At 69.7% G+C, this 56,290-nt stretch carries 53 protein-coding genes (2 of these 53 running past the window's edge); 31 read left to right on the forward strand and 22 right to left on the reverse strand.

The features are described 5' to 3' along the window. Together EMA17_RS32905 and mqnP are read left to right on the forward strand one after the other, a co-directional pair. Positions 1-246 carry the end of a menaquinone biosynthesis decarboxylase gene (locus EMA17_RS32905; protein WP_126640820.1) on the forward strand. Its footprint begins 1,206 nt before the window's first position, so 246 of the gene's 1,452 nt are visible here — the last part of the coding sequence; the start codon falls outside the window, past its left edge; it ends in the stop codon at positions 244-246. Continuing rightward, positions 225-1,157, forward strand: coding sequence for a menaquinone biosynthesis prenyltransferase MqnP (gene mqnP, locus EMA17_RS32910; RefSeq protein WP_126640821.1), 933 nt, complete (start codon positions 225-227; stop codon positions 1,155-1,157). Before EMA17_RS32905 ends, mqnP begins: the two co-directional genes overlap by 22 nt. A gap of 153 nt (positions 1,158-1,310) precedes the next feature. Here the strand turns inward: mqnP and pglX are convergent, their stop codons facing one another. Next, complete coding sequence (gene pglX, locus EMA17_RS32915; RefSeq protein WP_126640822.1) at positions 1,311-4,937, reverse strand: BREX-2 system adenine-specific DNA-methyltransferase PglX; 3,627 nt, start codon at positions 4,935-4,937, stop codon at positions 1,311-1,313. Between the two features lie 207 nt (positions 4,938-5,144). On the opposite strand from pglX, the gene EMA17_RS32920 reads away from it, so the two are divergent. Both EMA17_RS32920 and EMA17_RS32925 read left to right on the forward strand, forming a co-directional pair. Further along, positions 5,145-6,560 carry an AAA family ATPase gene (locus EMA17_RS32920; protein WP_126640823.1) on the forward strand — a complete coding sequence of 472 codons (1,416 nt, stop codon included), beginning with the start codon at positions 5,145-5,147 and terminating at the stop codon, positions 6,558-6,560. Then, the gene (locus tag EMA17_RS32925; RefSeq protein WP_126640824.1) at positions 6,557-7,195 is read left to right on the forward strand and encodes a DUF4276 family protein; all 639 of its coding nucleotides are present in this window, start codon (positions 6,557-6,559) and stop codon (positions 7,193-7,195) included. The genes EMA17_RS32920 and EMA17_RS32925 overlap by 4 nt, the downstream gene beginning before the upstream one ends. A gap of 151 nt (positions 7,196-7,346) precedes the next feature. Here EMA17_RS32925 and EMA17_RS32930 read toward each other — a convergent pair whose 3' ends face one another. The 7 genes from EMA17_RS32930 to EMA17_RS32960 all read right to left on the reverse strand — a co-directional run bounded on the left by EMA17_RS32930 (position 7,347) and on the right by EMA17_RS32960 (position 14,272). Then, positions 7,347-8,450: a ferritin-like domain-containing protein gene (locus EMA17_RS32930; protein WP_174861468.1), complete on the reverse strand. Its 1,104-nt coding sequence runs from the start codon at positions 8,448-8,450 to the stop codon at positions 7,347-7,349. Between the two features lie 40 nt (positions 8,451-8,490). Further along, positions 8,491-9,711 carry an acyl-CoA dehydrogenase family protein gene (locus EMA17_RS32935; RefSeq protein WP_126640825.1) on the reverse strand — a complete coding sequence of 407 codons (1,221 nt, stop codon included), beginning with the start codon at positions 9,709-9,711 and terminating at the stop codon, positions 8,491-8,493. Positions 9,712-9,726: 15 nt separating this feature from the next. Continuing rightward, positions 9,727-10,833, reverse strand: a complete 1,107-nt coding sequence (locus EMA17_RS32940; protein ID WP_160161644.1) for a methyltransferase — start codon at positions 10,831-10,833, stop codon at positions 9,727-9,729. A 4-nt stretch (positions 10,834-10,837) separates the two neighbouring features. Continuing rightward, complete coding sequence (locus tag EMA17_RS32945; RefSeq protein ID WP_126640827.1) at positions 10,838-11,566, reverse strand: hypothetical protein; 729 nt, start codon at positions 11,564-11,566, stop codon at positions 10,838-10,840. Between the two features lie 18 nt (positions 11,567-11,584). Beyond that, positions 11,585-12,253: an iron-containing redox enzyme family protein gene (locus tag EMA17_RS32950; RefSeq protein WP_126640828.1), complete on the reverse strand. Its 669-nt coding sequence runs from the start codon at positions 12,251-12,253 to the stop codon at positions 11,585-11,587. A gap of 180 nt (positions 12,254-12,433) precedes the next feature. Then, positions 12,434-12,880, reverse strand: coding sequence for a PaaI family thioesterase (locus tag EMA17_RS32955; RefSeq protein WP_160161645.1), 447 nt, complete (start codon positions 12,878-12,880; stop codon positions 12,434-12,436). A 408-nt stretch (positions 12,881-13,288) separates the two neighbouring features. Then, positions 13,289-14,272 carry a hypothetical protein gene (locus EMA17_RS32960; RefSeq protein ID WP_126640830.1) on the reverse strand — a complete coding sequence of 328 codons (984 nt, stop codon included), beginning with the start codon at positions 14,270-14,272 and terminating at the stop codon, positions 13,289-13,291. Positions 14,273-14,443: 171 nt separating this feature from the next. On the opposite strand from EMA17_RS32960, the gene EMA17_RS32965 reads away from it, so the two are divergent. Then, positions 14,444-15,109 (forward strand): UbiX family flavin prenyltransferase, encoded by a 666-nt coding sequence (locus EMA17_RS32965; RefSeq protein WP_126640831.1) that lies wholly within the window; start codon positions 14,444-14,446, stop codon positions 15,107-15,109. Positions 15,110-15,252: 143 nt separating this feature from the next. Here EMA17_RS32965 and EMA17_RS55510 read toward each other — a convergent pair whose 3' ends face one another. After that, a complete protein-coding gene (locus EMA17_RS55510; protein WP_281290559.1) occupies positions 15,253-15,387 on the reverse strand; it encodes a hypothetical protein in 135 nt (44 codons plus the stop codon). 180 nt (positions 15,388-15,567) lie between these two features. Between EMA17_RS55510 and EMA17_RS32970 the strand changes: the two genes are divergently transcribed. From EMA17_RS32970 to EMA17_RS33000, 7 genes are all read left to right on the forward strand, one after another. Beyond that, positions 15,568-16,026, forward strand: coding sequence for an Lrp/AsnC family transcriptional regulator (locus EMA17_RS32970; protein ID WP_026219445.1), 459 nt, complete (start codon positions 15,568-15,570; stop codon positions 16,024-16,026). Between the two features lie 56 nt (positions 16,027-16,082). Further along, complete coding sequence (locus EMA17_RS32975; protein ID WP_126640832.1) at positions 16,083-17,042, forward strand: threonine ammonia-lyase; 960 nt, start codon at positions 16,083-16,085, stop codon at positions 17,040-17,042. Between the two features lie 80 nt (positions 17,043-17,122). Continuing rightward, on the forward strand, positions 17,123-18,286 hold the full coding sequence (gene mqnE, locus EMA17_RS32980; protein ID WP_126640833.1) for an aminofutalosine synthase MqnE: 1,164 nt from the start codon (positions 17,123-17,125) through the stop codon (positions 18,284-18,286). A 298-nt stretch (positions 18,287-18,584) separates the two neighbouring features. Beyond that, complete coding sequence (locus EMA17_RS32985) at positions 18,585-19,271, forward strand: SUKH-4 family immunity protein (protein ID WP_126640834.1); 687 nt, start codon at positions 18,585-18,587, stop codon at positions 19,269-19,271. Continuing rightward, a complete protein-coding gene (locus EMA17_RS32990) occupies positions 19,264-20,349 on the forward strand; it encodes an SUKH-4 family immunity protein (protein WP_126640835.1) in 1,086 nt (361 codons plus the stop codon). The genes EMA17_RS32985 and EMA17_RS32990 overlap by 8 nt, the downstream gene beginning before the upstream one ends. Positions 20,350-20,478: 129 nt before the next feature. Then, entirely contained in the window at positions 20,479-20,784 is a 306-nt protein-coding gene (locus EMA17_RS32995; protein WP_246127059.1) for a DUF4229 domain-containing protein, read from the forward strand. A 457-nt stretch (positions 20,785-21,241) separates the two neighbouring features. Further along, positions 21,242-22,546: a dicarboxylate/amino acid:cation symporter gene (locus tag EMA17_RS33000; RefSeq protein ID WP_126640837.1), complete on the forward strand. Its 1,305-nt coding sequence runs from the start codon at positions 21,242-21,244 to the stop codon at positions 22,544-22,546. Positions 22,547-22,618: 72 nt separating this feature from the next. Here the strand turns inward: EMA17_RS33000 and EMA17_RS33005 are convergent, their stop codons facing one another. After that, complete coding sequence (locus tag EMA17_RS33005) at positions 22,619-23,632, reverse strand: helix-turn-helix transcriptional regulator (RefSeq protein WP_126640838.1); 1,014 nt, start codon at positions 23,630-23,632, stop codon at positions 22,619-22,621. 74 nt (positions 23,633-23,706) lie between these two features. Between EMA17_RS33005 and EMA17_RS33010 the strand changes: the two genes are divergently transcribed. The 3 genes from EMA17_RS33010 (at position 23,707) to EMA17_RS33020 (ending at position 26,725) form a co-directional block, all read left to right on the forward strand. After that, on the forward strand, positions 23,707-25,461 hold the full coding sequence (locus EMA17_RS33010) for an MFS transporter (protein ID WP_126640839.1): 1,755 nt from the start codon (positions 23,707-23,709) through the stop codon (positions 25,459-25,461). Between the two features lie 198 nt (positions 25,462-25,659). Further along, complete coding sequence (locus tag EMA17_RS33015) at positions 25,660-26,178, forward strand: GNAT family N-acetyltransferase (RefSeq protein ID WP_126640840.1); 519 nt, start codon at positions 25,660-25,662, stop codon at positions 26,176-26,178. A gap of 49 nt (positions 26,179-26,227) precedes the next feature. Further along, entirely contained in the window at positions 26,228-26,725 is a 498-nt protein-coding gene (locus EMA17_RS33020) for a DUF4186 domain-containing protein (RefSeq protein ID WP_126640841.1), read from the forward strand. Between the two features lie 15 nt (positions 26,726-26,740). On the opposite strand, the gene EMA17_RS33025 is transcribed toward EMA17_RS33020, so the two are convergent. Further along, complete coding sequence (locus EMA17_RS33025; protein WP_246127050.1) at positions 26,741-27,700, reverse strand: fibronectin type III domain-containing protein; 960 nt, start codon at positions 27,698-27,700, stop codon at positions 26,741-26,743. A gap of 274 nt (positions 27,701-27,974) precedes the next feature. On the opposite strand from EMA17_RS33025, the gene EMA17_RS33030 reads away from it, so the two are divergent. The 3 genes from EMA17_RS33030 (at position 27,975) to EMA17_RS33040 (ending at position 30,955) form a co-directional block, all read left to right on the forward strand. Further along, the gene (locus EMA17_RS33030) at positions 27,975-28,823 is read left to right on the forward strand and encodes a hypothetical protein (protein WP_126640842.1); all 849 of its coding nucleotides are present in this window, start codon (positions 27,975-27,977) and stop codon (positions 28,821-28,823) included. 75 nt (positions 28,824-28,898) lie between these two features. Next, on the forward strand, positions 28,899-29,720 hold the full coding sequence (locus EMA17_RS33035; RefSeq protein ID WP_126640843.1) for a hypothetical protein: 822 nt from the start codon (positions 28,899-28,901) through the stop codon (positions 29,718-29,720). 86 nt (positions 29,721-29,806) lie between these two features. Beyond that, complete coding sequence (locus EMA17_RS33040) at positions 29,807-30,955, forward strand: cystathionine gamma-synthase (protein ID WP_126640844.1); 1,149 nt, start codon at positions 29,807-29,809, stop codon at positions 30,953-30,955. Positions 30,956-31,054: 99 nt separating this feature from the next. On the opposite strand, the gene EMA17_RS33045 is transcribed toward EMA17_RS33040, so the two are convergent. Beyond that, the gene (locus EMA17_RS33045) at positions 31,055-31,750 is read right to left on the reverse strand and encodes a hypothetical protein (protein WP_126640845.1); all 696 of its coding nucleotides are present in this window, start codon (positions 31,748-31,750) and stop codon (positions 31,055-31,057) included. After that, positions 31,747-32,253, reverse strand: a complete 507-nt coding sequence (locus EMA17_RS33050; RefSeq protein WP_126640846.1) for a SigE family RNA polymerase sigma factor — start codon at positions 32,251-32,253, stop codon at positions 31,747-31,749. The genes EMA17_RS33045 and EMA17_RS33050 overlap by 4 nt, the downstream gene beginning before the upstream one ends. Before the next feature lie 297 nt (positions 32,254-32,550). Here EMA17_RS33050 and EMA17_RS33055 point away from each other — a divergent pair, with 297 nt between their 5' ends. From EMA17_RS33055 to EMA17_RS33070, 4 genes are all read left to right on the forward strand, one after another. After that, positions 32,551-33,048 carry a MarR family winged helix-turn-helix transcriptional regulator gene (locus EMA17_RS33055; RefSeq protein WP_126640847.1) on the forward strand — a complete coding sequence of 166 codons (498 nt, stop codon included), beginning with the start codon at positions 32,551-32,553 and terminating at the stop codon, positions 33,046-33,048. 176 nt (positions 33,049-33,224) lie between these two features. Next, positions 33,225-34,448, forward strand: a complete 1,224-nt coding sequence (gene ilvA / locus EMA17_RS33060) for a threonine ammonia-lyase (protein WP_126640848.1) — start codon at positions 33,225-33,227, stop codon at positions 34,446-34,448. A gap of 407 nt (positions 34,449-34,855) precedes the next feature. Next, positions 34,856-35,887 carry an ATP-binding cassette domain-containing protein gene (locus tag EMA17_RS33065; RefSeq protein ID WP_126640849.1) on the forward strand — a complete coding sequence of 344 codons (1,032 nt, stop codon included), beginning with the start codon at positions 34,856-34,858 and terminating at the stop codon, positions 35,885-35,887. An 82-nt stretch (positions 35,888-35,969) separates the two neighbouring features. After that, a complete protein-coding gene (locus EMA17_RS33070) occupies positions 35,970-36,776 on the forward strand; it encodes an ABC transporter permease (RefSeq protein ID WP_126640850.1) in 807 nt (268 codons plus the stop codon). An 84-nt stretch (positions 36,777-36,860) separates the two neighbouring features. Here the strand turns inward: EMA17_RS33070 and greA are convergent, their stop codons facing one another. Together greA and EMA17_RS33080 are read right to left on the reverse strand one after the other, a co-directional pair. After that, entirely contained in the window at positions 36,861-37,358 is a 498-nt protein-coding gene (gene greA / locus EMA17_RS33075; RefSeq protein ID WP_126640851.1) for a transcription elongation factor GreA, read from the reverse strand. A gap of 329 nt (positions 37,359-37,687) precedes the next feature. After that, the gene (locus EMA17_RS33080) at positions 37,688-38,074 is read right to left on the reverse strand and encodes a DUF4307 domain-containing protein (protein ID WP_078976818.1); all 387 of its coding nucleotides are present in this window, start codon (positions 38,072-38,074) and stop codon (positions 37,688-37,690) included. A 169-nt stretch (positions 38,075-38,243) separates the two neighbouring features. Here EMA17_RS33080 and mca point away from each other — a divergent pair, with 169 nt between their 5' ends. From mca to EMA17_RS33095, 3 genes are all read left to right on the forward strand, one after another. Next, positions 38,244-39,098, forward strand: a complete 855-nt coding sequence (mca, locus tag EMA17_RS33085; RefSeq protein WP_126640901.1) for a mycothiol conjugate amidase Mca — start codon at positions 38,244-38,246, stop codon at positions 39,096-39,098. 121 nt (positions 39,099-39,219) lie between these two features. Next, the gene (locus tag EMA17_RS33090) at positions 39,220-39,441 is read left to right on the forward strand and encodes a hypothetical protein (protein WP_126640852.1); all 222 of its coding nucleotides are present in this window, start codon (positions 39,220-39,222) and stop codon (positions 39,439-39,441) included. Between the two features lie 37 nt (positions 39,442-39,478). Further along, positions 39,479-41,542, forward strand: a complete 2,064-nt coding sequence (locus EMA17_RS33095) for a thioredoxin domain-containing protein (RefSeq protein WP_126640853.1) — start codon at positions 39,479-39,481, stop codon at positions 41,540-41,542. 43 nt (positions 41,543-41,585) lie between these two features. On the opposite strand, the gene EMA17_RS33100 is transcribed toward EMA17_RS33095, so the two are convergent. The 3 genes from EMA17_RS33100 to trhA form a co-directional block, all read right to left on the reverse strand. Further along, positions 41,586-42,215 carry a TetR family transcriptional regulator gene (locus EMA17_RS33100; RefSeq protein WP_126640854.1) on the reverse strand — a complete coding sequence of 210 codons (630 nt, stop codon included), beginning with the start codon at positions 42,213-42,215 and terminating at the stop codon, positions 41,586-41,588. Continuing rightward, positions 42,187-43,809: an MFS transporter gene (locus tag EMA17_RS33105; RefSeq protein ID WP_126640855.1), complete on the reverse strand. Its 1,623-nt coding sequence runs from the start codon at positions 43,807-43,809 to the stop codon at positions 42,187-42,189. The genes EMA17_RS33100 and EMA17_RS33105 overlap by 29 nt, the downstream gene beginning before the upstream one ends. A gap of 175 nt (positions 43,810-43,984) precedes the next feature. Next, a complete protein-coding gene (trhA, locus tag EMA17_RS33110; RefSeq protein WP_126640856.1) occupies positions 43,985-44,650 on the reverse strand; it encodes a PAQR family membrane homeostasis protein TrhA in 666 nt (221 codons plus the stop codon). A gap of 244 nt (positions 44,651-44,894) precedes the next feature. Between trhA and EMA17_RS33115 the strand changes: the two genes are divergently transcribed. The 4 genes from EMA17_RS33115 (at position 44,895) to EMA17_RS33130 (ending at position 50,514) form a co-directional block, all read left to right on the forward strand. Continuing rightward, a complete protein-coding gene (locus EMA17_RS33115; RefSeq protein ID WP_126640857.1) occupies positions 44,895-46,697 on the forward strand; it encodes a phosphoenolpyruvate carboxykinase (GTP) in 1,803 nt (600 codons plus the stop codon). A 301-nt stretch (positions 46,698-46,998) separates the two neighbouring features. After that, the gene (locus EMA17_RS33120) at positions 46,999-47,760 is read left to right on the forward strand and encodes an isoprenyl transferase (protein WP_078976826.1); all 762 of its coding nucleotides are present in this window, start codon (positions 46,999-47,001) and stop codon (positions 47,758-47,760) included. A 291-nt stretch (positions 47,761-48,051) separates the two neighbouring features. After that, a complete protein-coding gene (gene phoH2, locus EMA17_RS33125; RefSeq protein WP_126640858.1) occupies positions 48,052-49,368 on the forward strand; it encodes an RNA 5'-3' helicase PhoH2 in 1,317 nt (438 codons plus the stop codon). Positions 49,369-49,956: 588 nt separating this feature from the next. Further along, positions 49,957-50,514, forward strand: a complete 558-nt coding sequence (locus tag EMA17_RS33130) for an aggregation-promoting factor C-terminal-like domain-containing protein (protein ID WP_307721575.1) — start codon at positions 49,957-49,959, stop codon at positions 50,512-50,514. Between the two features lie 93 nt (positions 50,515-50,607). Here EMA17_RS33130 and EMA17_RS33135 read toward each other — a convergent pair whose 3' ends face one another. Then, positions 50,608-51,768: a steroid 3-ketoacyl-CoA thiolase gene (locus EMA17_RS33135; RefSeq protein WP_126640859.1), complete on the reverse strand. Its 1,161-nt coding sequence runs from the start codon at positions 51,766-51,768 to the stop codon at positions 50,608-50,610. A gap of 246 nt (positions 51,769-52,014) precedes the next feature. Between EMA17_RS33135 and EMA17_RS33140 the strand changes: the two genes are divergently transcribed. Further along, on the forward strand, positions 52,015-53,322 hold the full coding sequence (locus EMA17_RS33140; protein ID WP_126640860.1) for a TetR/AcrR family transcriptional regulator: 1,308 nt from the start codon (positions 52,015-52,017) through the stop codon (positions 53,320-53,322). Between the two features lie 266 nt (positions 53,323-53,588). Here the strand turns inward: EMA17_RS33140 and ahpD are convergent, their stop codons facing one another. From ahpD to EMA17_RS33155, 3 genes are all read right to left on the reverse strand, one after another. After that, positions 53,589-54,113, reverse strand: a complete 525-nt coding sequence (gene ahpD / locus EMA17_RS33145) for an alkylhydroperoxidase, AhpD family (RefSeq protein WP_126640861.1) — start codon at positions 54,111-54,113, stop codon at positions 53,589-53,591. A 3-nt stretch (positions 54,114-54,116) separates the two neighbouring features. Next, complete coding sequence (locus EMA17_RS33150) at positions 54,117-54,668, reverse strand: peroxiredoxin (RefSeq protein ID WP_126640862.1); 552 nt, start codon at positions 54,666-54,668, stop codon at positions 54,117-54,119. A gap of 372 nt (positions 54,669-55,040) precedes the next feature. Beyond that, positions 55,041-55,376: a cupin domain-containing protein gene (locus EMA17_RS33155; protein WP_126640863.1), complete on the reverse strand. Its 336-nt coding sequence runs from the start codon at positions 55,374-55,376 to the stop codon at positions 55,041-55,043. A gap of 72 nt (positions 55,377-55,448) precedes the next feature. Between EMA17_RS33155 and EMA17_RS33160 the strand changes: the two genes are divergently transcribed. Then, positions 55,449-56,290 carry the 5' portion of a GlxA family transcriptional regulator gene (locus tag EMA17_RS33160; RefSeq protein WP_126640864.1) on the forward strand. It continues 121 nt past the right edge of the window, so the window shows 842 of its 963 coding nt (coding positions 1-842); the start codon lies at positions 55,449-55,451; the stop codon falls past the right edge of the window.

A 56,290-nucleotide genomic window follows, 5' to 3' on the forward strand; every position in this document is an offset into this window, starting at 1 on the left:
GAGGTCGCGTGGCGGGCGTTCGGCAATACCGACTACGCGCGCGACCTGATGCTGGTCGAGGGGCCCGTGGACCACCTCGACCACGCGTCCTACCAACAGTTCTGGGGCGGCAAGGCGGGGATCGACGCGACCCGCAAGCTGCCCGAGGAGGGCTACACCCGCGACGGCGGCTGGCCGGAGATGGTCGTTTCGGATCCGGAGACCGCCGCCAAGGTGACCCGCCGATGGAAGGAATACGGGCTGTGACGTCCGCCGCTCTACCCGCTCCCGGAGCACCGTCGGAGGTCGGCCGGGTCAAGGCGTTCCTGCGTCTGGTGCTGATCGAGCACTCGGTGTTCGCGTTGCCGTTCGCCTACATCGCGGCCTTCACCGCGATGTACGAGACCGACGAACGCCTGCACTACTGGGAGCTGTTCCTGGTCACCGTGGCGATGGTCGGGCTGCGCACGTTCGCGATGGCCTGCAACCGGATCATCGACCGGGAGATCGACGCGCGCAATCCGCGCACCGCCACGCGGGAGTTGGTCACCGGCGCGGTCTCGGTACGCACCGCGTGGATCGGCGCGCTGGTCGCGCTGTTCTTCTACCTGGTGGCCGCCGCGCTGCTGAACCCGCTGTGCCTGGCGCTCGCGCCGGTGGCGGTGATCCCGATGGTGATCTACCCGTACGGCAAACGTTTCACCAACGTCCCGCACGCGATCCTGGGCATCGCGCAGGCGATCGGCCCGATCGGCGCGTGGTTGGCGATCACCGGCTCGTGGTCGTGGGAGGCGGTGGTCCTGGGCCTGGCCGTGGGCACCTGGATCGGCGGCTTCGACCTGATCTTCGGCTGCCAGGACGTCGCCGCCGACCGCGCGCACGGCGTCAAGAGCGTGCCGGCCAAGTGGGGCATCGCCGCCGCGCTGAACGCCTCCAAGTTCAGCCACGTGGTGACCACGCTGCTGTTCGTCTGGTTCGGCGCCCTCACCGGCGCGGGCTTCTTCTGGTGGCTGGGCCTGCTGATCGTGACGGCGGCCTTCGTCTACGAACACAGCCTGCTCAAGCCGAACGACCTGAGCAAACTCAACCGGGCCTTCTTCACCACGAACGGCTTCATCGGCATCGCGTTGTTCGTCTGCGCCCTCCTGGACCTCGGCGTCCGCGGCCTGCGCCCGTAGCCCGCCAGTGCTCTGACCGCGAAGGTTGACCCGATCCAGCCGAGGAGGTGCCGAGTAGTCACGTCCGACCGGTTGCCTGCGGCAGGTGATGCCACCTTCGGCGATCATGGGTCCGGCAACCGGCCCCGCCAAGATCCGCCGGACAGGGCCTCGCTAGATGCGTCCGCGCGCCCTTTTGGCAGGGCGCCAGGCTGCTAGATCGTCTGCGGACAGCCCCAGATGTGCGCTTTGTTCATCGAGGAAATGTTGTAGGTGTGTGGCAGCGGCGCCTGAATACCACTGATGGACCCAGGGCATCAGTTCGCGAAGTCCCGCGAGTAGCGGTGTAAGCCGAAGGGATGGCTGGATGTGGGTCTTGACCAGGTCGGCCAGCGCTTCTGCCTGATCCAGGTGGTTCCAGCCGCCCCAGCCCAAGAGTAGGGAGTCGGCGGAATCTGCCGGGCCTGCGTCCGGATACGAGATGAAGCGCTCCCTGGCGACATCGAGATTGCCTCGCAGCCTCCAGTAGGACGGTCTGAGGTAGTCAATGCCGGTGTACTTGGGCGGGATCGGAATCCCGAGTGGCTGTCCGGTGTCATCCTCCTTGCGCTGTAGATCCCAGATCTGTTCCCACTGGGCACGCTTGCGCAGCCCGGATTCCCGATAGCGAAGGACGGCCAGGTACGGCACATGCTCGGCGGCGATGACATCGGCCAGCACGCGGGACAGTGGTGCGTCGGGCTCATCCAGCCAGTCCGTCGCGTACCTGGAAGCGATCGCCCGTAGGCGATCGTCTCGGTGGAGAAGATCGGCCAGTTGATCGATCGTCAGAATCCGGGGCCTTCGGTTCTTGTCTTCACGAAACCAATGGCGTTGATCCGAGCATCGATCGAGCAGCCACGAGCGAATGGCCTCCTGCTCCTTGTGCTCCCAGGATTTCGATGACCAGCGACGCTTGTATTCGGGGCGCTCGATGAGCGCAATGTCGCGGTGGGTGGCGATGGCGTCCATTCGAGCCTGGACGATGGCTCGATACTTCGAAGGCCAGCGGGCGGGAATCTCGGTGACAGGAGCCGCCCCGTGCTGTTTGAACCATGCATGATCCGCCTCACCGGCCGCGACTGCGCGGGCCAGGACGATCTCGAAGGCACGTTCGCCGAGCCGGACCTCGGGCACTCTTGCATCGGGGCCCTGGGTGGTCCGGGCAACCTCGTCAGGGCCAAGGAGTCCATAGGAGCCATAGGTCGACCAGTCCAACTCCTCTTGGAGCGCGATCATCTGCTCGCGGAGTCGGGCGTGGACTGCTCGAGAGCTGTCCCGCGTTGCCAAGGTCGGGAAATCCTCCGCTGTGTACAGGTTTTTCGGCTCATTTCGGCTGACCTGTTGTGCCAGCGCGTGGAGGGAACGGCCCAGTTCCGAGGGAAGTTCGTCCGGTAGCGGACACCGCTGGAGAGTGCGCCCGGTGAAGTGGTACCTCTTCGACCAATCTCCTTGGCGAATGGAGCCCGTGACGGGTCCGGTGCCTTTGTCAGGGCTGACTTGCTTCAGCCAAAAGCACACCGTGGACGAGTTGAGCACGCCAAGTAGCGCAAGATGGTCCATGGATGTCGAACGGTCGGGCAGAACGATGACGGGCGCGGACTGGAGAAAAGCGGTTTCGCCATGTTCCAAAGCGACGTGGTTGTGCGTTGCCACGGCCGCGTAGGTCAGCGTCGGCGCGGCGGGGTGGCGCGACGCCACCCATCGTGCCCAGGACCACCAGGGCCGGCCACTCCTGGATGGACCGGAACCCCCGAAACCGGCCCCGGCTTTCAAGGCTTGGCGCAAGGGCCACAACAAGCGACCCCATGACGATTCGGGCTCGAACGGGAGTGGCGAATTGTCGGCGGCATAGGGAACGAGAGCGGCTGCGTCGTCACCCACCGACCAATCGCGGACGTCGTGGCCAGCAACGAGACGCCGCCTCAGCTGTGCGGCGTCGGGATGCATCCTGAACCACGCGGCGCCGAGGATGAAGGCGCCGTCCGGCCCGGGAGAGCTTGCAGCGCCGATTGGCTGATCAAGAACGTCACCGAGTCGTCGCGCCGAGCGTTCGAGAGCCGCCTGCAACTCGGATTCGCCGCCGCCGGCCAGATTCCAGGGAAAGGTCGCGAACGTGGATCGTTCCACGTCCCTGACACTGAGCCATACCGACTCCGCGCCTGGCTGATCCACATGCTCGACAAGACTTTGCCAGACCAGGCCACGCGCCGGTTCGGCAGGCGCAAAGGGTTCTCGCTGAATGCCGAGAACTGCTCGGACATTGCCTCGCGGTGCGGGCGTGCGCTGCCGTCCGATAAGGATGACCGTCGGCGTTCCATACCCCGGAATATATGCTCCCGAGCTGTCGATGACATGCGTCAGGTCGACGGTGCGCAAAAAGTCTTCGATGAGTGATCTGCCGAATTCCCGCCGAGTGAAAGAGCTCGGCATGAGAATCCCGATGAAGCCGCTTCTGCTTTGTGGATTCGATGCTTGCACAGCGAGATCGAATGCGCGACGCAGAAAATATGAAGACAAGGGCTGAATAGCCGTTGAGACCGGAGGGGCAGACCGGCGGCGATATTGAACCTCCATGTCCTTCTCGATAATGAATGGAGGATTCGTCACAACCACGTGATAAGATCCTTTGGCCAACAGGTCGCCTGAAGCGAAGAATTCATGGACCTCCTCGAAGGAGTCCGTGAATTCCTCGACGCCCTCTGTGAAGAGGGTGTCGGTTGCCGTTGCGACCCGACTGTATGACAGGCTGTCCGCGACGGCCACCGTCGGCCGGAAATCCGGTATATGTTCGAGGCGCTGCCGGCCCATTTCCCGAAGAGCGGTGATCAGCAATCGAAATCGCGCAATATTGACGGCGAATGGAACGCGATCGCAACCGTGTACCGAATCGAGCGCTCGCTGCACGAGGACCTGATCCGGCGCTTTCGGCTCCCTTGTTCGCCACGCGTTCAGAAGTCGCCGGAACATCCCGATCAGGAAGGATCCAGATCCGCAGGCAGGATCAATACAGCGCAATCCTCTCATGGGTTCCGAGAATCCGTCGGTACGAGGGAATTGGATCGTCGGTTCGAGTCCGAATTCCGCCAGGGCGGGTTGCAGGGTCAAATCGAGGATGAATTCCACGATGAAATCCGGTGTCCGGAGCAATCCATGTGTTCTGCGCGCTTGATCGCTGAGATCCTCGTAAACATCCCCCAGGAAGTCGGTGTCCAAGTCGGCGTCGGTAAAATCGAAACGGATTCGACCATCGGCGTTTTTCTGGCGCCAGAAATTCACCAATTCTGTCGCTGCCTCGAAGGAGGGTGACAACTGCCACAGAGGATTATGTGTTCTGCTGAAGATCTCCTCGAGTGTCCTATGGGACCGGGCCAGCCGCTCGAAGGCTGCGATCAACCAGTCACGGTCGCTGTCTCCCGGGTGACGACGCAGGAACTCTTCGTGCCGTTGCTCGGCAACCGCCAGTCGGTTTCCGGGTCCGGCCAGGAACGGTAGGTCGACGAGACCGTTGTCCTCGCAAAATCGTACGTACACCGCGCCCAGTACCCAGGCTGCAGCGATCTGGGTGACCCGCTCGTCTCGCCAGGCTGCGTAGGTGGCAGCGGTCCGACCGGTCAGGCGCGCCCGCTCGTACTCTCGCCGCGACGCCTTGCGGAACCGGTCCACGCCGCCACTACGCTGCCGTAGGTCGTTTTCGAGGGTGGAAGTCAGCCGGCGAAGTGCCCTTGGCAGGTCACGTCCTTCGGGGGCGGCCTTTGCCATCCCCGCTCCGCCGGTTGAGGACACGGTGACGCCCCTTCTCGTAGGCCGTTGGTCGATCCCGGTCACGACTCGCGATCGCAACGATCCCATCCTGTCAGCTCGACAGCTGCATCAAGGCGCAGCCGCACTATGCTGTTCGTGCCCATCGAGCACACCCGTACACCGATGGGACATGTCTGTCGAACCCTCCACGGAGCAAGAGAGCGAATGCTGACGAGACTCGAAGTCCGTGGGTTCAAGAACCTCTTGGACCTGATGGTCGAGTTTGGCCCGTTCACCTGTATCGCCGGGGAGAATGGCACCGGAAAGTCGAACGTATTCGACGCCATTCAATTTCTCAGCCTGCTTGCTGATCGCTCCATGATCGAAGCCGCTCAAGAGGTTCGCGATACGCACGGTGAACGTCACGGAGACGCTCGTGACCTGTTCTGGAACGGTTACGCCGACGGGGAACATCGCATGTCCTTCGCGGCAGAGATGATCGTTCCGCAGGAAGTGGAGGACGATTTCGGTCGGTCGGCGGAGCCGAGTTCGACCTTCCTGCGTTACGAATTGGAGCTCGGCTACCAGCCGCCGCGGGGGGCTGAGAAGGTCGGACGGCTGACGCTCTGGCGTGAGGATTTGAGCCCGATCAGGCCACGTGACGCAGGTGACCACCTTCGCTTTGCGCACAACGCCAAGGCCTTCCGCAGCACAGTCGTTCTCAGCCGTCGCCGGGCCGCACCCTACATCTCCACAACCTCAGATGAGGGCGAACCCATCGTGCGTATCCACCAGGATGCACGTCGCAGTCAGCCGCGTCCCGCACCAGCGTTGCGTGCTCCGACGACGATGCTCTCCACAATCAATCGCAGTGACGATCCGACAATCCTTGCCGCGCGGCGCGAGATGCAGTCGTGGCGCAGGCTTGCACTGGAACCGTCCGCCCTGCGCACCTCTGATCGCTACGCGGACGATTCCTACCTCGGATCCGACGGATTGCACCTGCCTGCCACGCTGCATCGGATTGCCAGACAGAAGTCGCCGGAGGACCTTGCTCAGGTCTACTCCAAAGTGGCCGGTCGACTGTCGGACCTTTCCGGATTGCAGGTGCGAACCCTGGACGTAGACGACGACGATAAGCGTGAGCTGTGGACGATTCGACTCCACGAGATCAACGGCATGAACCTGTCGGCTCGGAGTCTTTCGGAGGGCACTCTGCGATTTCTCGCGCTGTGTGTTCTCCTCGAGGATCCGCAGGTTCTCGGCCTCATCTGCATGGAGGAGCCGGAGAATGGTATCCATCCGGGCAACCTGAATGCCATGGTGGAGCTGGTTCGAGATCTCGCCGTCGATCCGGAGGAGGTTCCGGGCCCGGGAAATCCGTTTCGCCAAGTGCTGATCAACACACATTCACCCGGAGTCGTCCAACTCGTCGATGAAGCCGATCTGCTGTTCGCAGACACGGCACCCTTGGCGAACAATTACGGGGAACCCGTGCGACGTGGTCTTCGGTTGCGACCCTTGGCAGGCACCTGGCGAGCCAGTGGAGTAGGCAAGGGTTATCTGACGAGGACGGATATCCTTCCATACTTGACGACGCCGCCCGGGGCCCGGCTGACCCTCGACACGGAGACAGCATGACTCTCCGGGTTCTCTACATCTGCGAGGGCTCCAGTGACACGGGCTTGAAACTCCACATCGAAGAGATTGCGGCTGAGGCCGGTTATGAGCTCCTCGTGACGGTTCCGAACTTTGACAGGTTGCGGGAATCTACGGGTAGGGCCGTGGCGGACAAGCTGCGGGTCGCCCGCAGGCTTGACGACGCTCATTACGACATCGCCCTCATCCATCGGGACGCAGACAACGTACAGCCGCTACACCGCTGCCAGGAGATCAGCGCTGCAGTCACACAGGAGTGGCCTGGGCTGGCACACGTTCCGATTATCCCCGTGCGGATGCTGGAAGCGTGGTTGCTAGTCGATGAAACGGCTATCCGTGAAGTGTCGGGAAATCCGAACGGACGGGCAGTCTTGAATCTACCCAAGCCTGCAAAGGTGGAGACCGAGTCGGACCCCAAACAACGGCTCAAGGATGCCATTGCCACCGCGAGTGGAGTGAAGGGGCGTGAACTGAAGAAGCTGCAGGCCCGTTTCCCTCAGAACCGACGCCGATTGCTGCAAATGCTCGACCGCAAAGGGCCTATCCGCAGGCTGACATCATGGCAGGCTTTTGTTGCGGATCTGCAACGCGCCTTGGAAAAGGCATCCTCGAAATGAACCCGATGAGGGGCTGGACCTCGAAGGCCCTGATCTTTTCGATTTCCGATGACGGCAATCAGAGTGTGTCGATTGTTCGACCCGGTTTATTCTCTGCGGAGTGTTTCAGGAGGCATGCCGCGCTCTGACCATCCTACCGGCGCGCGTGCCGCTACTCCGACCCCGCTTCCATCGCCGCGTCCACCTCCGCCTTGCGGGCGGCCAGTTCGGTGGCGGCGCGGTCCGCGTCGTATCGGTCGGCGATCTCCTCGTCCTGGCGCATCAGGGCCAGGAGGTCGGACTTGGCGTGGTCCAGGACGCCCATGGACTCGTAGGCGGAGCGCACGCCGTCGCCCCACAGGCCGATGTCGCGGACCACCGGCACGATGCGGCTGAACAGGTGCGAGCGGTAGAGGTGGAACATCTCCGACGACTCGACGCACTCCATGCACTCGTCGACCGGCATGTCGAGGGTCTCGAACACCTCGCGGCCGGTGAAGCGGTCGCGCATCAGCAGGCTGCCCTCGATCACGAACTCCTCGCGCTCGGCCCGCTCGCGGTCGGTCAGTTCGCGGTAGTAGTCCTTGAGCGCGAGGCGGCCGAACGCCACGTGCCGGGCCTCGTCCTGCATCACGTAGGCGAGGAGGTGCTTGACCAGCGGCGCGGTGGCCAGGTCCCGGTACAGGCCGAAGGCCGCGAGCGCGAGGCCCTCGATCAGTACCTGCATGCCGAGGTAGGGCAGGTCCCAGCGGCTGTCCTCCAGCGACTCGGCCAGCAGCTTGGCCAGGTCCTGGTTGACCGGGTAGTACATGCCGATCTTCTCGTGCACGAAGCGGCCGAACAGCTCCACGTGCCGCGCCTCGTCCATGGTCTGCGTCGCGGCGTAGAACTTGGAGTCCATGTCCGGCACCGACTGCACGATCCGCGCGGAGACGGTCAGCGCCCCCTGCTCGCCGTGCAGGAACTGGCTGAACAGCCAGGAGCCCTGGTGTCGGTCGACCTCGTCGCGCTCGCGCTGCGACAGCCGGCTCCACAGGTCGGAGCCGTGCAGCGGGTTGAACTCGTCGGGCAGGCCGGCCACGTTGATCGGGTCGATCTCCAGGTCCCAGTCGATCCGGTCCCGGGCGTCCCACTGCTTGTCCTTGCCCTTCTGGTACAGCGCGAGCAGCCGCTCCCGACCCCCGTCGTATTCCCAGGAGAAGCGGGCGGACCCGGCCATCGGCACGTTCCAGGTGTCGGCGGACACCGGGGTGGAGTAGAGCGGGAACGACGTCACGGCAGTCCCTTCGTGGTCGGATCGGTGGTCGGGTCCACGGTCAGATCAACCCCTCGGCCGCCAGGGGGTTCCTGGTCAGGGCCCGCTCGACGCCCAGCCACATCGCGCCCGCCATCTCCATGATCTTGGGCTGGCCCATCAGGTGCTGGCTGATCGTGGTGAGGTCGCGCAGCCGGCGCTCGATCGGGCAACCACGGTAGATCGAGGCACTGCCGACCACGTCGGACAACACGCCGGCGGCGTCGCGGCAGGTCCGGATGGTGTGCATGTAGCCGCCGACCAGGGCCGCCCGCAGCCGCAACGACGGTTCGGTGCCCTGCTCCAGCGCCGACCACAACTCGCCCAGCACGTCGTAGAGGTGGCTGCGCGCCGCGCCGACCATGGCGTGTGCCTGGGCGATGCCGGTCCGGACCCGGGGGTCCTCCCGGGCCGGGCGCATCTCGGGCACCGCGATCTTGTCCGCCAGCAGGTCCTCGGCCGCCTCGAGCGCCGCCCGGGCGATGCCGAGCGGCACCCCGGGGAGGTTGGCGAAGAACATGCCGGGCCAGGCGTACAGGACTCCCTCACGGCGGCGTTCGCGCAGGTCGCGGAAGCGGAAGGTCTGCTCGGCCGGGACGAAGACGTCGTCGATCCGGTAGTCGTGACTGCCGCTGCCCGCCAGGCCGGTGGTGTACCAGGTGTCCAGGATCTCGAACTGCTCGGCGCGCAGCAGGGCGACCCGGGTCTCGGGCCGGCCGTCGTCGGTGTGCGCGGGGGCACCGTCCTCGAACACGATCGCGCCGCCGATGATCACGTCGGCGTGGGTGCAACCGCTGCCGAACTGCCAGCGGCCGGTCAGGCGATAGCCGCCGTCGACGCGGTGGAGCCGACCGGCCGGCACGATCCAGCCCGCGGTGATCGTGTCCAGGTCGGGGTACAGCTTGCGGCCCACGGCGTCGTCCAGCGCGGAGCTGTAGTAGCCGCCGTCCGAGCCGATCATGGCGCACCACCCGGCGGCTCCGTCGGCCGCGGACAACTCCTCCACGATCCGGGTCTGGGTGCGGATGTCCACCTCGGGCCCGCCCCACGCCCGGGGCATCGGCATGCGGAACACCCCGGTCGAGCGCAGCGCGTCGACGGCCCGCGGGGTGAGCCGGCGACCACGCTCGTTCGCGTCGGCCTCCTCGCGCAGCACCGGGGCCACCGCCCGGGCGTTGGCCAGGATCGTGGCGCCGTCGACGGATCCGCCGTCGAGGCCGGTCGGGTCGGTCGTGCGGGACATGATCGATACCCCTTCTCAGGCCGGCGTTGCCTCGATCACCCGGAAGTCGAAGCGGGGGAGTGCGGTGACCCGGGTCGTCGCGAAGCCCGTCGTGTGCAACAGGCGCCGAAACTCCTCCTCGGTACGCTCGCGGCCGCCGGTGGCGACCAGCATGTGCAGGTCCAGCAGGAGCGCGGTGGCCTGCGACCGGCTGCCGGCGGTGACCGTCCCGGGCAGCGCGCGCTCCAGCAGGAACACCCGGCCCGCCGGGGGGATCACCGCGCGGATGTTGCGCAGGATGGCGCCGGCTTCCTTGTCGTCCCAGTCGTGCAGGATCTGCTTGAGCAGATAGGCGTCGCAGCCCGGGGGCACCGCGGCGAAGAAGTCCCCGCTCACCACCCGTGCCCGGGCCGACACCCCGGCGGCGGCGAGCGTGTCGGCGGTGCCGGCCAGACCGGTGGGCACGTCGAACACCACACCCTCGACCTCGGGATGGGCCCGCAACACGTGCGCGACGAGGGTGCCGTCGCCGCCGCCGAGATCGACCACGGTACGAAACCGCCCGAGGTCGGCTGCGGCGATCGCCTCGGGCGCCACGTCGCGGGTGTGTTCGGCCATGGCCAGGTTGAACGTCTCCGCGGCCTCGGGGTGGGCCGCGTAGTACTCGGTCCACCCCATGCCGTGGGCCAGCTCCCACGGCGGCTCGCCGGTACGCACGCCGGGCACCAACTCGCCCCAGCTCCGCCAGACTTCGGGGCCGCACATCATCCGCATCAGCCCACGGATCGAGTCCGGCGTGTCGGTGCGCAGCGGCTGCCCGAGCTCGGCCAGCTCGAAGCGGTCCGCGCCGACCGGGGTCAGCACCCCCAGCCCGGCCAGGGCCAGCAACAGGCGGTGCAGGGACGGGCCGTGCGCGCCGAGGCGTTCGGCCAACTCGGCGCTGCTCCGCGGCCCCCCGGCGAGCAGGTCGGGGATGCCCAACTCGGCCGCCGCGTGCACCGCCTTGCCGGCCAGCACCTGCACGATCATCGCGGTGAGCCGGGCCGAGGGCGGCGGTTTCCGCCCACCTCCGCGCGGCTCGTGCCCCGCCGCGTCCTCGGACGTCGCACCCTGCGGGCCCTCGGGTCCGGCCGCGGCGCGCACGGCGTCAGCCTCCGAGCGCATCGGTCGGGCACAACGTCGATTCGGCCACGTCGGCGGCGATTCTCTTCATGGTGACCTTCCGATGGAAATAGTGGTAGCTCCGGGAGACCGCGTAATCGACGTGTTCTTTCCGGTCGGTCATGAAGTAGGTCACGTAGTCGCAGATGGTCTCGTCGCCCAGGAGATGCAGGGGCGCGTGACGTACCGGAATCGTCCCGAAGTCCACGAACATGGGCAGGATTTCGTGCCGAATGAGCCCGGCGACGTAGTCGAAGCCCTTGGCGTGCGAAAGCAGCGCACAGTTGCGCATGATGATGCCGAGCAGGAGGTCGCCCTTGAAGGACTGTTCGATCGCGACATTGTTGACCTCGATGATTTGCCGGCCCGCGGCGCCCGGTATCACCTCGTGGTAGATCGATTCTGGCGCGGCCGGGGTCAACCTGAAGATGGCCGCCATGCGGCCGTCGAAGGTGACCTTGTAACAACTCGAAGCCACTTCGGGCAGGAATTTATCGCGATAGATGCCGAGCGGCTTGAGCGCCTTTTCCAGAAAGTCGCGGTATTCTTCGCGTTCCTGGGTCTCGGTGATCATGCAGGTCTGGTATTTCCGCACCTCGGCCAGGACGGATTCGTCTTTCGGCGCGGCCGTGAACGCCACCGGTGAGGTCGCCATCGCGTGGTCGGTCGGAATGCCGTCGTCCTCGGTCCGCGGCTCGTCCCGTATGCTCCTCATCCCGTCGGATCCTCGACTCTAGGATGCGATGGGAGTGGTCAGCACATCATCGAACATCCGACTGTAGTAGTGGATCGTCATCCTCCTTCCCTGGATGACGTCGGCCATGTCGGAATCCTTCACCAGCAACTCGTCGACCGCGCGCTTCACGTCTTCGATGTGCTTGGCGTCGAATCCGCCGTGGCTCTTGATGAAGGTCACCTGATTACGTTCGAGGCCGTATCGCTCCCGGAGCACCTGCGCCATGACCTTGCCCAGCTCCGCGCCGAGGCCCTCGGTCAGGCTGGCCACGCCGAGGATGCCCACGGGGTTGCCGTAGGTGGCCATGTAGTAGTTCTGCGAGACCAGTCCCCAGGACCCGGGCTTCGGCGGCACGGCGAGTACCCGCGCCACGTCCTCGCCCAGGTTCCGCAGGTCGTTCATACAGAATTGGTCGTGATTGTTCTCCTCCTGGACCTGCTCGAAGAACCAGTCGCGCAGACCCCGGTAGTCGTCGCCGAGCCGCGCGCCGGCCAGCGACAACATCCGCGAGGTGTGTCGCACCATGTGGTACGTCTCGCGCAGGTAGCTCACGTAATGCTCGCGTTTCATCGCGCCCCCGAGTACGAGCTCGATCAGCCCGTTCTTTTCGATCGAGGCCTTGTAGTCCTCTTCCGTCGCGGCGAGCAGGTCGTCGAAGTTGCTCATGATCGGTGCTCCATTCGTTCCGGCGGGCTGACGGACGGTGGTGGCGACAATCCGGCCGAGGCGGGGTTCGACCGCGGTGCGAGAGCGATGACGAAAAGCGGGACCGGAGGCGGGAACCGGGAGCGGAACGGAAACGGGAGCCGGGGCGGCGGCGCGAACGGCGACGGGGCGACGGGGCGACTAACGGGTTTTCGTCGGCGGCTTCGGGAAGGGGAGAAGCCGGTAGGTGCCGATCGCCCGGGCCAGGGTCCGACCCTCCGTATCGGTCAGCCTCGCCTCCAGGAAGGCCGAGCTGTTGCCCCGCGACGTGATGTGTCCCGTGCCCAGGATCCGACCCACGGAAATCGGTTTCACGAAATCGGTGGACAGGGAGACGGTAACCGGCATGAACTCCGCGTCGGTGAGACCGACGATGGCCGAACCCATGCACTCGTCGAGCATGGCGACAATGAATCCGCCGTGCACGTTGCCGGCCGGGTTGGTGAACTCGGGAAGTGCGGTGAAGGAAAGGTGGATCGAATCCGATTTCTTGTCGAGCTCGAGCAGCGTCCAGTCGACGAGAGCGGCGACCTGCGGCAGATCCCCCAGGCGGTCGAAAACGGTCTCTTCGACGTTCGTATTCGGCACCGGCGATTCTTCTTTCCTCGATTTTGCCGGACATTTCGCGGCTCGACTCGCGCGGCTCGCCCATGCGTCCGACCCATGCACATTCGGCCGCGCTTGTCAGCATGGTGAGGTCGGAGGGCGAATGTCAACCACTCCGACAAGATCATGCGAGAGCGACGGGCGATTAGCACCCGACCGGGTGAAGGCAAATGGACCGGCGGCCAAGATCGCGAATGGAGATCAAATATCCGCCGCCGGGCCGGCGAATCGTGGACCTTCGATCCGACCGATTCCCGGGCCCGCGCCCGACATCCGAGCGTCGGGGTATGGTGCCCGCCCCCGAACGCGACTCGGCCGCCCCGCGCGATGCGGGGCGGCCGAGGAAGCGCGTTCGCGCCGGGAGGGCGCGGGGGTCGAACGGGTCGGGGTTCAGGCGGCCTTGTCGTCGCCGAACATGTCCGACAGGCCACCGCCGAAGGACTTCAGCAGGCCGTTCAGGTCGATCGTCTCACCGGCCGGGGGCGCCTTGGGCGAGACGCCGCCGGAGAGCTTGGAGTACTTGAGGTCGATGGTCACCTCGTTGGTGCCGTCGCCCTTGTCGTCGGCGGTCACCCGCACCGGGAACGGCGTGCCGTTGGCCGCCACGTAGATCGTGGTGACCGTGCCGTCCGCGTCCTTCGCGATCAGCGGGATCGTCTTGACCCCGTTGATGTCGGTGATCGGGCCCTTGGTCAGCTTCGGATGGTCGGTCGGGTCGGACGAGTCGGAGTCGGAGTCCGAGCCGAACAGCGAACCCGCGCCCGGCTTCGAGCCGAAGAGGTTGTCGAGCGACGGAGTGCCGCCGCCCTTCAGCAGATCCTGGCCGAACTTGCTCACGTCGGTGTCGCCGAACTTGACATATTTGCCCTCGACCAGCTTGGCGGCCTCGGTGAACATCGTGTCGAATTGGTCCCCCGACTTCTTGTCACCGGGGGAGGAGGAGCCGGGCCTGCCGGACGGGGAGGCGGCCTCGATCCGCTTGCCCAGGTCGACGACGGTCTGGATGGTGCCGGGCGCGAGCCGGACGTAGAACGCCTTGTCGACCGCGATCAGATCGAGCGCCTTGCCCTGGACGGTCACCTTGCCCTCGGCCCGGTTCTCGGTGCCGATGCGCAGGTCCACGCCGACCGGCGCGTCGTAGATCTTCCCGGTTCCCTCGATGTGCAGGTTCGTGAGGTCCTTGTAGCCGTTCTCGGCCTGCTTGGACAACGCTTCCACGCTCAGTCCCTCGTTCGAGGGACCCTTCGGGTCGAGGGCGTTGCCGCCGGCGGCAACGGATTCGAAGGGGTCTCCCGAGGACGACTCGCCACAACCGGCGGCGAGCAGGACCAGCGGAACGGTCAGGGCCGCGGCGGATATCCGGATCGGACGCACAGTTGAACTCCCGGTCGAGGAACGATCGATGGCATCACGAAGGATGCCTACCCGCATGGTAGGCAGCTTCGTCCACCCGATTACGCCACGGGTGGCGCGTCGGGGCCGAACGGGGCGAGCCACACCCCTCCCCTGCGGGAGTCGCCGGCCCCGCGACGCGACAATGGGGGCATGGACACGGAGCGCGGCAACAAGGGAGAACGACGTCCGTGGCTCGTCGGTGTGTCCGGGGCCTCGGGTACGCCGTACGCCGCCGCGGTGCTGCGCGCGCTGCTGGACGCCGGGGAGGCGGTGGACCTCGTGGTCAGCCGGGCCGCCCGGTTGACCCTGCTCGACGAGACCGGCACAGCGTTTCGGGACGCGCACTGGCGCGACGACCTCACCGCGTGGACCGGGCTCGACGAGGCCGCCCTCGACCGGGTCCGCTACTGGTCGGCCGGCGACCTGGGCGCGGGACCGGCGAGCGGTTCGTACCCGGCCAAGGGCATGGTCGTGGTCCCGGCCAGCACCGCCTCGGTCGCGGGCATCGCCATCGGCCTGTCCAAGGACCTGCTCCAGCGCGCCGCCGACGTCACGCTCAAGGAGCGCCGTCCGCTCGTGGTCGTGCCGCGCGAGACGCCGCTGACCGGCACCACGCTGCGCCACCTGGTCCGCCTCGACGACGCCGGCGCGGTGATCCTGCCGGCCTCCCCGGCCTTCTACGCGGGTGCGCAGGACGTACAGCGCCTGGTCGACTTCGTCGCGGGCAAGGTGCTGGACGTGCTCGGCGTCCACCACGACCTGTACCGGCGCTGGGACGGCGAACTCGGCGGCGCCCGACGCGAGGCGACCGGATGAGCCCGACCCGACAACCGCGGCCCTTCCGGCAACAGCCCTTCCGACAACCGCGGGCCTTCCGACAACCACAGCCCTTCCGACAACCAAAAAGGCCCCCGTGAGAACGGGAGCCTTGGCGGGTCGTGCCGGATCTGCCGAGGTGATCAGCGCCCGGTCTTGCGGCGGCCGACCAGGCGCTTCACACGCTTGAGCGTGCTCGACGGCTGGGTGGCTCGTGAGCGTTCCGCGATCTCATGCAGTTCCTGCATATGGGCGCGGGCCATCTCCAGGGTGTACACGGTGTCGTCTCCCAACGAATCGTCATCAGAGGCTTGTGGCTTCCGATGCCTTTGATTCTAAGGGTTAGAATCGAAACCGTCCAATGAATTACAGGCATCACCGGGGTTTGTGCCTGCGTCATGTCGTAGTCCCCTGGCGGACCCCCGGTGGACACCATCGAATACCTGGAGGAAACGGACATGGATGCCGTCGACCGCAAGCTGATCCAGGCGCTGCGCGGCAACGGACGAGCCTCGTACGCGGAGTTGGGCCGACTGGTGGGCCTGTCCGGACCGAGCGTCACCGATCGCATCAACCGCCTCGAACAGGCCGGCGTGATCACCGGCTACCGCGCCTCGGTCGACCCGGTCTCGCTCGGCCTGGGCGTGACCGCGCTGATCGGGATCCAACTCTCCGACGCGGCCGATCACGACGACGTCAGCCGCCGGTTGCGCGACCTGGACGAGATCGAGGACTGCTGGTTCATCGCCGGTGACGACTCCTTCATGCTCAAGGTCCGGGTCTCGGACATGGAGGGCCTGGAGAACGTGGTCCGGCGCCTGTCCGGCACGCGCGGCGTGGCCCGTACCCGGACCACCGTGGTGCTCTCCACCAAATGGGAGTACCGCGCCGCCGAACTGCCCGAACCCACCGAATAGCCGCACCCCGACCGGTATCCGAGTGATCGTCGACGCGCCCTCGTAGGGTGGCGGACATGACGAATCCGGTGACACTCGAAGACCTCCGGGCCGCACAAAAGCGCATCGCGGGCACGGCCGTACGCACCCCGCTGCTGCCGTCCCTGCACGGCGACGCCGACCGGCCGCTGTGGCTCAAGCCGGAGAGCCTGCAGCCGATCGGCGCGTTCAAGATCCGCGGCGCTTACAACGCGATCGCGGCGCTGACCGACGCCGAACGCTCGCGCGGGGTCGTCGCACACTCCAGCGGCAACCACGCGCAGGCGGTGGCCTACGCGGCCCGCCTGTTCGGCGCCAAGGCGGTGATCGTGATGCCGGACACCACCCCGCAGGTCAAGATCGACGCCACCCACGCGCTGGGCGCCGAGGTGGTGATCGTCACCCCGGAGCGGCGCGACACCGCCGCCGGGGAACTGGCCGAGGAGCACGGCTACGCGTTCGTACCGCCCTACGACGACGCGCGGATCATCGCCGGCCAGGGCACCGCCGGCCTGGAGATCACCGAGGACCTGCCCACCGTCGACACCGTGCTCGTCCCGGTCAGCGGCGGCGGCCTGATCTCCGGCATCGCCGCCGCGGTCAAGCTGACCAGCCCGCACACCAAGGTGATCGGCGTCGAGCCCGAACTGGCCGCCGACGCCGCCGAGTCCTTCCGTACCGGCGTGCGCACCACGTGGTCCACCACGCAGACATACCGCACGATCGCCGACGGCCTGCGCACCACGTCCGTGGGCGTGCTGCCGTTCGCGCACATCCAGGCGTACGTGGACGACATCGTCACCGTCACCGAGGACCAGATCCGCGAGGCGATGCGCTTCCTGGGCCTGCGCGCCCGCCTGGTCGCCGAACCCGCCGGCGCCGTCGCCACCGCGGCCTACCTCTTCCGCGAGGACGTGCTCCCGGCCGGACGCGAACACGTCGCCGTGGTCAGCGGCGGCAACGTCGACCCCGCGCTCTACGCCGAGGTGATGGCCTGAGCGGGCGCGTCCGGGGCCGGGCGTAACCTCGTACAAGCCGCGCAGCGGCGGACAAGAAGACCAAGAGGGAGTACTCACGCATGGACGCGGGCCTGCGCAGGGAGATCGAGGACAAGGTTTTCGCCGGGGAACGCCTGAGCCGTGAGGACGGCATCGCGCTCTACGCGAGCGACGACCTGGCGTGGCTCGGCGGGCTCGCGCACCACGTGCGGACGGTGAAGAACGCCGACAAGGTGCACTTCAACGTCAACCGCCACCTCAACATGACCAACGTGTGCAACGCGTCGTGCGCCTACTGCTCGTTCCAGCGCAAGCCGGGCGAGAAGGACGCGTACACGATGCGCATCGAGGAGGCCGTGCGGCTCGCCAAGGAGATGGAGCCGGACGGGATCACCGAACTGCACATCGTCAACGGCCTGCACCCGACCCTGCCGTGGCGCTACTACCCGAGGTCGCTCGGCGCGCTCAAGGAGGTGCTGCCGAACGTCGCGCTCAAGGCGTTCACCGCGACCGAGATCCACTGGTTCGAGAAGATCTCCGGCCTGTCCGCCTCGGACATCCTCGACGAGTTGATGGACGCGGGCCTGGAGTCGCTGACCGGCGGCGGCGCGGAGATCTTCGACTGGGAGGTCCGGCAGCACATCGTCGACCACGACACCCACTGGGAGGACTGGTCGCGGATCCACCGGCTCGCCCACTCGAAGGGCCTCAAGACGCCCTGCACGATGCTCTACGGCCACATCGAGGAGCCGAGGCACCGGGTCGACCACGTGATCCGGCTGCGCGAACTCCAGGACGAGACCGGCGGATTCCAGGTCTTCATCCCGCTGCGCTACCAGCACGACTTCCACGACAGCAGGGACGGCATCGTCCGCAACCGGCTCCAGGCCCGGACCACGATGGCCACCGGCGCCGAGGCGCTGAAGGTGTTCGCGGTCTCCCGGCTGATGTTCGACAACGTCCCGCACGTGAAGTGCTTCTGGGTGATGCACGGCCTGGCCACCGCGCAACTCGCGCTCAACCACGGCGCGGACGACCTCGACGGCTCGGTGGTGGAGTACAAGATCACCCACGACGCGGACGACTTCGGCACGCCGAACAAGATGACCCGCGACGACCTGCTCGAACTGATCCGGGACGCGGGCTTTCGCCCGGTGGAGCGCAACACGCGCTACGAGACGCTGCGCGAGTACGAGGGCCCGGACCCGGCCCGGCGCGACACGCCGCAGCCGATGAAGCTCTGATCCGACGCGGTCGAGGACGATCGGCGACGGGGGAGCGGGGCGATGCGGGACGGTGCGCGCGCGGACGCGGCGGCATTCGTGCGCGCGTTCGGCCCCGTCGCCGAGGCCGCGCTGCTGCGGCTGTATCCCGAGCCGCGCGAGCCCGAGGACGGGATGCTCGTGCCGGGCGAGTCCGGGTGGCTCGCCCCGAGGGTGATCCTGCTCGACCCGGGGAGCGGGCGGGTGTACTCGCACCCGGGCGAATCGGAGTTGTCGGCCGCGGGATCCGGGGCGGGCCGCGCGTGCGGCGCTCGGGCGGGTGCGCGCGTACGAGCCCGGGATCCCGGCGAGCGATCCCGACGTGTGCGCCTTCCGGCGGGCGGCCCTGCCGGTGTGGCCGCTGCTGCACGCGCCCGGGCCGGGGCGAGACGGGCTGCGGCTCGGGCTCACGCACACCGGCTTGGCCGCCGACCTCGGGCGGGAGCGGGTGGTGCGGATCACCACGGGGAACATCCCCGACGTGCTCGACTCCCACGCGCCGTCCCGGCGCTTTCTCCGCGACGTCGGGTTGGTCGACGCGCCGCCGGTGTGCCCGGACCCGGATCGCCCGCTGTGGGTCGGCGCGCTCGACGCCTTCGACCCCGATGGTCATCGGGATCCGCCGAACGCGGCGCGGCTGGTGCGGATCGGCGGCGTGGACGTGATCGGTTCGCGCGTCGACCTGCTTCCGGACGCCGACGACGGCCGGGTGCACGGCTGGTATCGCGACGACGAACCGGAACTGTTCCCGATCGCCGCGGACCCGTCCACGCTCGCCTTCGCCCAGTGGTCGATCGTGCGGGTGCGGGAGTACGACCGCGAGTTCGCGATCACCGACGACTACGACGGCCTGGCCGCGATCATGACCGCCGTACCGGGCACCGTGGACCCGATGGCGGTCCGCGGGCCGGCCGCGTACCGGCCGAACGTGTTCGACGACGAGGCGGGAGGACTGCTGTATGGCTGACGCGTTGCGGATCGCGATCACCCGGCGCGACGTCGAGGAGTGGTTCGGGCCCGACGAGGTGGTCCGACACGACCTGCCCGGGATCGCCCACGAACCCACCCGGCGCTTCCTGGCCGAGGTCGGCCTGCCCCGCCGGGCGGCGCTGATCGGCTTCGAGCCCGACGCCGAGCCCGACCCCGGTCGGGACGGGCGGATCGTGCTCGGCGCCTACGGCTCGCTACGCACGGCCGACCAGGCGGTGCTGCTCGACGGCGCGACCGGCCGGGTGTTCGCCGAGGAGCGCTACGGCGACCCGGCGCTGATGTCCGTCGACGTGTCCACGCTGGTGCGCAACTGCGCCCTGGTCGAGGCGATCCGCCCCGGCCGTGGTCCGGTGCGCACCGCCGAGGAACTGATCGACCTGCTCGGCGAGACCGAACCCGAGTTGAACCCGGGGCACTCGTTCTGGCACACCTCCTTCGCGCTGTGGCAACTGCGCCGCGCGGCGCTGCCCGGGGACGGCCTGGCGGTGCGGATCACGCCCGCCATGCTCGACCTGGTCTACGAGAACGAGTTCTCCGGCTACGAGGAGCGGCAGCTGCCCGCCGCGATCACGCACGAGCCGACCCGACGGTTCCTGCTCGACGTCGGGCTGATCGACGCGTGGGCGTATCTGGACATGCGCAGCGACGGCAAGCCGCTGCCGACCCTCGCGGAGTTGGCCGCCGAGCGCCGGGCGGACTGGGACGACGAGCCGGAGCCGCCGGCCGACGCGGAGCACCTGGTGGTGCTCGGCTACGTCAGCGAGGACGGCGATCTGCTCGTGGACGGCCGCACCGGCGTGGTCCGGCGTTGGAACACCGGCGGCGACGAGCCGTTTCTCGACACGCTCGACACCGACCTGTCCACACTCGCCTTCACGATGTGGGTGATCGGCCGGATGCACCGGCAGGGCGAGCGGTTCGGGATCGGCATCCACGACGTATGGGAGTCGATCGCGGTCGACCTGCTGTCGTCGGTGGACCCGCTCGCCTGGGCCGAGCCGGGCGGCTATTGGGAGGACATGATCCTGGACGGCATCAACGGACTGGGCCCCTGAGCCGGGTCGGATCGCCGATTCGGGGTCGGGATCCGGGTCCGAAATGGGGGATGCTTGACTGGTAGTGGCGGCCCGGGCTCGCGCCCGCGGCCTCTCGTACCGCGTCCGCCAGTGGAACCGAAGGTGACCATGTCGAATCCCGCGCTGCGTTACTCGCTCTACCGGCTCGGCATCTTCGCCGCACTGTTCGCGGCGGCCATGGGTGTGTTCGGCCTGTTCGACATGGACGGCGGCGGCAACGTCTTCATCGCGATCGCCATCGCCGCGGGGCTGTCGGCGGTGATCAGCTACCGATTCCTCGACGCGCAGCGCGAGGCCATGTCCGAGGCCCTGTACAACCGGGTGCAGGCGGCCAAGGACCGGATCGCCGAGGACAACCGCGCCGAGGACGAGGCGACGGGCGCGATCTCGCCGCGCTCCAGGGAGGCCTCCTAGGGCGTGTCGTGCCCCGGGACGTCGCGTAAGCGAGGTGTGGCCGTCGGTGTCCGGCGGTGTCCGTTCCGTAATTCTTTGCGTTTATCGGTTTGCTGTCGCTATCCTCGCCTCATGATCGGTGCAGGCGACACGCAGATGACACACGGTGCGGTGGGTTTCCCGCTCGTGTCACGTCGTCATGTCGACCTGGGCCGTTGCGCCACCGCGCTGTGTTGCGGCTGACCGCTGCCGTGCCCCCGTCGGGTCGACGCCTTCACGCTCGTCGTCCCGACCGCCCGCACGTCGGCCTTTTGCGGCCGTTCTGCGCGAAGTAACGCTTCCTCGTAGTTCTTCCTGCGGGCACTCGGGTGCCTTTTGATGCGCAGGTTCACGGCCGCTCCGTACCGCCACCCTCCGTCCCCCACGGTGCCCGTTCAGGAGCCCTGCCTTGTCATCAGCAGTCGATTCCCTCAAGACATTGAAGCGAACGCCCTTTTGGGCGCAGATAGCCGCCGGTCTCGTGCTCGGTGTGGTCCTCGGCTTCATCGCCAAGGAGTACAGCGTCTCGTGGCTGACCGAGACCCTCGACCAGATCGGCACGATCTTCGTCCAGCTGCTCAAGCTGGCCGTACCGCCGCTGGTGTTCACCGCGATCCTGGTCAGCGTGGTGAACCTGCGCAACGTGAACAACGCCGCCCGGCTCGCCGCCCGCACGCTGATGTGGTTCCTGATCACGTCGCTGATCGCGGTCGCCATCGGCCTGACCATCGGCCTGATCACCAACCCGGGTGACGGCTTCAAGCTGCCGGCCGACCCGGGCAAGGCGCCGAAGACCAACGGCGACTGGCTCGACTTCCTCACCGGCATCATCCCGACCAACATCGTCACCGCGTTCTCCGAGGTCAAGGTCCTGCAGATCGTGTTCCTCGCGGTCGTGCTCGGTTCCGCGATCCTGTCGGTCGGTGCCAAGGCCGAGCCGCTGGTCAAGGGCGCCGAACTGGTCCTGGAGATCATCCAGAAGGCGCTGTGGTGGGTCATCAAGCTGTCCCCGCTGGGCACGCTCGGCCTGATCGGCACCTCGGTCGCCACCTACGGCTGGGACCTGATCAAGCCGCTGGGCACGTTCACCGCCGACATCTACATCGGCTGCGCGCTGGTGATGTTCGTGGTCTACCCGCTGCTGCTCTGGCTGGTCGGCAAGGTCAACCCGCTCAACTACTTCAAGGGCGCGTGGCCGGCCATCCAGCTCGCCTTCGTCTCCCGCTCCTCGGTCGGCACCATGCCGGTCACCCAGAAGGTCACCGAGCGCCTGGGCGTGCCGAAGGACTACGCGTCCTTCGCGGTGCCGTTCGGCGCCACCACCAAGATGGACGGTTGCGCCGCGGTCTACCCGGCGATCGCCGCGATCTTCGTGGCCGAGGTCTACGGCGTGAACCTGGGCATCAAGGAATACCTGCTGATCGCGTTCGTCTCGGTGATCGGCTCGGCGGCCACCGCCGGTCTCACCGGCGCGATCATCATGCTGACCCTCACGCTCAGCACGGTGAACCTGCCGCTGGCCGGCGTCGCCCTGCTCCTGGCGATCGACCCGATCCTGGACATGATGCGCACCGCCACGAACGTGGCCGGGCAGGTGGTCGTGCCGATCCTGGTCTCCGCTCGGGAGAAGACGCTCGACCTGGAGATGTACAACAACCCGCGTGACCTGGAAGCGCCGGACGAGCCGGTCAAGCCCCACGTCCCGCTCCAGAAGACCCCGGAGCGCGAACCGGTCTCCGTCTGACCCACCCCGAACCGACGCCCCCGATCCCCTCATGCCGAGGGGGGTCGGGGGCGTCGTCGCGTCGGCCCCGGGTCAGCTCGGGGAGGGGTCCTCGGCCGGTGCGGGCTCGCGCTCGGGCTCGGCGGTCGGGGTCGGGGTGGCCGCCGTGTAGCGGCGGGCCAGGGTTCGGATGTGGTCGACCAGTTCGGGTGGGTCCTCGATTTCGAAGTCGGCGTCGAGCAGGCCGATGTAGACGGCCAGGCTCTCGATGCTGGGGGCGCTGGTCTCGAAGACGCAGGTCCGGTCGTCGACCACCGCGAACGAGCCGAAGGCGGGCGGCACCCGGTCGGCGACCGTGCCGATCGGGGCGTGCACCAGCACCCGGGCCCGGTACTGCCCGCGCGCGTTCTGCACACCCTGGTTGACGAAGGCGGCCACGTCGCCGTCGGCGGGCAACTCGCGCGGAGTGAAGCGCGGTCCGTGCGGTGGACGCGGGGTGATCCGGTCCAGCCGGAAGGTGCGCCAGTCCGTGCGTTCCAGGTCCCACGCGACCAGGTACCAGCGGCCCATCCGGTGCACGAGGCGATAGGGCTCGACCCGGCGCGAGGACTCCTTGCCGTCGTGCGAGCTGTAGCGGAAGCGCAGTTGCTCGTGGTCGCGGCAGGCGCCGGCGAGTACGGTCATCACGTCCATGTCCACCGCCGGGCCGGTCGCGCGGACCGGGACGGTGTACTTCTGCAGCGCCTTCACCCGGCGGTGCAGCCGGGACGGGAGCACCTGGTCGAGCTTGCCGAGCGCGCGCAACATCGCCTCGTCCATGCCGTCCACCACGCTGCCCGCGGCGATCCGCAGACCGACCACGACGCTGACCGCCTCCTCGTCGTCGAGCAGCAGGGGCGGCAGCGCCTTGCCCGCGCCGAGCCGGTAGCCGCCGACCACCCCTCGACGTGCGTCGACCGGATAGCCCAGACTGCGCAGGCGTTCGATGTCGTAGCGGACCGTCCGGCCGCTCACCCCGAGCCGTTCGGCGAGCTCGGGACCGGTCCAGTCGGGCCGCGTCTGCATCAGCGAGAGCATGCGCAGCAGGCGCGCGGAGGTTTCCAACATGAGCCGAAGTCTGCCGGCTCCGGGCGTGATGAACAGGAACGAACCTTGCCTGTTTGAACCCTAGTGTCGGAGACGTGGAAAAGAGCCCGGAAATCAGCGGCGAGCACACCCTCGCCACCCCGTCGTCCCCGTCCTCCCGGCCCGTCGTCGGCCCCCGGCAGCGTTGGCTCGGACTCCTCGTGGTGCTCGCCGCCACCCTGATGAACCTGCTCGACTCCAGCGTGGTGGGCGTCGCGGCACCGGCGATCCGCCGGGACCTGGGCGGCGGCTACTCCAGCCTCCAGTGGATCGCGGCGGGCTACACGCTGGCCCTCGCGGTGGGCCTGCTCACCGGCGCGCGGCTCGGCGACATGTACGGCCGCAGGTTCATGTTGATGGTCGGTGTGGTCGGCTTCGTGGCCCTGTCGGTGGCCTGCGCCGCAGCGTGGTCGCCGCAGACGCTGATCGTGGCGCGGGTGCTCCAGGGGTTGTTCGGGGCGCTGATGATCCCGCAGACGTTCGGGCTGCTCCGGGACCTGTTCCCGCCGGCCGAGCTCGGCAAGGCGTTCGCGGTGTTCGGCCCGGCGATCGGGTTGTCCACGGTGCTCGGGCCGATCGTCGCGGGTGTGCTCGTGGACGGCGACGTGTTCGGCACCGGGTGGCGGATGATTTTCCTGATCAACCTTCCGCTGGGCGCCTTCGCGCTGTTCGTCGGCGGGCGGGTGTTGCCGAAGGTGGCGCCGAGCGAGCCCGGCGGGCGGCTGGACGTGGTCGGCATGGTGCTCGCCGGGGTCGGCACCTTCATGCTGGTGCACCCGCTGGTACAGGGCCGCGAACTGGGCTGGCCGCTCTGGTCGTTGATCGAGTGCGGCGCGTCGCTGCCGGTGCTCGCCGGGTTCGCGGTGTACCAGCTGCGGCGGCAGGCGGCGGGCAGGGCGCCGCTGATTCGGCTCGGGGTGTTCCGGCGCCGGTCGTACGCCTCGGGTGTCGGGTTCGTGATGGTGTTCTTCGGCGCGATCGTCGGCATCTCGATGGCGATCGGGCTGTTCCTCCAGCTGGGCCTCGGGTACACGCCGACCCGGGCGAGCCTGACCATGGGCGCGTGGGCGGTCGGCGCGTTCGTGGGGTCCGGGTTCAGCGGTGTGGTGATGGGCAGGCTCGGTCGGCGCATCCTGCACATCGGGCTGACCGTGATGGCGGCGGGGACCGGCTGGCTCTACCTGGTCTTCAGGCAGGCCGAGACGGGCCTCGGCAGCGGCGACCTGCTCGGTCCGCTGGCGGTGTTCGGCCTCGGGATGGGCATGATCTTCGTCCCGGTCTTCGACATCATCATGGGCGAGGTCGAGGACCACGAGGTCGGCTCGGCGTCCGGTGCGCTGGAGTCCCTGCAGCAGCTCGGCGCCTCGCTGGGCATCGCGGTCCTGGGCACGGTGTTCTTCGGTGTGATCGGCGCCCAGGCCACGCACAACTTCGACACGTCGGCGGCGCCGAGGCTGCGCGCGGAGATGAGCCTGGCGGGCGTGCCGACCGGGACGCAGGACTCGATCGTGACCGGCCTGCGGGCCTGCCTGGACGACCGGGAGAACGCCACCGACCCGGACACCGTCCCGGCGAGCTGCCGCACCCTCCGGGTACCGCCGGCCGCGACCGCCGCGGTCGCCGAGGCGAGCGCCGACACCCACACCCGCTCCTCGCTCGACGCGATCCGCCGCACCACCCTCCTGGCCTTGGCCCTGACCGCGGTCGCCTTCGCCCTGGGCTTCCTCCTCCCGAAGCGGGCACGGGAGAACCAGCTCGCCGAGGCCACCCCGGAAAGCCTCACCGAAACCCGCGAACCGGCCCTGGTCTGAGGCCCGTTCCCCGTGCCGCCGCCCGGCCCGGACCCCGAAAGGGGCCCGCGCCGGGCGGCGGCGCGTCTCCCCCGTGACCACGCTTCGCGGAGTCGGCTCGGCGTCCACTTCGGCCACATCGGCCACGGCCCCGCCGACCGCCGGCGATCGGGGCGGGGTTGGTCGGGGGCCGAGCGAACGGCGCGGGAGAATGGTTGTATGACAATGCCAGTCCGGCTCTCCGCGATCGATCTCGTCACGTACACCCCCGGTCTGGCCGCGCTGCTCGTGGACGCGGTGGACGACGGGGCCGGGGTCGGCTTCCTCGCCCCGCTGCCGATCGACGCGGCCGCCGAGTGGTGGGCGACGCAGGCGGCCGAGATACGCAACAACCGGATCATCGTGTGGGCGACCTCGGACCACGAGGGCGTCACCGGGACCATCCAGCTCCGCTTCGCCGGCATGCCGAACAGCCGGCACCGCGCCACGATCTCCAAGCTGCTCGTGCACCGACGTGCCCGAGGCAACGGCATCGCCCGCGAACTCCTGTCCACCGCCGAGCAGTTCGCCGCCGCGTCCGGCCGCAGCCTGCTCACCCTGGACACCCAGACCGGCAGCGGCGCGGAGCGGCTGTACAAACGCGCCGGCTGGATCGAGTCGGGCGCCATCCCGTCCTACGCGGCGGACGCCTCGGGTGTGCTGCGCTCCACCACGATCTTCCACAAACACCTGGCCTGAGCCGGACGAGCACCCGGCCCGAGCCGGACCGGTTACCGTTGGAGGCGATATGACGACCAAGACCTCCAAGGGCGCCAGGCCCGAGCCGCTCGATGCCCGCCTGGACGCGATCGGCAAACTTCCGTCCCGTGCCCGGTTCCACCTGCCCGGCCGGGAACGCACCGTCGCCGTGACGCTGGGCGAGTCCGGCGTGCGCTGGTACGCGTACGACGTGATCGCCCGGCGCCTCGGCCCCGCCAAGCCGAGCAAGGACGGCCGACAGACCCCGTACCGGGGCCACCCGGTCTTCGTCGCGCAGCATGCCACGGGCACCTGCTGCCGGGGCTGCCTGGAGGAAGTGCACGGCATCCCCCGGGGCCGGCCGCTGGACAGGGCCGAGCTCAACTACGCGGTCAACCTCGTCTGCGGCTGGCTGACCCGGGAGATCGGCCCGGTCGCGAAGACCCGCGCGAGTCGCCCGCCGCGCTCGGCGATGCCGACCGTCCCGGAGAACCCGTCGGGCTCCCCGAGGTCGGCCCGCGCCTCGCGGGCGTCCAGGTCCCGCTGAGCGGCCCGGACGGCGCTACGGCCCGCCGGGCGTCGCGGCGCCGGGCGGCGCGTCGGTGACGGTCAGGTCGGCCGAGAACTCGCCCCACGTGCCGTCGGGCAGCTGCCCCCGGACCTTCAGCACGTGTCCGACCACCGGCCGATCGCCCAGCGGCAGGCTGTACCGCGCCACCTCGGTCGGCGGCGCCGCGCCCCACTGGACCGTGGTCAGGAACCGCCCGTCCAGGTACACCTCGTAGCTCGCGACCACCCCGTCCACGTCCGGCGGGGTCCAGGTGAGGTCGGCGTAGGTGCCGTCCACCGCGGTCCGGGGGATCGCGCGCAGGTCGGTCGGCGCGGTGTTGCGACCGTTGCCGGCGCCCTGTTCGGTGACCACCGTGACGGGGCTGCTCGCCGGCGACTTGTTGTCGGCGGCGTCGCGCGCGGTGACGGTGAAGACGTACTCGGTGCCCGGACGCAGCCCGGTGACCACCGCCGTGGTGCGATCCGCGGCGACGCTGTGCACGCGTACGCCGGCCTGCCATATGTCGTACGCGGTCACCCCCACGTCGTCCGTGGCGGCCGCCCACGTCAGCGTCGCCCCGTCCTTGCCCCGGGCCTGGCCGCGCAGGTTCCCGGGCGCGGTCGGCGGCACCCGTTCGCCCTGGACCACGGACGGCGTGGTGGCCGGCACCCCCGGGCTCGCCGCCGACACGTTCCCGGCCTTGTCCCGGGCCCGCACGGAGAACGTGTACGCGGTCCCCGGCGTCAGTCCGCTCACGTCCACCATGTGCCGCCCGCCGGTGACGTCCAGCACCTTGGCGTCGCCGCGAAACACCTCGAACACCGCCACGCTCGGATCGGCCCGCCACATCACGTGCACCGACACCGAACTCGACGCCAGCGCGCTCACCTCGACGGGCACCGGCGGCGGCGTGGTGTCCCGTCCGTCGTCCGAACACCCGGTCGCCGCCAGCGCAACGACCAAGCCGGCCAAGCCGATCCGTGCCACCCGTCGCGCCACAACGCCTCTCCACCGATCTTCGCCGAGGAGCAATTGGTCTAGACATATATGACACAGTCCCCCGCCCCGGAACAAGAGCACAGCCCCACACGTGGGCCCGCCGGGTCGCCGGACGCGCCGTCCAGGTTCGGGGAACTCCCCGTGATTTTCCCGGGAATCGCGCAATCCCCCGGGTTCGGGTGTGGGAGTTCGCGCCACCCGCTTGAATGGGACTCGACGCTGGGGTTTCGGGAGGCGGGGGCGTTCCATGGTGCGCAAGGCGGGGATGGCGGCGGCCCTGATCGTGAGCGGGGTGCTCGTGGCGGGGTGTTCGGGTGGGTCGTCCAAGGGCGGGCCGTTCGGCCTCGGGGTGAGCGATTCGCCCACCGTGAGCCGAGGTTCGACGCAGAACCCGGAACCTCCGCCGCCGCCCTCGCCGGATCCGGTCACCCCGGAACCGGTTACCACGAGTGCCACGCCGCGTCCCACCACGACCACCCGCGCCGACGTGACGCTGACCGCCGCGCGGGCGCAGAGCGTGGTCTCCGCCGTCGCGCTCGTCCCCAAGGACTGGGGCGACACCTACGTCCCCCAGGAGCAGAACTACGAACACACCGCGCTCGACCACGTGATCACCGGCACCGACTGCAAGCAGGCGCTCCAGGGCACCACCCCGGGCGCGCTGGCGACCATGGCGCGCTATGTGTACATCCCCGACGGCAAGCCGAGCGTGGACAACCTCAGCAAGACGCTCGCCACGTCCTCCGCGACGGTGTACTCCACGGCCCTCGCGGCCCGCACCGACATGCAGGTCGGCGTCGCCGACGCCCGGCGCTGCCCCGACCAGGTGCTCGGCGGCGACGAGAAGCTGAACGGCATCCAGGTCCTGGACCTGACCGTGGAGGGCATCGACGAGGTACACGTCGCCCGGGCCCAGTGGATCTCCGGCCACGGCGGCGCGCCGTTCCAGTACGTGTGGGTGACGGCTCGGCAGGGCCAGACGGTGCTCACCGCCGCGGTCGTCGACCGCGGGGACAAGACCTTCGAGTCGGCCAAGAACCAGGCGATCGACGCGGTGGCCAAGATGATCGCCCGCGCCACCGTGCAACTGCGTTGACCCGCCGCGCCCGCGCCGACCTCGCGTGAACACGGTGAATATCATGTGGGTTCACGCTCACGGGGGAGTCATCGGATGAACGGCACGAGAATCCGCGCGGGATCCGGCGCGAGACGAACGATGCTCCGCGCGATCGGCCCGCTCCTGGGCGCCCTGCTGCTCGCGGGTTGCGCCGACAGCGGCGACGGGCCGTTCGCGGTCGTCCCGAACGCGACGTCCACCGACGCGAGCCCCGTCGCCAAGGGCCCGAGCCCGACCGCCTCCACCACCGCGACCTCCCGGCCGTCCGGCACCACCGCGCCGCCGAGCCGCAGCCCCGAGCAGGCGCAGACGCTCGCTCGTTCGCTGGCGCTGGCCCCCGAGGACTGGGGCGGCGGTTTCGTCAAGCAGAGCACCTACGAGTTCGCCGGCGAGACCTGGACCGACTACGCCGCCGACTGCACGCAGCAGACCGTGCCGCTGCCGTCGAGCATCATCGGCCAGTGGGTGCGCCAGGTCCAACAGTCCGACGCCGCACAGCCGAACACGCTCTCCAGCGGCAGCACCAGCGCGATCGTGCACAAGGACACGCGCGGCGCGCACGATCAGGTCCAGAACGCGCGCCAGGTCAAGGACCGCTGCCCGACCCGCACCTACACCGACGGCACCCAGGCCAAGGACAGCCCCGGCGCCCCGCAACCCCCGTTCGCCGAGGCCGACGAGGTGTTCGCCGAGGAGGGCCTGATGTACCTGAAGTCGGGCGGCAGTCCGTACGCGTACGTCGTGGTGACCCTGCGCAAGGACACCGTGGCGATGTCCGCCTACTTCAGCGCCCCCGGCCCCGAGCACATGGCCGACGTGCGCACCCGCGCGACCCAGGCCGCCCGCCTGATGCTCGACCGCCTGCTGCGCGCCTAGCGGGTGTCCCCGGTTCCCGGTTCCCCCGGTTCCCCGGATCGGTCGGATGCGCGCCCCAGCGCGTCGGGGCGACTAACGTTCCGGTCATGACCCAATCGCACGGCTTTGAGACCCTGGCGATCCATGCCGGGCAGGAACCCGACCCGCTGACCGGGGCCGTGGTTCCGCCGATCTACCAGGTGTCCACCTACAAGCAGGACGGCGTCGGCGGGCTGCGCGGCGGCTACGAGTACAGCCGTTCCGGCAACCCGACCCGCACCGCGCTCGAGGAGTGCGTCGCGGCCCTGGAGGACGGCACCAGGGCGCTGACCTTCGCCTCCGGACTGGCCGCCGAGGACTGCCTCCTGCGCGCCCTGTGCGCGCCGGGCGACCACGCGGTGATCCCGGACGACGCCTACGGCGGCACCTTCCGACTGTTCGCGAAGGTGGCCTCGCGCTGGGGGATCGGGTACACCCCCGCGCACGCCGGCGACCTCGACGCGGTACGGGCCGCGATCCGGCCCGGCGTCACCCGGATCGTGTGGTGCGAGACGCCGAGCAATCCGCTGCTCGGCGTCGCCGACATCGCCGCCCTCGCGGCGGTCGCGCACGACGCGGGCGCGCTGCTCGTGGTCGACAACACCTTCGCCTCGCCCTACCTCCAGCAGCCGCTGACCCTGGGCGCGGACGTCGTGGTGCACTCCACGACGAAGTACATGGGCGGCCACTCCGACGTGATCGGTGGCGCGCTCGTGGTCGAGGACGCCGGTCTGGCCGCCGAGTTGGCGTTCCACCAGAACGCGATGGGCGCCGTGCCCGCGCCGTTCGACGCGTGGCTGACGCTGCGCGGGCTCAAGACGCTGGGCGTGCGGATGGACCGGCACTGCGCCAACGCGGAGCGGGTCGTGGACCTGCTCTCCCGGCACCCGCGCGTGGCCGAGGTGATGTATCCCGGGCTGCCGGGACACCCCGGCCACGATGTCGCGGTCAAGCAGATGAAGGCGTTCGGCGGCATGGTCTCGTTCCGGGTGAACGGCGGCGAGGAGGCCGCCGTTCGGGTGTGCGACCGGGCCGAACTCTTCACCCTGGGCGAGTCCCTCGGCGGCGTCGAGTCGCTGATCGAGCACCCGGGCCGGATGACGCACGCCTCGGCGGCGGGCTCGCCGCTGGAGGTCCCGGGCGACCTGGTGCGCCTGTCGGTGGGCATCGAATCCGCCGACGACCTGCTGGCCGACCTGGAACGCGCCCTGGGCTGAGGCCCGGGTGCCGCGTATCGGGCGTCGCGTCCCGAGCGCCGGGGGGCCGGTCGGCCCACCCGGCGCTCGCGGCTTCGCCGACCTTCGCCGGCACCGGCGCTACCGCGCCTCGTCCGTACAGCCCGCGCAGGCGGCGACCAGGTTGCCCGCCTCGTCGTAGACGGTGATCGAGACCGGGGACCCGCCGGTGAAGGCCCACAGGTAGGCCACCCCGGGCAGGTCCGCCGGGCGCTCCAGGCGCATCCGTCGGGCACCCGCGGCGTCGTGGAGTTCGCCGCGCAGGGCCGGCGCGGTCGTACCGCGGCCGATCAGGACGGCGACCACCAACCGCTGTCCGGCGGGCGCGTATCGGCCCGAAGGCATGATCGCCGTGTCCAGCCGCCCCGGGGTGGGCAGGAAGCGGCAGCGCGCCTCCTCCGGCTCGGCCGCGCCGCCCAGGCACCAGGACGAGTCGCCCTCGGGGCCGGTGTCGCCGATCCACGCCGAAGCGCCGAAGCCGACATCGGTGCGCAGATCCGACGGCTGGCTCCGGTCCACCGGCCACAGCGGCGTGGGATCCGGCGGCGTCGGCGGCAGTCCGCCCCCGCCGCCGCTGCCCGGGGCCGCCAGCCACAGGCCGCCGGCCGCCGCGCCGGCCAGTACGACCGAGCCGAACACGTGGCGCAGCCTGCGCAGCGCCGCCCGCCGCCGCACCCGCCGGGCCAGGTTCGGCGGCAGCGGCCGATACGGGAACTCCGGCGGCTCGGGCACCTCCTCCGCGTCCGCCGCGCCCGGCGGCGACACGGTCACGCTCATCGGTACGCCTCCGCGTCCGCGGCGAGATCCGTCGCCTCCCGCGACCCGACCGGCGCCGCGCGGACCAGCCCGCCGCCGGCCAGGACCTGCGCCATCCCGCGCCGCCACGCCCCGGACACCGTCTCCACCGGCAGCCCCATCGCCTCGGCCGCGTCGTACTCGTCCAACCGCGCGTAGAGCCGCAACACCACCGCGGCCCGCTCCCTCCGGCCGAGCCGGTCCAGCGTGGTGAACGGCTCGCCCGCGTCCGGGAGTTCGTGATCGTGCCCGCGCGGCCCCGGACGCCACGGATCCAGGTAGCCGGCCAGCAGCGCCCGCCACGCGGTGCGTACCGGATCCTGGCTCGGCAGTCGACTCCACTTCAGACAGGTATGCGCCAGCGCGCGCTCGACCCGGCGTTCCGCGCGTTGTCGGTCACCGGTGAGCAGGTCCGCGGCGTGCAGCAACTGCGTGCCGACCGTATGGACGAAAATCTCGAATTCGCGAGCGTCGCGCTTGTGCACGGTGCCTCCCGCAGGTCTGCCGAGCGGATGCCCTCGGGCCCGGCTCGGTGCCGTCGCCGCTCTGTCTGTGCTGCTGCCCCACACCTGTCCGGGTAGTCGCGGGTCGCGACATATCGCCCCTCGGCGCCGCATCCCCGTCACCGGGCCCGCACTCCGGCAACGGCGGCAAAACACCCCGTTGTGGCCACGGTAAAACGCTCGGCGTCATTGCGGGGTGGAATCGTCCCGTCGGGGCCCGGTGATCCCGGTCCGCGCAATATCCTCGGGGGATCACATCGGACCTACGAACGAGCGGCGATGACACCGGAACAGGACCCGATCGACCCCACCGGCTCTGCGGACCCGCTCTACGACCGCCTGCAGCACGAGGTGGCCCTCTTCGCGCGGCGCGCCGAACAGACCCGCCTCGGTGCCGTCGGCGAACTGCGCAACTCGATGGACCGCGCGGCCTACCTGCTGCTCGGCCGGTTGGAGCTGGGCGGCCCGATGGGCGTCAAGGCCCTTGCGCAGGCCATGACGATCGACTCGTCCACGGTGACCCGCCAGGTCACCCCGCTGGTCGAACAGGGCCTGGTGGACCGGGTTCCCAACCCGGACGACGGCCGCGCGGTCCTCCTCGAACTCTCCACCGAGGGCCGCGACCGCCTCCACCAGGTCCGAAACGCCCGACAACGCCTGATGGCCGAAATCTGCGAAGGCTGGAGCCTGGACGACCGCGAACGCTTCACCGCCCTCCTCACCAGATTCAACGCCAGCATGGAACGCCGCCAAAACCGCACCGCGTCGGACTCCTGACCCGCGCTCCCCGCGCCCCGGCGCACCCGCCGTTCGTCGCGCGTCGTGGGCCGGCCGCCCGGCGCGGGGCCGCTCGTCGCTCGCGCGCAACGGTGGGGAAGCGGGCGATCGGTGGGGCGCCCGGGCAACGTGACACCCGACGGATGCGCACGGGCGGTTGGTGCGACACTCGGCGTATGAGCAGCCCTGCCTCGGACGTGGTGAATCTCCACGACATCCGCCTCGCGCGGAAGATGTTGGAAAGTGTCGTCCGCGAGACGCCGATACGGCCCTGTCGGGCGCTGACCGACCGTGTCGGCACACCCGTTCACCTCAAGTGCGAGAACCTCCAGCGCACCGGGTCGTTCAAGATCCGCGGTGCCTACGTGCGGATCGCGGGACTGTCGGACGCCGAGCGGGCCCGGGGTGTGGTCGCCGCCAGCGCCGGCAACCACGCGCAGGGCGTCGCGCTCGCGGCCCGCACCCTCGGCGTCGCGTCCACCGTGTTCATGCCGGCCGGCGCGCCGCTGCCCAAGGTCGCCGCGACCCGTTCCTACGGCGCCGAGGTGATCCTCGGCGGGGACAACGTCGAACACGCGCTCGCCGCCGCGCGCGCCCACGCGGACGAGACCGGCGCGGTGTTCATCCACCCCTTCGACCACCGCGACGTGGTGGCCGGCCAGGGCACCGTCGGCCTGGAGATCCTGGAGCAGTGCCCCGAGGTCAAGACCATCCTCGTGGGCACCGGCGGCGGTGGCCTGCTGGCCGGAATCTCCGTGGCCGTCAAGGCACTTCGCCCCGACGTCAAGGTGATCGGCGTACAGGCCGCGTCCGCCGCCGCCTACCCGCCCTCGCTCGCCGCCGGTGCCCCGGTGTCGCTGCCCTCGTTCGGCACCATGGCCGACGGGATCGCGGTCGGCCGCCCCGGCGAGGTGCCCTTCGGGCTGATCCGCGAGCACACCGACGCGATCCGGACCGTCGGCGAGGAGTCCCTGTCCCAGGCGCTGCTGCTGTGCATGGAGCGGGCCAAGCTGGTGGTCGAACCGGCCGGCGCCGCGTCGGTGGCGGCACTGCTCGAGGTCGGCGAGCCGATCGAGGGCCCGGTGGTCGCGGTGTTGTCCGGCGGCAATGTGGACCCGCTGCTGATGTTGCGGGTATTGCGGCACGGCCTGGCCTCGGCCGGCCGCTACCTCTCGCTGCGCGTGCGGATCCCCGACAGCCCGGGCGCGCTGGCCACCCTGCTCGGCCGGTTGGCGGAGACCGACGCCAACATCGCGGCGGTGTCGCACGTACGCACCGACGCCACGCTGCGCGTCGGCGAGGCGGACGTGGACCTGCAACTGGAGACCAAGGGCCGCAGCCACTGCGCGGCCGTGGTGGAGGCGCTGTACGGCGCGGGGTACACGGTCAGCAAGAGCTGACCACGAGGCACGGGATCGGCGGGAGCCGACCGCACGACGCGGGAGACCGGCGGGCGCCGACCGCGAGCCACGCGTCCGCCGGAGCCGGGCCGCCGGGTCCGAACGAGCGTGCCCGTGCGCCCTCCCGGCGTGCGGGTACGGCGATTGTCGGTGCGGTGTGCTTGGCTCGACGCACGAGCCATGCCCGTCCACGGGGGATGCGGCCGTGCGGGACCCGGACCGGGTCGGCGCCGTCGAAGCGACCGACCGATGACGCGAGTGCCGTCGGTCGGTCACGCAGAGTCGCTTCTCCGGTGAAATGCGGTCGCACACTCGCTGTGTTTGGGCGCATGGTGGAGATCTCAATCGATCCATCCGACCGCGGCCCCACCCCCCTGCCCCACCCGCACGAGGAGTGATCCACCGACATGCAGGAAGCGATCGTCGCCGAAGGTCTGGTCAAGACCTTCGGCTCGGTCCGAGCGCTCGACGGCGTGGACGTGAGTGTGCCCACAGGCACCGTCCTCGGTCTGCTCGGCCCGAACGGCGCAGGCAAGACGACATGCGTACGCGTACTGACCACACTGCTCAAACCCGACTCGGGGCGAGCCGTGGTGGCCGGTCACGACGTGCTCAAGAACCCCAACGAGGTCCGCCGCTCGATCGGTCTGTCCGGGCAGTTCGCCGCCGTGGACGAATATCTGACCGGCCGGGAGAACCTGCGGATGGTCGGCGAGCTGTACCAGCTCAGCGGGCGCGACGCCAAACGTCGTGCCGACGAACTGCTGGCCCAGTTCGACCTGGCCGACGCGGGCGATCGGCCCGCCAAGACCTACTCCGGCGGGATGCGCCGCCGGCTCGACCTGGCGGCGGCCCTGGTGGTCAGCCCGCCGGTGATGTTCATGGACGAGCCGACCACCGGCCTGGACCCGCGCAACCGCATGGCGCTGTGGCGGGTGATCGAGGAACTGGTCTCCGACGGCACCACGTTGCTGCTGACCACGCAGTATCTGGAGGAGGCCGACCACCTCGCGCACGACATCGCCGTGGTCGACCACGGCAAGGTGATCGCGCGCGGCACCGCCGACGAACTCAAGGCCAAGGTCGGCGGCGAGCGGGTCGAGGTGGTCGTGCACGACCAGGAACGACTCACCGAGGCCACCGAGATGCTGGCCGGGTTCGGCAAGGGCGAGTTGGGCGTGGTCAAGCTCCAGCGCCGGATCACCGTCCCCGTCATAGGCGGCGCCAAGCTGCTCGCCGAGGTCATCCGGGAACTGGACGCCCGCGGCATCGAGATCGACGACATCGGGTTGCGTCGACCCACCCTCGACGACGTGTTCATCACCCTCACCGGGCATGCGGCGGAGACCGAGGACGGCAACGCCGGCGGCGAAGGCGACGACGAAGAGCAGAGCGAGGCCGCTCCGCAGCGCGGTCGCGGCAAGGCGGTGAAGCACTGATGGCCGTGCCGACCCGAGTGTCCGTACCGACGACCGTGCCGTGCACGGCGTCCGCGGCGACGTCCGCAAAGGAGTGCGTCGTATGAGCATGGTGGCCGACTCCTGGGTCATCGCGCGCAGGAATCTGATCCGGATGACCCGGATTCCCGAGATGGTCCTGTTCGGGATCATTCAACCGGTGATGTTCGTGGTGTTGTTCACGTACGTCTTCGGCGGTTCGATGAAGATCGGCGATACCACCGACCCGGACGTCTACAAGGACTTCCTGATGCCGGGCATCTTCGCGCAGACCGTCACCTTCGCCACGGCGGGATCGGCGGCCGGCATCGCGGACGACGCGCAGAAGGGGCTGATGGACCGGTTCCGGTCGTTGCCGATGGCGCGTGGTGCCGTACTGACCGGCCGTACCGTCGCCGACCTCGTGCAGACGGCCCTCACCCTGATCATCCTCGCGGCCGTCGCGCTGATGGTGGGCTGGCGGACCGGCACGGCCGAGTCGACCAACGCCGCGCGCATCCTGGCCGGTTTCGGCCTGCTCCTCCTCCTGGGCTACGCGTTCACCTGGATCGGCGCGCTGATCGGCCTGTCGGTGCGCACCCCGGAGGCGGCGACCTCGGGCGGGATCATCTGGCTGTTCCCGGTCACGTTCATCTCGAACGCCTTCGTGGACTCGTCGCAGATGACGCCCTGGGTGCGACACATCGCCGACTGGAACCCGTTCAGCGCCACGGTGCAGGCCGCACGGGTGTTGTTCGGCTCGCCGGGCGTCGTGCAGTCCGACGCCTGGCCGATGCAGCACCCGGTGTGGGCCTCGCTGCTGTGGTCGGTGCTGATCGTCGCGCTGTTCCGCACGCTGGCGGTGCGCAAGTACCGGTCCGCGGTCTCCTGACCCGAGCGCCGAGCGCCGCACACCCTCGAAGAACACGGCCGGCCCGGTCCCCCACGCGGGGACCGGGCCGTGTCGCGTCGGTGCTCAGCCCCGGTAGGGCTTGGCGTCCACGACCTCGACACTGGTGGTCTTGCCGTTCGGCAACGCGAAGCTGGCCTGGTGGCCGATGGTCTTGCCGTTGATCGCCTTGCCCAGCGGGGACTGGGGCGAGTAGACCTCGATGTCGGTCACGGCGTCCTCGCGCGAGCCGAGCAGGAAGGTGGTGGGGTCGTCCTTGTCGCCGTCGAAGACGACGGTCACGACCATGCCGGGCTCGACGACGCCGTCGTCCGCGGGCGCCTCGCCGACCTTGGCGTTCTGGAGCAGGCCGATGAGCTGGCGAATGCGCAACTCCTGCTTGCCCTGCTCCTCCTTGGCCGCGTGGTAGCCCGCGTTCTCCTTGAGGTCGCCTTCCTGGCGGGCCTCTTCGATCTTCACGGCGATCTCGGCACGGCCGGGACCCGACAGGTCTTCCAGCTCGGCCTTCAGCCGGTCGTACGCCTCCTGGGTGAGCCAGGTGACGCTTTCGCTGGTCTGGGTCACGGGGTGCTCCTCGTAGGTTTGCGACGGGGGTGCGTACACGGTGCGTACGGAATACACGGTGCGTACGAAAGAGGTACACACGACCCCCGCGCCGCCCGGGCGGGCCCCGGCGGCGGAGGGGGTCACATATACCAGCGCCCCCTCACCGTCCGCGGTGTGAACACCTCGGGTCGTGAGGGGACGAAGCTTCGAGAGTAACAATCTCCCGCCGTCGGGGGCAGTCACACGAGTCCGGGTGACATGCGACACCGGCGGGTGCGGCGGGGGCGCCCGCGGGAGGCGGCGGGTGCGGCGCGGAGCTTCGGTCGGTGCGGCGCGGGCCGCGTCGGTCAACCGACGGTGTGACAGTTCTCCAGTTCGGCGGTGTTCGGTTTGCCCGCCGTCTGGAGTGTCTCCGTGCGCTCGATGTGCTTCTCGCCCTTGGCGAACCGCAGTTCGCGGCGACCGACCTCGGCGCCGTCGCGATCGCGCGAGCGCAGTACGCAGACGGCTTCCTTGTCGGCGTCCTTGCGGATCTCGACCTGGGCCTCCACGGAGGAATCCGAGGTCACCCGGAAGCTCGGAATAGACCCGCGCACGCCGGGGTTCGCCACATCGAGGCCGATCCACACCGTCCCGGCCACGAGTACCACCATGAAGACCGCGAACGCGATCCGCAGTTTGCGATCGCTTCGGGTGGCGCCCTTGCCGTAACGGGTGACGGGCGTTGCGCTCACCGGGTCTCCTGCGGGACGGGCCCGGGTTTGTGCCCGGGCGAGATCTATCGGCCACTATATGTCGGGTGCAAGAGCGGCCCTCTACAGGTCCCGGCGGTTCACCCGGCGGCCGGGACACGGGGCACGGATGAGGAGCGACGTTCCGGTGAGTGACGATCGACTGAGGCTGATGGCGGTGCACGCGCACCCCGACGACGAGTCGAGCAAGGGCGCGGCCACGATGGCCCGCTATGTCGCCGAGGGGGCCGAGGTCCTCGTCGCGACCTGTACCGGCGGCGAACGCGGCTCGGTACTGAACCCCGCTCTCCAGGGCGACCCGGAGATCGAGGCGAACATCCACGAGGTGCGCCGCAAGGAGATGGACGCGGCCCGCGAGATCCTGGGCGTGGAGCAGGCCTGGCTGGGCTGGGAGGACTCGGGACTGCCCGAGGGCGACCCGCTGCCGCCGCTCCCGGAGGGCTGCTTCGCCCTCCTCGACGTGGACAAGGCGGCCGAGCCGCTGGTCCGGCTGATCCGCGAGTTCCGTCCGCACGTGATCACCACGTACGACGAGAACGGCGGCTACCCGCACCCGGACCACATCCAGACGCACAAGATCACCATGGTGGCGTTCGACGCCGCGGGCGACCCGGACGCCTACCCGGGCGCCGGCGAGCCGTGGCAGCCGCTGAAGCTGTACTACAACCAGGGCATCTCCCGGGCGCGGATCGAGGCGCTGCACGAGGGCATGCAAAAGCGCGGCCTGGAGTCCCCCTACGGCGAATGGCTGGAGCGCTGGGGCGACCGGGACGAGCGCGACATCACCACCCGTGTGCCGTGCGCCGACTGGTTCGAGACCCGGGACCGGGCGCTGACCGCGCACGCCACCCAGGTGGACCCGGACGGCTTCTGGTTCCGGGTGCCGATCTCGGTGCAGCGCGAGGTGTGGCCGACGGAGGACTACGAGCTGGTGCGGTCGCTGGTGGACACCGACCTGCCCGAGGACGACCTGTTCGCGGGTGTCCGGGTGGGCGTGCGCCGGTAGGCGGCGGCGATCGATACGCGCGAGGGCCCGGGAGCGACTTTCCGGGCCCTCGGTGCATACGTTCCGGCGATCGGATGTCACTCTTGACACCGAGGGGTTCCGATCCAGGAGGTAGTTCGTCATGTCGCTCGCGGTCCAGCTCGCGGTCGAGGAAAGCAAGGTCACGCCCGGCCTGCTCGGATTCGTGGTGGTCGCGTTCCTGGCGGTCGCCACCTGGCTGCTGCTGAAGTCGATGAACACGCGGCTCAAGCGCGTCGACTTCGACGAAAGCCCCAACCCGACCGACCCGGCGCGGACCGGCGCGGCGCAGAAGAAGGAAGACAACGGCGCGCCCGTCGCCTGAGCGGTCCCGCGCACGGCGGCCCTGCGAGGATGACGTCATGCCGAATCGTCTCGCCGGGTCCACGTCGCCCTACCTGCTGCAGCACGCCGACAATCCCGTCGAGTGGTGGCCGTGGGGGGAGGAGGCGTTCGCGGAGGCGCGTCGTCGGGATGTGCCGATCCTGCTCAGCGTCGGGTACAGCGCCTGCCACTGGTGTCACGTGATGGCCCACGAGTCCTTCGAGGACGAGGCCACCGCCGCGATCGTCAACGCCGGCTTCGTGGCGGTCAAGGTCGACCGCGAGGAACGCCCCGACGTGGACGCGGTCTACATGGAGGCCACGGTCGCGCTGAACGGCGGCCAGGGCGGCTGGCCGATGACCGTGTTCGCCACCCCCGACGGCGAGCCGTTCCACTGCGGTACCTACTACCCGAACGAGGCCCGCCAGGGCATGCCCTCGTTCCGCCAACTGCTGCACGCGGTCAAGGCCGCCTGGAACGACCGCAACGACGAGGTGCGTCGCACCGGCACCCAGATCGCCGCCTCCCTGGCCGCCCCGCGCGAGTTGTACACCGACGGCGCGGCGCCGACCGCCGAGGAACTGGACGCGGCGCTGAGCCTGCTCGCGCGCGAATACGACACCGCGCACGGCGGGTTCGGCCACGCGCCCAAGTTCCCGCCGTCGATGGTGCTCGAGTTCCTGCTGCGCCACCACGCCAGGACCGAGTCCGAGGCGGCCCTGGGCATCGTCCAGGAGACCTGCGAGGCGATGGCCCGCGGCGGCCTCTACGACCAGCTCGGCGGCGGCTTCGCGCGCTACTCGGTGGACGAGGCGTGGGTGGTGCCGCACTTCGAGAAGATGCTCTACGACAACGCCCAGCTGATCCGGGTCTACACCCACCTGTGGCGGGCCACGGGCAGCGAGTTCGCCCGCCGGATCGCGCTGCAGACCGCCGACTTCGTGGTGCGCGAACTGCGGACCCCCGAGGGCGCGTTCGCCTCCGCGTTGGACGCGGACAGCGTGGACGCCGAGGGCCACTCCGTGGAGGGCGCGTTCTACGTGTGGACCCCGGCCGAACTGGTCGAGGTGCTGGGCGCCGAGGACGGCGCGTGGGCGGCCGACGTGTTCGCGGTGACCGAGGAGGGCACCTTCGAGCACGGGCGGTCGGTGCTGCGACTGGTCGACGACCCCGAGGACTTCGAGCGACTGACCGATGTCCGGGCGAAGTTGCTGGCCGCGCGCGGGAAGCGGGAGCGGCCGGGGCGCGACGACAAGGTCGTGGCCGCGTGGAACGGGCTCACGATCGCCGCGTTGGCCGAGGCCGGCACCCTGTTCTCCCGCCCGGACCTGCTCGACGCCGCGCTCGCGGCGGCCGACCTGCTGGTCGCGGTGCACCTGGGCGGCGACGAGGACGACGAGCTGGGCGACCGGCTGGTGCGCACCTCCCGCGACGGCCGGCCCGGGCCGAACGCCGGGGTCCTGGAGGACTACGCCGACGTGGCCGAGGGGTTCCTGGCGCTGTACGCGGTGACCACCGACGACGCGTGGCTGACCTTCGCCGGGGTGCTCGTGGACGTGATCCTCGGGCACTTCGTGGACGAGAGCGGCGCGCTGTACGACACCGCCGACGACGCGGAGGAGCTGTTCCGCCGCCCGCAGGACCCCACCGACGGGGTCACCCCCTCGGGCTGGACCGGCGCGGCCGGCGCCCTGCTCGGCTACGCGGCGTATCTGGGCTCGGCCGAACACCGCGAGGCCGCCGGACGCGCGCTCGGCGTGGTCCGGATGCTGGCGGCCCGGACGCCGCGCGGGATCGGCTGGGGCCTGGCGGTCGCCGAGGCGTGGCTGGACGGCCCGCGCGAGATCGCCGTGGTCGGCCCGCGCGACGACGACGCGACCTGGGCGCTCTACCTGACCGCGCTGATGACCACCGCGCCCGGCGCCGTGGTCGCGATGGGCGACCCGGCCGAGGACCCGCCGGTGCCGCTGCTGCGCGACCGCACGCCGGTGGGCGGCAGGCCGGCGGCGTACGTGTGTCGGCACTTCACCTGCGACGCCCCGGTGACCGACCCGGAGCAGCTGGCCGACCAGGTCCTGGCCAAGGCGGTCGCCCGAGCCTGAACCCGCCGGTCCCCGCCCGGCCCGGGCGGGGACCGGGCCGGCATCAGGGTCCGTCCCGCAACCCCGCCTCCAGGATCCCCAGCGCCCGGTCCACCGGCACGGTCGGATCCCCGACGCAGCCGCTCTCCGCCCAGGTCAGGATCGCCACCGACATCGCCGCGTTGATCGACGAGACGGCCACCCGGAGGTCGAAGTCGTGCGCCGAGCGCCCGGTCCGGGCGGCGTACGTCTCGGCCACCAGGTTCCACGACTCCATCTGCTGTTCGTAGCTGCGCCGCCGGAGCGCCGGCACGCCGACCACGAGGGACATCCGGGTGACCATCTCCTCGCGCTCCTCGCGCATGATCCGCCGCAGCACCTCCAGCACGCCGGTGCGCACGATCCGGATCAGGTTGGTGCCCTCGGGGGCGCTGCGCAGGATCTCCACGAGCAGCGGGTCGTACTCGTCGGTGAGCACGACGTCCTCCTTGCTCGGGAAGTAGCGGAAGAAGGTGCTCGGCGAGATCTCCGCGGCCTCGGCGATCTGGTCCACGGTGGTCGCGTCGTAGCCGTGCTCGCGAAAGAGCCGATAGGCCTCGCGGCGGATCGCCCGCCGGGTCTTGATCTTCTTGCGCTCGCGCAGCCCCGCGGGGGCGACGGGCAGGTCAGGGATGGAGGACTCCTTCGCGGTCATGGTCCGATTCTCCCGGTCCGCCCGCGCCGTCTCCTCCCGGTCCGCCCGCGCCGCCCGTCGGCGCCGGGGTCGTCGCGGCGCGGCGGGGCAGGAAGACCGCCACCGCGGCGGCCAGCACCAGCGTCGTGACGCCGCAGATCAGCAGGCTCAGGTCCATGCCGTGCACGAACGCGTCGCGGGCCGAGTCGAGCAGCGCGGGGTCGGCGCCGCGGCCGGCCACCTTGGCCGCGCCGCCGATCGACTCGCGCGCGGTGTCGGCGACCGGTGCGGGACGCCCGCCCGTGTCGATCCGGTCCACGTAGGTCGACGCGAGCACGCTGCCCAGGATGGCCACCCCGAGCGCGCCCGCGACCTGGCGCAGGGTCTGCACCAGGGCCGACCCCATCCCGGCCCGCTCCGGCGCGACGCCCGCCATCACCGCGTCCATCGCGGGCACCAGGGACAATCCGAGGCCCATCCCCGTCAACGCCAGCCAGCAGGCCGTCCACCCGTAGCCGTCGTCGGCCGAGCCGGTCGCCCCCAGCAGCAGCCCGCAGCCGAGCACGAACATCCCGCTCGGGATGACCACCTTGTAACCGAATCGCGGCGCGACCTTGTCGCTCGCCAGCGCGGTCACGAACAGCCCGCCGAGCAGCGGCAACAGCCGCAGACCGGTGCCCAGCGCACTGTTTCCGTCGACCCCCTGGAACCGCTGCGGGACCAGGAACAACACGCCCGACATGGCGAAGGACGGCACCAGCGCGGAGATCGTGGCCCACCGGAAGTTGCGGTCGCGGAAGAGCCCGAAGTCGATCATCGGTCGCCGGGCCCGGCTCTCGCGCACCGCCACGCTCGCCGCGAGCAGCACCGCCGCGCCGAACAGGGTGAGCACGCGGGCGTCGCCCCAGCCCCACTCGGGCGCCTCGATCACCGCGAAGATCAGCGTGGTCAGCGCGGCGGTCACCAGGACCGTGACCGCGACGTCCACCCTGGGCGCCTCGGCGGAGCGGGAGACCGGCAGCAGGACTCCGCAGACCAGCAGGGCGAGCCCGACCATCGGGATGTTGATCAGGAACACCGAGCCCCACCAGAAGTGCTCCAGGAGCAGCCCGCCCAGGATCGGCCCGAGCGGGATGCCGAGCGCGGTGCTCGCGGCCCAGATCGAGATCGCCCGGCCGCGCTCGGCGGCGGGGAAGAGCGAGGGCAGGATGGACAACGACAGCGGCATGATGAACGCGCCGCCGACGCCCATCAGCGCGCGGGCCGCGATCACCCCCTCGACCGAGCCGACGAGCGCGCCGACCACCGAGCCGACGCCGAACACGGCGAGCCCGACCAGCAGGAAGCGCCGCCGGCCGTAGCGGTCGCCGATCAGTCCGGCCGGGAGCATCAGCGCCGCGAACACCACGATGTAGGAGTCGGCGATCCACTGGAGGTCGCCCGTGCTCGCGCCCAATCGGTCGCTCATCGTCGGCATCGCCACGTTGATGATCGTGGTGTCCAGGCCGACCACCAGGAGTCCGACCACCAGCGCCCCCAACGCCCACCACCGCCTCGGGTCCGGCGGCCCCTCGGCCTCGGTCGCGCGGGTCGGCTCGCCCGTCGTCGCTTGCATGACATCTACCTCCTATTGAGTGCTTCTACTTTATGACAGTAGCTCTCAAAAGTCAGCGGCAGTCACTTTTCTCGGCAAAGGGCAGCCCAAGCTCGGGGGAAAATCCGGAAAAGCCCGAAGGCCCGCAACTCCCGGGGGAGTGGCGGGCCTTCGGGCCGACGAGTGTGGGGTCGGGTCAGCCGAGCGCGACCAGCGCGACGGCGACGAAGTGGCTCGCGAACGCGAGCAGCGTGAAGGCGTGGAAGACCTCGTGGAAGCCGAACCACTGCGGCGACGGGTTGGGCCGCTTGATCCCGTAGACCACCGCGCCGAGGCTGTAGAGCACGCCGCCGACGATCACCAGGACCACCACCGCGACGCCGCCCTCGCGCATGAACTCGGGCAGGTAGAACACCGCCGCCCAGCCGAGCACGACATAGATCGGGGTGTAGAGCCAGCGGGGCGCGCCGATCCAGAAGACCCGGAAACCGATGCCGGCGAGTGCCCCGATCCACACCGCCCACAGCAGTATTTGATCGCTTTTGCCCAGCAATAGGATGGTCAACGGGGTGTAGGTGCCCGCGATGATCAGGAAGATGTTGGCGTGATCGAGCCGCCGCAACACCGCCTCGCCGCGCGGTCCCCAGTTGCCGCGGTGGTACACCCCGGACGTGCCGAAGAGCATCGCCGCGGTCAGTGCGAACACGCCGCACGCGACGCGGGACTTGGCGTCGTCGGACAGTGCGACCAGGACTATGCCCGCGGCCACCGCCAGAGGGAAGGTGCCCGCGTGGATCCATCCGCGGAGCCTGGGTTTGATGGGCGACAAGGGCGCCGTGAAGCCATGTGCGTCCACACTCATGCGCAGAGTGTACTTACGCCGACGTAAGTTACCGGTAAGTACGGAGTGAGACGCATCACGGGAGATCTTGTCCCGGAGGGGCGCGAAAGCGCACGTCTTTGGGGTTTTCGGTCCGGGACGGGGCACAACTTCCAGGTGGGGGCCCGATCCCGGACGGTTCCGTGTTCGACCGACCGGATAAAATCCCCGCAACCCTCAACCCGACGCCGGGGACTCGCCGTCCCGGGCGCGAAATGGAGCGATCGTGGCCAACGAGGTCCCGACGAAACACAGGCAGCTGCTCGACTGGGTGAGCGAGATCGCCCGGCTGACCGAGCCCGACCGAATCGAATGGTGTGACGGTTCGGAAGAGGAGTACCAGCGCCTCGCCGACCTCCTCGTCGAGAAGGGCACCTTCCGCAAGCTCGACGAGAACAAGCGCCCCAACAGCTACTACGCGACGTCCGACCCTCGGGACGTCGCGCGCGTCGAGGACCGGACCTTCATCTGCTCCGAAAAGGAGGAGGACGCGGGTCCGACCAACAACTGGATAGCCCCGGCCGAGATGCGTTCCAGGCTCGACGGGCTGTTCGCCGGTTCGATGCGTGGTCGCACGATGTACGTGGTGCCGTTCTGCATGGGTCCGGTCGGCTCGCCGCTGGCCGCCTACGGCGTCGAGATCACCGACTCCGCCTACGTCGCGGTGTCGATGCGCACGATGACTCGCATGGGGCAGGCGGTCCTGGACCACCTGGGCACCGACGGCGAGTTCGTCAGGGCCGTGCACACCGTCGGGGCACCGCTCGCCGAGGGCGAGGCGGACGTGCCGTGGCCGTGCAACACCGAGAAGTACATCACGCACTTCCCCGAGGACCGGGAGATCTGGTCCTTCGGTTCGGGCTACGGCGGCAACGCCCTGCTCGGCAAGAAGTGCTACGCGCTCCGGATCGCGTCGGTCATGGCGCGCGACGAGGGCTGGATGGCCGAGCACATGCTGATCCTGAAGCTCACGCCTCCCTCGGGCGCCGAGCCGAAGTTCATCGCCGCCGCCTTCCCCTCCGCGTGTGGCAAGACCAACCTCGCGATGCTCGAGCCGACCATTCCCGGCTGGACCGTGGAGACCGTCGGCGACGACATCGCGTGGATGCGGTTCGGCGAGGACGGCCGGCTGTACGCGATCAACCCCGAGGCGGGCTTCTTCGGGGTCGCGCCGGGCACCGGCGAGCACACCAACGCCAACGCGATGAAGACCATGTGGGGCAACTCGGTCTTCACCAACGTCGCGCTCACCGACGACAACGACGTCTGGTGGGAGGGCATGACGGAGGAGCCGCCGGCACACCTGATCGACTGGAAGGGCAACGACTGGACGCCCGAGTCGGAGACCCCCGCCGCCCACCCCAACGCGCGCTTCACCGTCCCGGCCGCCCAGTGCCCGACGATCGCGCCGGAGTGGGAGGACCCGAAGGGCGTGCCGATATCGGCGATCCTCTTCGGTGGCCGCCGGGCCAGCGCGGTGCCGCTGGTGACCGAGTCCTTCGACTGGCAGCACGGTGTCTTCCTCGGCGCGAACGTCGCCTCGGAGAAGACCGCCGCCGCCGAGGGCACGGTGGGCGAACTGCGCCGCGACCCGTTCGCGATGTTGCCGTTCTGTGGCTACAACATGGGCGACTACATGGCGCACTGGCTGGACATCGGCCAGGCGACCTCGGCGGACAAGCTGCCGAAGATCTACTACGTGAACTGGTTCCGCAAGGACGCGGACGGCAAGTTCGTGTGGCCGGGCTTCGGGGAGAACAGCCGGGTGCTCAAGTGGATCGTCGAGCGCCTGGAAGGGCTCGCCGACGGCGTGGACACCCCGATCGGCGTACTGCCCACGCGCGAATCGCTGGACCTCAAGGGTCTGGACCTGAGCGACGCGGAGCTGGACCTGCTGCTGAGCGTGGACCGGGAGATCTGGAAGCAGGAGGCCGCACTGGTCCCCGAGCACCTGGAGAAGTTCGGCACGCACACCCCGCGGGGTCTGTGGGACGAGTACAACAAGCTGGTCGCGCGACTCGACGGCTGAGCCGGCCGTACGCCCACATCGGGCGGTCGACGAGCCGACGGTGAGCTGACTCGACGTCAAAATACCGGTACGCTCCGGGCCCGGCGGGATCTCCTCCCGCCGGGCCCTCGGCGTTTCGACCGGATCCTTCCCCGGCCGGGACCCGGCCGGCCCCGAAGCACGTGTCGTGGCGCGACACGCCGTTCGCGGGCCGACCTTCACCGCATCTTCACGCCTGTCCTCCGCCGCGTGAGATCGAGCGGGCGTCGGACGGGAGTAGGGTTTTCGGCGCGGGTGATCACGGACGGAGGAGCAGGTGGACATGGGCCTGCGGGACCTCGCATACGGCGCGTACGGCAAGCGCATCGAGGCGTCGCTCGACCGTACGGTGATACCGCGTCACGTCGGCGTGATCCTCGACGGCAACCGCCGCTGGGCGAAGGCGTACGGCGAGCAGGTCGCCGAGGGACACCGCAAGGGCGCCGACAAGATCCACGAGCTGCTCACCTGGTGTGAAGAGGTCGGCGTCGAGGTCGTCACCCTGTGGCTGCTGTCCACCGACAACCTCAACCGGCCGCCCGACGAGCTGGCCGACCTGATGGTGATCATCGAGAACGCGGTCACCGACCTGGCCGCCGCGCGGCGCTGGCGGGTGCACCCGGTGGGCGCGCTCGACCTGCTGCCCGAACACACGCGCGAGGTGCTCAAACGATCCGAGGCCGAGACCGCCGACCTGACCGGCGTCTTCGTCAACGTCGCGGTCGGCTACGGCGGACGGCACGAGATCGCCGACGCGGTGCGCTCGCTGCTGGTCGAGCACGCCGGCAAGGGCACCTCGATCGAGGAGTTGGCCGAGGTGCTCGACGTCGAGCACATCGCGGAGCATCTGTACACGCGCGGGCAGCCCGATCCGGACCTGGTCATCCGAACCTCGGGTGAACAGCGGTTGTCCGGCTTCCTGTTGTGGCAGAGTGCGCATTCGGAGTTCTACTTCTGCGAGGCCTTCTGGCCGGACTTCCGAAAAGTCGACTTTCTCCGGGCGTTGCGCGACTACTCCGCCCGCCATCGCCGCTACGGGGCCTGACGCCTCGTCACCGGGCTTGTCGGAACCAGGGGTTCCACCGGTGTGTGATCATCCGGTTTGTGTTGGACCCCCCGTGGCCGGGCATAACCCCGTCGGGCCGGCGCACATCATGTGGGCCGGTGCGATATGTGGGTGACACCCCGTCACCTGCCCGGGAGGCCCTTCCGTGCACTTCAAGCTCCACTGTTCACGGCGACAGGAGGGTCGGGCACCCGGCCTTCGGGCCGGGGCCCGGACTCCGAGCGATCAGGGCGCACGGTGCGCGTGCCCTGAGAGGGGGCGAGGCACTCCGTGGCCACGATCCAACGCCGTGCTCCGCAGCACCGGACGTATGTCCTCGACACCAGCGTGCTCCTTGCCGATCCGTCGGCGCTCTTGAAGTTCGACGAGCACGAGGTGGTTCTGCCCGTCGTCGTGATCACCGAGTTGGAGGCCAAGCGGCACCACCCGGAGCTGGGCTACTTCGCCCGGCACGCGCTGCGGATGCTGGACGAGCTCCGCACGCAGTACGGGCGGCTCGACGCGCCGGTGCCGATCGGCGAGTCCGGCGGCACCCTGCGGGTGGAGCTCAATCACATCGACGCGACGGTGTTGCCACCCGGATTCCGGTTGGGTGACAACGACTCGCGGATCCTGGCGGTGGCCAGGCACCTCATGGCCGAGGGGCACGATGTGACGCTGGTGTCCAAGGACGTCCCGATGCGGGTCAAGGCCTCCGCCGTGGGGCTGAGCGCGGAGGAGTACCGCGCCGAACTGGTGAACACCTCGGGCTGGACGGGGATGGCCGAACTCCAGGTCGACTCGGCCGACATCGACGCCCTGTTCGAGCACGACCGCACACACATCGAACAGGCCGCCGAGCTGCCCTGTCACACCGGTCTCGTGCTGGTCTCCGAGCGCGGCAAGGCGCTCGGTCGGGTCACCGCCGACAAGCAGGTCCGACTGGTGCGCGGCGACCGCGACGTGTTCGGTCTGCACGGGCGCAGTGCCGAGCAGCGGATAGCGCTGGATCTGTTGCTCGACCCCGACATCGGCATCGTGTCCCTGGGCGGCCGGGCGGGCACCGGCAAGTCGGCGCTGGCGATGTGCGCGGGCCTGGAGGCGGTCCTGGAGCGCAATCAGCACCGGAAGGTGATGGTCTTCCGGCCGCTGTACGCGGTGGGTGGTCAGGAGCTCGGCTATCTGCCGGGCACCGAGAACGAGAAGATGAGCCCCTGGGCCCAGGCGGTCTTCGACACATTGTCGGCGGTGACCACGTCGGATGTGATCGAGGAGGTCGTCGCGCGCGGGATGCTGGAGGTCCTGCCGCTCACCCACATCCGCGGGCGTTCGCTGCACGACGCGTTCGTGATCGTGGACGAGGCGCAGTCGCTGGAGCGCAACGTGCTGCTGACCGTGCTGTCGCGGATCGGCAGCAATTCGCGGGTGGTGCTCACCCACGACGTCGCCCAGCGGGACAACCTGCGGGTGGGTCGACACGACGGAGTGGTCGCGGTGGTGGAGAAGTTGAAGGGGCATCCGCTGTTCGCCCACGTGACGCTGACCCGATCCGAGCGCTCGCCGATCGCGGCGCTGGTGACCGAGATGCTGGAGGACCTGCCGGGCTGACGGATGCCTGGTGAACGACCCGGGGGAGTGCTTCGACCGGCCCCGTCGGCGACGTCTCGACTGCTTCCAGACGTCGGCGGCGGGGCTTCGACGTGTCCGCATATTCCGGGTGGAAACGGTCCGCGACGAAATGGAAAAGGCTTGGCGATTCCGGGAGTTGTGATGTTCGACACGTCTCGGGAAATTTGCTTCCCGATGTTTGGCTGAGGCAGGCTGCTGGACTTGTAAGACCTCCGCGTACAGTTCGGCCCCGAAAACTCAACACATGACCTGCTGTACGCCACCCACGGCACGCGCCCGGCGAACGATCGGGCGCGCAGGCCGAAACGCCCCCCGAGGGGGCGGGGGAGACCGGAGGTTGGACCCGTTCGCCGCTTGGATCGCGGTGCACGCCTGCCGGAAGGAACGTGTGTGAGCCGGATCTCGGTTCGGGGGATAGCCGTGGCGTCCGCCACCGCTGTCACGGCCGTTGGCGCCGTGGTCGGATTCAGTGGCACGGGCGTTTCCGCGTCCGCCGACGCCCAGACGGCAGACGAAGCGAGCACCACGAAGCTTCTCGAGGTTCCCGCGGCCCCCGCGGCGCAGCGGTTGAGCACCGGTATCACCCACCAGGCGGACGCGCAGACCGCCGCCTACGACGAGGCGCAGCGGGTGCAGGCCGAAGAGGCCGCCCGGGTCAAGGCCGAGCGCGACGCGGCCGACAAGGCCGCCGCGGAGAAGGCGGCGGCGGACAAGGCGGCCGCCGAGAAGGCCGCCGCCGAGAAGGAAGCCGCCCAGAAGGAGGCCGACCGCAAGGCGGCCGCCGAGCGCGCGGCACGATCCGACAACCGCGGCGCGGTCGAGAAGGTGTCGGCCTCCGCCGCCGACGCCCAGGCGATCGCCAAGTCGATGATGAGCGCGAGTTCGTACACGTGCTTCAGCAACATCGTCGAGCGGGAGAGCGGCTGGCGCGTCGACGCCACCAACAAGTCCTCCGGCGCGTACGGCCTGATGCAGGCGCTGCCCGCGAGCAAGTACGCCACCGCCGGCGCCGACTGGCGAACCAACCCCGCGACACAGATCAAGTGGGGCCTGAGCTACATGAACGAGCGCTACGGCAGCCCGTGCCAGGCGTGGACGTTCTGGCAGAACCACAACTGGTACTGAGCCGGCCGCGGGTCTCCCGACCCGCCCCTCGCCGTACGACCGAGCCCCGCCCGCCTTTCGGCGCGCGGGGCTCGGTCGTACGCGGTGGGTGTCTCAGACGCGTTCGATGATGGTGCCGGACGCGTTGGCGCCGCCGGCGCACATCGTCACCAGCGCGAACTGCTTGTCGGTGCGCTCGAGTTCGTACAGCGCGGTGGTGAGCAGTCGGCCGCCGGTGGAGCCGACCGGGTGGCCGAGCGCGATCGCGCCGCCGTTGACGTTGACCCGGTCGAGGTCGGCCTTTTGTACCTGGGCCCAGGACAGCACGACGGACGCGAACGCCTCGTTGACCTCGAACAGGTCGATGTCGGACATGGCCATCCCCGAGCGGGCGAACAGCCGCTCGGTCGCGTCGTTGGGGCCGTCGAGGTGGAAGTGCGGGTCGGCGCCGACCATCGCCTGCGCGACGATCCGCGCGCGCGGGCGCAGGCCCAGCGCACGAGCCTTGTCCTCGTCCATGATCAGCAGCGCCGCGGCGCCGTCGGAGATCTGCGACGAGTTGCCCGCGGTGTGGATGCCGTCGGGCAGGACCGGCTTGAGCCGGGTCAGGCTCTCGATCGTGGTGTCGCGCAGGCCCTGGTCGCGGTCGACCACGGCGGTCTCACCGGTGGGGTTGCCCTCGGCGTCCAGGATCGGGGCCTCGACGGGGATCACCTGCGAGGTGAACCGGCCCTCGTCCCAGGCGCGCTTGGCGTTGGCCTGCGAGCGCACGCCGAGCGCGTCCACGTCGGCGCGGGTGATGCCCCGGTTGCGGGCGATCCGCTCGGCGGCGGTGAACTGGTCGGGCAGGTCGATCGCCCAGTCCTCCGGCTTCGACTTCTGGCCGGGCTTCGCGGTGTGGCCGAGCGGGTTGCGACTCATCGACTCGATGCCGCATGCAACTCCCGCATCGATGGCGCCGGTCGCGATCAGCCCGGCGATCAGGTGCACCGACTGCTGGGCCGATCCGCACTGGCAGTCGATCGTGGTGCCGCCGGTGCGGTGCGGCAGTCCGGCGTAGAGCCAGGCGTGCTTGACGATGTCGCCGGACTGCTCGCCGGCCTGGGTGACGCAGCCGCCGATCACCTGGTCGATCAGCTCGGGGTCGATCCCGGCCCGCTCGATCAGCCCGCGCTGTACGGCCGAGAGCAGCTGTACCGGGTGCAGCCCGGCGAGCCGGCCGTTGCGCTTGCCGATCGGGGTGCGCACGGCTTCGACGATGACGGGGTTGCCCATGGGTCGCTCCTAGCGAGTCCTGAGTGGCCGGTCCTCGGGGCCGGGCCACGGTGGCGACGGGTTGCCGGCCCGAGCCGACCAGCCTGTCTCACCCTGCACCAAGTGTATGACTAAGTCAAGGATATGGGGTGTCGACCGGGTTCGGCGAGGGCGCCGACGTGGTCGATGATGGGGTGGACGGGACGGATGGGGACTACCGGAACGTGAGATTCCGCATGGGAATCCCAGGCGTACTACGCTTGCCCCGTGTTGAGCGATCGAGCGGGTGCGGAGCGTCACATCAGGCCGCGAGCGGATCGACGCGCGGAGATCATCAGACACGCCTGCGCGCTGTTCGCCAAGCGCGGCTACGGCGCCACGACGGTTCGTCAGATCGCCGAGTCCGCCGACATGCTCTCGGGCAGCCTGTACCACCACTTCCCGTCCAAGGAAGCGATGCTGCTCGAAGTGCTCGACTCCTTCTTCGCCGACATCATGAGCCGCCAGCGCGCCACCGTCGAGCGTGGCGGCGCCCCCGTCGACACCCTGCGCGGGCTGCTGCGGGACAGCCTCGAAGTGATCGGCAACAGCCCCGACGCGGCGATCGTGGTGGTCGGCGAGTCGCGCCGGCTCTCCGGGAGCGACGGTTTCGTGTGGCTGTCCGAGCGCACCGTCGAGGCATCCGCGCTGTGGGGGCGGGTGTTGCGGCGCGGCGTCGAGGAGGGCAGCCTGCGTCGGGACCTGCATCCCGTACTGCTGTCGCTGATGCTCCAGTCGGCGGTGTGGGGCATGGCCCAGTGGTATCGGCCGAGCGGGCGCTACGACCCCGACGCCGCCGCCGGTCGGCTCGTCGACCTGTTCGTGCGCGGCATCGTCCGGCCCGGACGCTACGCGTCGCAGCACATCTGCACCCTGCTCGGACCGGCCCGCCACACGATGCCCACGCTGCGCCGGACCGGCGCGGCCGACGACGTCCGGGTCGAGGCCGAGCGGCGGATGGCCCGGGCGCCGCGCCGCACCGACGCGCGCACCCGGATCCGGATCGCCTCCAACCTGCTCTTCGAACAGGACGGGTACGCGGGCACCACGGTGCGCCGGATCGCCGATCTGGCCGGTGTCCCGGTCGGCAGCCTCGCCCATCACATCGGCTCCAAGGAGCAGTTGCTCGGCGAACTCCTCGGCGAATTCCTCGGCGATCTGCGCAGTGCCTTCGACAAGGACGCCGCGGATCGGCCGGAGCCGGTCCAGCGACTGGCCGGTCTGATCGGACACACCGTGGAGGCGCACGCGTGCCACGGCGTGTCGACGGTGCTGGCGATAAACGAGGTGCGCGGTGACGAACTGCCCGCGAGCCGGCTGTCCGCGCAGCGCGCCAAGGTCTCCGACACGTGGACCCGGGCGCTGGTCGCCGGGATCCGCTCGGGCGACTTCCACCCGGACCTGGACCCGGTGTTCACCCAGCGGGTGTTGCGCACGGCGATCTCGACCGGGAGCCGGATCTATCGGGGGATGGGCGTGCGGGATGCGGTCGGGTTGTATCGGGAGGTCGCCTTGGCGGGGATGGCGGCGTCGTGAGGGCGGGGCTCGGGGCGGGTTCGCGGCCGGTGTCGGTTCGGCTGCGGTGGACGGCCCGGTGGTGGCGGGCGACCTGGGCGCGCGGAGCGGTTCGGGTGCGGTGGGCGATTCGGTCCCGGCCGGTGGGGTGGTCGCGCGCGGGGCGGTGAGGGGCGCGACGCGGAAGAGCCCGCCCCCGGACGGGACGGGCTCTCGCGTCGTTCTCGCTTGCCGTGCGCGGGTGTTCGGGCGGGGGCGTGCTCGGCCCGGCCCGAACACCGGCGTGCTCAGCCCTGCTCGGACTCCAGCGTCACGCCGACCGCGTGGATCACGGCGGCGATCTTGATCGCCTCCTGGATGGTCTCGCGCGGCATGTTCTCCTTGCGCAGGACCTGCTCGTGCGACTCCAGGCACCGACCGCAACCGTTGATCGCCGAGACGGCGAGCGACCACAGTTCGAAGTCGGCCTTCGGGGCACCCGGGTTGGCCATGATGTTCATCCGCAGCCCGGCCCGCAGGTTGCCGTACTCCGGGTCGCCGATGAGGTGCATCGACCGGTAGTAGACGTTGTTCATCGCCATCACCGCGGCGGCGGCCCTGGCGGCGTTGTACGCCTCCTCGGACAGCCGGCTCTTCGCCTCGGGCTCCAGCTCGGCGAGCACCTTCGGGCTGCGCGTGGCGATCGCCGACACGAGCACCGTGCCCCAGAGCGTCTGCTCCTGGAGCTTGGAGTTGCCGACGACCGAGCCCAGGTTGAGCTTGAGATCCTTGGCGTATTCGGGCAGTGCGGCCTTCAGGACGTCGAGACCCATGGATCAGGCGTCCATCAGCTTGGCGGCGTCGAGGGTCTCGCCACCCTTCTGCCAGTTGCACGGGCACAGCTCGTCGGTCTGCAGCGCGTCGAGGACCCGCAGGACCTCGTCGGGGTTGCGGCCCACCGAGCCGGCGGTGACCATCACGAACTGGATCTCGTTGTTCGGGTCGATGATGAAGACCGCGCGGTCGGCGACACCGTCGGCGTTGAGCACGCCGGCGGCCGAGGACAGCTCGCGCTTGAGGTCGGACAACATCGGGAACGGCAGGTCGGTCAGGTCCGGGTGGTCCTTGCGCCAGGCCAGGTGCACGAACTCGGAGTCCACGGACACGCCGAGCAGCTGCGCGTCACGGTCCTGGAAGTCCTCGTTGAGCCGGCCGAACGCGGCGATCTCGGTCGGGCACACGAAGGTGAAGTCCTTCGGCCAGAAGAAGATGACTTTCCAACCCTTGTCGCCCCACTTGGGAGTGATCTGCTCGAACGCCTTGTCCGCCTCCAGGGAGACGACTGCGGTCAGGTCGTAGTCAGGGAACTGGTTACCGACAGTAAGCACTTGATCTCCTCCGCAAGGGGCCGGGGAGGCAGGTTCACCACCCCGGTCGGACGTACGTCGATCACGATGTCACAGCCAAATTGATAGATGAAATAAGCAACGCTTCACCTATTGATCGTGATCACTTATCAGTGTGGGAGAGGTGGCGAACGGCCTGCTCAATCCACCCGCGTGCATGTTCGACGGCCGGCGGAGGGGGCCGGAAGGAGCATACGCGTCACCCTCGCGAGTGCCGAATCGGCTCATTTGGGAGGGTGTCCGACCCGGTCGCCGAGAGGGTGGACGGGGAGGGTCGGGGGCGGCCGGAGCGCCCCGCGACCGCATGGATGGGCGGCCGGGGTCGATCACGGAGTGTGCCCGACCCGGGCCCGTCTAGCCCGCCGGATAGAAGAGGAACAGGGTGCAGCCGGTGGTGGTCGAGGGGAGGTGCCACGACCCGGCGGGGGCGTGCAGGAAGGTGCCGGCCGGGTAGTCGCGCGCGCCGTCGTTGAAGGTGCCGGCGACCACGTAGACCTCCTCCGGACCGGGCTCGTGCACGTCGCGACGGGGCCAGGCGGAGTTCGGGTCCATCTCCAGCACGCCGGCGTGCGCACCGGTCGGCGCCTGCCACAACGGACGGAACCGAACCCCGGGGAAGAGCGTGCGGATCGGGGCTTCGTCGACGGACACGGAAACATAGCCCGGCTGGGCGAGGATCTCGGGATGCATGCTCCTCACGGTGCCGTGGGCGGGCCGCGGCGGGACAGGGTCCGGGCGGACACCATGGGGTACGTTCCTGCCATGCATCGTGTGGTGGCCCTGGTGCGGCCGGTGCAGTCGACGTTCGAACTCGGCTGCGCGGTCGAGGTCTTCGGCACCGAGCGAGCCGGGGTGCCGCGGCACTACACGTTCGAAACCTGCACCGAGACGCCGGGGCCGGTGCCGACCACCGGCGGATACACGATGCACGTGCCGCAGGACCTGGCGGCGCTCGACCGCGCCGACACCGTGATCGTCCCGGGGTGGTTGCCGGTGGAGACGCCGCTCTCCGCCGGCGTGCGCCGCGCGTTGCTTCGGGCGCACGCGCGCGGGGCGCGCCTGGTCAGCATCTGCTCGGGGGTGTTCGCGCTGGCCCGCACCGGGCTCCTGGACGGCCGCTCGGCCACCACACACCGGGCACGCGCCGAGCAGTTGCGTCGGGAGTTCCCCCGGGTGCGGGTGGAGCCGGACCGGCTGTACGTGGACCACGGCGACGTCGCCACCAGCGCCGGCGCGGGCGCGGGGCTCGACCTGTGCCTGCACCTGGTCCGGCGCGACCACGGAGTCGCGCACGCCGCCCTCCTCGCGCGGGACATGGTGCTGCCGCCGCATCGCGAGGACGGCCGGGTGCGGTATCCGCCGGCGCCCGAGGACGGCCTCGACGACCTGTTCGCGTGGGCGGACGAGCGCGTCGGCACGCCGCTGTCCGTGCACGACCTGGCCGCCCACCTCGGCGTCTCGCCCCGCACGCTGGCCAGGCGCTTCGCCGACCGCCTCGGCACCAGCCCCGGCGCCTGGCTCCTCTCCCGCCGCGTGGCGGCGGCCCGCACCCTGCTGGAGGAGACGGACCTGTCGGTCGAGGCCATCGCCACCCGGGTCGGGCT

Origin of the sequence: Embleya hyalina (assembly GCF_003967355.1) — a bacterium.
GTDB lineage: Bacteria > Actinomycetota > Actinomycetes > Streptomycetales > Streptomycetaceae > Embleya > Embleya hyalina.

Excerpts from the sequence above, each read along its gene's own strand:
- mqnP (WP_126640821.1), top strand. The coding sequence starts at position 225 with ATGGAAGGAATACGGGCTGTGACGTCCGCCGCTCTACCCGCTCCCGGA.
- pglX (WP_126640822.1), bottom strand. The coding sequence starts at position 4,937 with ATGGCAAAGGCCGCCCCCGAAGGACGTGACCTGCCAAGGGCACTTCGC.
- EMA17_RS32920 (WP_126640823.1), top strand. The coding sequence starts at position 5,145 with ATGCTGACGAGACTCGAAGTCCGTGGGTTCAAGAACCTCTTGGACCTG.
- EMA17_RS32925 (WP_126640824.1), top strand. The coding sequence starts at position 6,557 with ATGACTCTCCGGGTTCTCTACATCTGCGAGGGCTCCAGTGACACGGGC.
- EMA17_RS32935 (WP_126640825.1), bottom strand. The coding sequence starts at position 9,711 with ATGTCCCGCACGACCGACCCGACCGGCCTCGACGGCGGATCCGTCGAC.
- EMA17_RS32945 (WP_126640827.1), bottom strand. The coding sequence starts at position 11,566 with ATGAGGAGCATACGGGACGAGCCGCGGACCGAGGACGACGGCATTCCG.
- EMA17_RS32950 (WP_126640828.1), bottom strand. The coding sequence starts at position 12,253 with ATGAGCAACTTCGACGACCTGCTCGCCGCGACGGAAGAGGACTACAAG.
- EMA17_RS32965 (WP_126640831.1), top strand. The coding sequence starts at position 14,444 with ATGGACACGGAGCGCGGCAACAAGGGAGAACGACGTCCGTGGCTCGTC.
- EMA17_RS32970 (WP_026219445.1), top strand. The coding sequence starts at position 15,568 with ATGGATGCCGTCGACCGCAAGCTGATCCAGGCGCTGCGCGGCAACGGA.
- EMA17_RS32975 (WP_126640832.1), top strand. The coding sequence starts at position 16,083 with ATGACGAATCCGGTGACACTCGAAGACCTCCGGGCCGCACAAAAGCGC.
- mqnE (WP_126640833.1), top strand. The coding sequence starts at position 17,123 with ATGGACGCGGGCCTGCGCAGGGAGATCGAGGACAAGGTTTTCGCCGGG.
- EMA17_RS32990 (WP_126640835.1), top strand. The coding sequence starts at position 19,264 with ATGGCTGACGCGTTGCGGATCGCGATCACCCGGCGCGACGTCGAGGAG.
- EMA17_RS32995 (WP_246127059.1), top strand. The coding sequence starts at position 20,479 with ATGTCGAATCCCGCGCTGCGTTACTCGCTCTACCGGCTCGGCATCTTC.
- EMA17_RS33005 (WP_126640838.1), bottom strand. The coding sequence starts at position 23,632 with ATGTTGGAAACCTCCGCGCGCCTGCTGCGCATGCTCTCGCTGATGCAG.
- EMA17_RS33015 (WP_126640840.1), top strand. The coding sequence starts at position 25,660 with ATGACAATGCCAGTCCGGCTCTCCGCGATCGATCTCGTCACGTACACC.
- EMA17_RS33020 (WP_126640841.1), top strand. The coding sequence starts at position 26,228 with ATGACGACCAAGACCTCCAAGGGCGCCAGGCCCGAGCCGCTCGATGCC.
- EMA17_RS33030 (WP_126640842.1), top strand. The coding sequence starts at position 27,975 with ATGGTGCGCAAGGCGGGGATGGCGGCGGCCCTGATCGTGAGCGGGGTG.
- EMA17_RS33035 (WP_126640843.1), top strand. The coding sequence starts at position 28,899 with ATGAACGGCACGAGAATCCGCGCGGGATCCGGCGCGAGACGAACGATG.
- EMA17_RS33040 (WP_126640844.1), top strand. The coding sequence starts at position 29,807 with ATGACCCAATCGCACGGCTTTGAGACCCTGGCGATCCATGCCGGGCAG.
- EMA17_RS33045 (WP_126640845.1), bottom strand. The coding sequence starts at position 31,750 with ATGAGCGTGACCGTGTCGCCGCCGGGCGCGGCGGACGCGGAGGAGGTG.
- EMA17_RS33055 (WP_126640847.1), top strand. The coding sequence starts at position 32,551 with ATGACACCGGAACAGGACCCGATCGACCCCACCGGCTCTGCGGACCCG.
- ilvA (WP_126640848.1), top strand. The coding sequence starts at position 33,225 with ATGAGCAGCCCTGCCTCGGACGTGGTGAATCTCCACGACATCCGCCTC.
- EMA17_RS33065 (WP_126640849.1), top strand. The coding sequence starts at position 34,856 with ATGCAGGAAGCGATCGTCGCCGAAGGTCTGGTCAAGACCTTCGGCTCG.
- EMA17_RS33070 (WP_126640850.1), top strand. The coding sequence starts at position 35,970 with ATGAGCATGGTGGCCGACTCCTGGGTCATCGCGCGCAGGAATCTGATC.
- mca (WP_126640901.1), top strand. The coding sequence starts at position 38,244 with ATGGCGGTGCACGCGCACCCCGACGACGAGTCGAGCAAGGGCGCGGCC.
- EMA17_RS33090 (WP_126640852.1), top strand. The coding sequence starts at position 39,220 with ATGTCGCTCGCGGTCCAGCTCGCGGTCGAGGAAAGCAAGGTCACGCCC.
- EMA17_RS33095 (WP_126640853.1), top strand. The coding sequence starts at position 39,479 with ATGCCGAATCGTCTCGCCGGGTCCACGTCGCCCTACCTGCTGCAGCAC.
- EMA17_RS33100 (WP_126640854.1), bottom strand. The coding sequence starts at position 42,215 with ATGACCGCGAAGGAGTCCTCCATCCCTGACCTGCCCGTCGCCCCCGCG.
- EMA17_RS33105 (WP_126640855.1), bottom strand. The coding sequence starts at position 43,809 with ATGCAAGCGACGACGGGCGAGCCGACCCGCGCGACCGAGGCCGAGGGG.
- trhA (WP_126640856.1), bottom strand. The coding sequence starts at position 44,650 with ATGAGTGTGGACGCACATGGCTTCACGGCGCCCTTGTCGCCCATCAAA.
- EMA17_RS33120 (WP_078976826.1), top strand. The coding sequence starts at position 46,999 with ATGGGCCTGCGGGACCTCGCATACGGCGCGTACGGCAAGCGCATCGAG.
- EMA17_RS33135 (WP_126640859.1), bottom strand. The coding sequence starts at position 51,768 with ATGGGCAACCCCGTCATCGTCGAAGCCGTGCGCACCCCGATCGGCAAG.
- ahpD (WP_126640861.1), bottom strand. The coding sequence starts at position 54,113 with ATGGGTCTCGACGTCCTGAAGGCCGCACTGCCCGAATACGCCAAGGAT.
- EMA17_RS33155 (WP_126640863.1), bottom strand. The coding sequence starts at position 55,376 with ATGCATCCCGAGATCCTCGCCCAGCCGGGCTATGTTTCCGTGTCCGTC.